The 55058-nt window shown below is 68.3% G+C and carries 58 protein-coding genes (2 of these 58 cut by a window edge); 35 read left to right on the forward strand and 23 right to left on the reverse strand.

What is annotated here, in order from left to right; genetic code table 11:
• The 3 genes in view from GJG85_RS15620 to GJG85_RS15630 are tightly spaced (at most 17 nt apart) and all read right to left on the reverse strand, a layout consistent with a single transcriptional unit that may run on beyond the window.
• Window positions 1-1123 carry the 5' portion of a xanthine dehydrogenase family protein molybdopterin-binding subunit gene (locus GJG85_RS15620; protein ID WP_089488875.1) on the reverse strand. It extends 1103 nt beyond the left edge of the window, so only the first 1123 of its 2226 coding nucleotides appear in the window; its start codon is at window positions 1121-1123; its stop codon lies beyond the left edge, outside the window.
• Window positions 1120-2121: a xanthine dehydrogenase family protein subunit M gene (locus GJG85_RS15625; protein ID WP_050014320.1), complete on the reverse strand. Its 1002-nt coding sequence runs from the start codon at window positions 2119-2121 to the stop codon at window positions 1120-1122. Before GJG85_RS15625 ends, GJG85_RS15620 begins: the two co-directional genes overlap by 4 nt.
• A gap of 17 nt (window positions 2122-2138) precedes the next feature.
• Window positions 2139-2894 carry a 2Fe-2S iron-sulfur cluster-binding protein gene (locus tag GJG85_RS15630; RefSeq protein WP_050014319.1) on the reverse strand — a complete coding sequence of 252 codons (756 nt, stop codon included), beginning with the start codon at window positions 2892-2894 and terminating at the stop codon, window positions 2139-2141.
• A gap of 554 nt (window positions 2895-3448) precedes the next feature.
• Here GJG85_RS15630 and GJG85_RS15635 point away from each other — a divergent pair.
• Window positions 3449-3733 (forward strand): hypothetical protein, encoded by a 285-nt coding sequence (locus GJG85_RS15635; protein ID WP_050014318.1) that lies wholly within the window; start codon window positions 3449-3451, stop codon window positions 3731-3733.
• Window positions 3734-3765: 32 nt separating this feature from the next.
• Here the strand turns inward: GJG85_RS15635 and GJG85_RS15640 are convergent, their stop codons facing one another.
• Both GJG85_RS15640 and GJG85_RS15645 read right to left on the reverse strand, forming a co-directional pair.
• On the reverse strand, window positions 3766-3918 hold the full coding sequence (locus GJG85_RS15640; RefSeq protein WP_160300514.1) for a hypothetical protein: 153 nt from the start codon (window positions 3916-3918) through the stop codon (window positions 3766-3768).
• Between the two features lie 82 nt (window positions 3919-4000).
• Window positions 4001-4624 carry an alpha/beta hydrolase gene (locus tag GJG85_RS15645; protein WP_050014317.1) on the reverse strand — a complete coding sequence of 208 codons (624 nt, stop codon included), beginning with the start codon at window positions 4622-4624 and terminating at the stop codon, window positions 4001-4003.
• A gap of 356 nt (window positions 4625-4980) precedes the next feature.
• Between GJG85_RS15645 and GJG85_RS15650 the strand changes: the two genes are divergently transcribed.
• Genes GJG85_RS15650 through GJG85_RS15665 form a run of 4 tightly spaced genes read left to right on the forward strand, consistent with a single transcriptional unit; the run spans window position 4981 to window position 7621 of the window.
• Complete coding sequence (locus tag GJG85_RS15650) at window positions 4981-5922, forward strand: glyoxylate/hydroxypyruvate reductase A (RefSeq protein ID WP_050014316.1); 942 nt, start codon at window positions 4981-4983, stop codon at window positions 5920-5922.
• A 30-nt stretch (window positions 5923-5952) separates the two neighbouring features.
• Window positions 5953-6885: a hydroxymethylglutaryl-CoA lyase gene (locus GJG85_RS15655; RefSeq protein WP_089488877.1), complete on the forward strand. Its 933-nt coding sequence runs from the start codon at window positions 5953-5955 to the stop codon at window positions 6883-6885.
• Between the two features lie 26 nt (window positions 6886-6911).
• Window positions 6912-7418, forward strand: coding sequence for a YbaK/EbsC family protein (locus tag GJG85_RS15660; RefSeq protein WP_089488878.1), 507 nt, complete (start codon window positions 6912-6914; stop codon window positions 7416-7418).
• Complete coding sequence (locus GJG85_RS15665) at window positions 7415-7621, forward strand: DUF1289 domain-containing protein (RefSeq protein ID WP_006477621.1); 207 nt, start codon at window positions 7415-7417, stop codon at window positions 7619-7621. Before GJG85_RS15660 ends, GJG85_RS15665 begins: the two co-directional genes overlap by 4 nt.
• A gap of 254 nt (window positions 7622-7875) precedes the next feature.
• On the opposite strand, the gene GJG85_RS15670 is transcribed toward GJG85_RS15665, so the two are convergent.
• Window positions 7876-8778: a DMT family transporter gene (locus GJG85_RS15670; protein ID WP_069620148.1), complete on the reverse strand. Its 903-nt coding sequence runs from the start codon at window positions 8776-8778 to the stop codon at window positions 7876-7878.
• Window positions 8779-8890: 112 nt separating this feature from the next.
• On the opposite strand from GJG85_RS15670, the gene GJG85_RS15675 reads away from it, so the two are divergent.
• Window positions 8891-9382, forward strand: coding sequence for an Lrp/AsnC family transcriptional regulator (locus GJG85_RS15675; protein ID WP_050014344.1), 492 nt, complete (start codon window positions 8891-8893; stop codon window positions 9380-9382).
• Between the two features lie 49 nt (window positions 9383-9431).
• On the opposite strand, the gene GJG85_RS15680 is transcribed toward GJG85_RS15675, so the two are convergent.
• Window positions 9432-10328: an alpha/beta hydrolase gene (locus GJG85_RS15680; protein WP_050014311.1), complete on the reverse strand. Its 897-nt coding sequence runs from the start codon at window positions 10326-10328 to the stop codon at window positions 9432-9434.
• A gap of 239 nt (window positions 10329-10567) precedes the next feature.
• Between GJG85_RS15680 and GJG85_RS15685 the strand changes: the two genes are divergently transcribed.
• Window positions 10568-11527, forward strand: coding sequence for a nitronate monooxygenase family protein (locus GJG85_RS15685; protein ID WP_050014310.1), 960 nt, complete (start codon window positions 10568-10570; stop codon window positions 11525-11527).
• A gap of 117 nt (window positions 11528-11644) precedes the next feature.
• On the opposite strand, the gene GJG85_RS15690 is transcribed toward GJG85_RS15685, so the two are convergent.
• The 3 genes from GJG85_RS15690 to GJG85_RS15700 all read right to left on the reverse strand — a co-directional run bounded on the left by GJG85_RS15690 (window position 11645) and on the right by GJG85_RS15700 (window position 14717).
• Window positions 11645-12607: a LysR family transcriptional regulator gene (locus GJG85_RS15690; protein ID WP_050014309.1), complete on the reverse strand. Its 963-nt coding sequence runs from the start codon at window positions 12605-12607 to the stop codon at window positions 11645-11647.
• Window positions 12608-12803: 196 nt separating this feature from the next.
• Entirely contained in the window at window positions 12804-13880 is a 1077-nt protein-coding gene (locus tag GJG85_RS15695; protein WP_011546370.1) for a porin, read from the reverse strand.
• A 345-nt stretch (window positions 13881-14225) separates the two neighbouring features.
• Window positions 14226-14717 (reverse strand): peptide-binding protein, encoded by a 492-nt coding sequence (locus GJG85_RS15700; RefSeq protein ID WP_124557608.1) that lies wholly within the window; start codon window positions 14715-14717, stop codon window positions 14226-14228.
• A 345-nt stretch (window positions 14718-15062) separates the two neighbouring features.
• On the opposite strand from GJG85_RS15700, the gene GJG85_RS15705 reads away from it, so the two are divergent.
• The 6 genes from GJG85_RS15705 to GJG85_RS15730 all read left to right on the forward strand — a co-directional run bounded on the left by GJG85_RS15705 (window position 15063) and on the right by GJG85_RS15730 (window position 22071).
• Window positions 15063-16094 (forward strand): bile acid:sodium symporter family protein, encoded by a 1032-nt coding sequence (locus GJG85_RS15705; RefSeq protein WP_050014307.1) that lies wholly within the window; start codon window positions 15063-15065, stop codon window positions 16092-16094.
• Window positions 16095-16287: 193 nt separating this feature from the next.
• Window positions 16288-18132 (forward strand): phosphodiesterase, encoded by a 1845-nt coding sequence (locus GJG85_RS15710; protein ID WP_204383445.1) that lies wholly within the window; start codon window positions 16288-16290, stop codon window positions 18130-18132.
• Window positions 18133-18529: 397 nt separating this feature from the next.
• Complete coding sequence (locus GJG85_RS15715) at window positions 18530-19549, forward strand: LacI family DNA-binding transcriptional regulator (protein WP_050014304.1); 1020 nt, start codon at window positions 18530-18532, stop codon at window positions 19547-19549.
• Window positions 19546-20826: an AGE family epimerase/isomerase gene (locus GJG85_RS15720; protein WP_089488881.1), complete on the forward strand. Its 1281-nt coding sequence runs from the start codon at window positions 19546-19548 to the stop codon at window positions 20824-20826. The genes GJG85_RS15715 and GJG85_RS15720 overlap by 4 nt, the downstream gene beginning before the upstream one ends.
• Window positions 20823-21731, forward strand: a complete 909-nt coding sequence (locus GJG85_RS15725; RefSeq protein ID WP_089488882.1) for a carbohydrate kinase — start codon at window positions 20823-20825, stop codon at window positions 21729-21731. The genes GJG85_RS15720 and GJG85_RS15725 overlap by 4 nt, the downstream gene beginning before the upstream one ends.
• A gap of 118 nt (window positions 21732-21849) precedes the next feature.
• On the forward strand, window positions 21850-22071 hold the full coding sequence (locus GJG85_RS15730; RefSeq protein WP_027785622.1) for a hypothetical protein: 222 nt from the start codon (window positions 21850-21852) through the stop codon (window positions 22069-22071).
• 22 nt (window positions 22072-22093) lie between these two features.
• Here GJG85_RS15730 and GJG85_RS15735 read toward each other — a convergent pair whose 3' ends face one another.
• Window positions 22094-22288, reverse strand: a complete 195-nt coding sequence (locus GJG85_RS15735; RefSeq protein ID WP_021163761.1) for a DUF2905 domain-containing protein — start codon at window positions 22286-22288, stop codon at window positions 22094-22096.
• Window positions 22289-22300: 12 nt separating this feature from the next.
• Entirely contained in the window at window positions 22301-23491 is a 1191-nt protein-coding gene (locus tag GJG85_RS15740) for a class I SAM-dependent methyltransferase (RefSeq protein WP_089488883.1), read from the reverse strand.
• A gap of 13 nt (window positions 23492-23504) precedes the next feature.
• Between GJG85_RS15740 and GJG85_RS15745 the strand changes: the two genes are divergently transcribed.
• The 9 genes from GJG85_RS15745 to GJG85_RS15785 all read left to right on the forward strand — a co-directional run bounded on the left by GJG85_RS15745 (window position 23505) and on the right by GJG85_RS15785 (window position 30679).
• Window positions 23505-24248 (forward strand): SDR family oxidoreductase, encoded by a 744-nt coding sequence (locus GJG85_RS15745; RefSeq protein ID WP_089488884.1) that lies wholly within the window; start codon window positions 23505-23507, stop codon window positions 24246-24248.
• Between the two features lie 75 nt (window positions 24249-24323).
• On the forward strand, window positions 24324-24728 hold the full coding sequence (locus tag GJG85_RS15750) for a dihydroneopterin aldolase (RefSeq protein ID WP_124593486.1): 405 nt from the start codon (window positions 24324-24326) through the stop codon (window positions 24726-24728).
• The gene (gene ttcA / locus GJG85_RS15755) at window positions 24725-25720 is read left to right on the forward strand and encodes a tRNA 2-thiocytidine(32) synthetase TtcA (RefSeq protein WP_204383447.1); all 996 of its coding nucleotides are present in this window, start codon (window positions 24725-24727) and stop codon (window positions 25718-25720) included. The genes GJG85_RS15750 and ttcA overlap by 4 nt, the downstream gene beginning before the upstream one ends.
• Window positions 25721-25856: 136 nt before the next feature.
• Window positions 25857-27218, forward strand: a complete 1362-nt coding sequence (gene glmU, locus GJG85_RS15760) for a bifunctional UDP-N-acetylglucosamine diphosphorylase/glucosamine-1-phosphate N-acetyltransferase GlmU (RefSeq protein ID WP_204383449.1) — start codon at window positions 25857-25859, stop codon at window positions 27216-27218.
• 54 nt (window positions 27219-27272) lie between these two features.
• A complete protein-coding gene (glmS, locus tag GJG85_RS15765) occupies window positions 27273-29090 on the forward strand; it encodes a glutamine--fructose-6-phosphate transaminase (isomerizing) (protein ID WP_050014297.1) in 1818 nt (605 codons plus the stop codon).
• A gap of 130 nt (window positions 29091-29220) precedes the next feature.
• Window positions 29221-29586 (forward strand): type II toxin-antitoxin system RelE/ParE family toxin, encoded by a 366-nt coding sequence (locus GJG85_RS15770; RefSeq protein WP_011546384.1) that lies wholly within the window; start codon window positions 29221-29223, stop codon window positions 29584-29586.
• Window positions 29579-29899: a DNA-binding transcriptional regulator gene (locus GJG85_RS15775; protein WP_050014296.1), complete on the forward strand. Its 321-nt coding sequence runs from the start codon at window positions 29579-29581 to the stop codon at window positions 29897-29899. The genes GJG85_RS15770 and GJG85_RS15775 overlap by 8 nt, the downstream gene beginning before the upstream one ends.
• A 70-nt stretch (window positions 29900-29969) precedes the next feature.
• The gene (locus tag GJG85_RS15780; RefSeq protein ID WP_204383451.1) at window positions 29970-30461 is read left to right on the forward strand and encodes a hypothetical protein; all 492 of its coding nucleotides are present in this window, start codon (window positions 29970-29972) and stop codon (window positions 30459-30461) included.
• Window positions 30461-30679, forward strand: coding sequence for a hypothetical protein (locus GJG85_RS15785; protein ID WP_006477594.1), 219 nt, complete (start codon window positions 30461-30463; stop codon window positions 30677-30679). The genes GJG85_RS15780 and GJG85_RS15785 overlap by 1 nt, the downstream gene beginning before the upstream one ends.
• Window positions 30680-30807: 128 nt before the next feature.
• Here GJG85_RS15785 and GJG85_RS15790 read toward each other — a convergent pair whose 3' ends face one another.
• Both GJG85_RS15790 and GJG85_RS15795 read right to left on the reverse strand, forming a co-directional pair.
• Window positions 30808-31644, reverse strand: coding sequence for an FTR1 family protein (locus GJG85_RS15790; RefSeq protein WP_089488886.1), 837 nt, complete (start codon window positions 31642-31644; stop codon window positions 30808-30810).
• 12 nt (window positions 31645-31656) lie between these two features.
• Complete coding sequence (locus tag GJG85_RS15795) at window positions 31657-31989, reverse strand: cupredoxin domain-containing protein (protein ID WP_006488047.1); 333 nt, start codon at window positions 31987-31989, stop codon at window positions 31657-31659.
• Between the two features lie 323 nt (window positions 31990-32312).
• Here GJG85_RS15795 and GJG85_RS15800 point away from each other — a divergent pair, with 323 nt between their 5' ends.
• A complete protein-coding gene (locus GJG85_RS15800) occupies window positions 32313-32513 on the forward strand; it encodes a heavy-metal-associated domain-containing protein (protein WP_050014293.1) in 201 nt (66 codons plus the stop codon).
• Window positions 32514-32573: 60 nt separating this feature from the next.
• Here GJG85_RS15800 and GJG85_RS15805 read toward each other — a convergent pair whose 3' ends face one another.
• Together GJG85_RS15805 and GJG85_RS15810 are read right to left on the reverse strand one after the other, a co-directional pair.
• Window positions 32574-34064 carry an aldehyde dehydrogenase gene (locus GJG85_RS15805; protein ID WP_050014292.1) on the reverse strand — a complete coding sequence of 497 codons (1491 nt, stop codon included), beginning with the start codon at window positions 34062-34064 and terminating at the stop codon, window positions 32574-32576.
• A gap of 88 nt (window positions 34065-34152) precedes the next feature.
• A complete protein-coding gene (locus GJG85_RS15810) occupies window positions 34153-34704 on the reverse strand; it encodes a cupin domain-containing protein (protein ID WP_011546390.1) in 552 nt (183 codons plus the stop codon).
• 455 nt (window positions 34705-35159) lie between these two features.
• On the opposite strand from GJG85_RS15810, the gene GJG85_RS35000 reads away from it, so the two are divergent.
• The 11 genes from GJG85_RS35000 to GJG85_RS15860 all read left to right on the forward strand — a co-directional run bounded on the left by GJG85_RS35000 (window position 35160) and on the right by GJG85_RS15860 (window position 48012).
• Complete coding sequence (locus GJG85_RS35000) at window positions 35160-35342, forward strand: hypothetical protein (RefSeq protein WP_006488040.1); 183 nt, start codon at window positions 35160-35162, stop codon at window positions 35340-35342.
• Between the two features lie 283 nt (window positions 35343-35625).
• A complete protein-coding gene (locus tag GJG85_RS15815; RefSeq protein WP_050014291.1) occupies window positions 35626-36411 on the forward strand; it encodes a gamma-glutamyl-gamma-aminobutyrate hydrolase family protein in 786 nt (261 codons plus the stop codon).
• A 28-nt stretch (window positions 36412-36439) separates the two neighbouring features.
• Entirely contained in the window at window positions 36440-37777 is a 1338-nt protein-coding gene (locus tag GJG85_RS15820) for a glutamine synthetase family protein (RefSeq protein WP_050014290.1), read from the forward strand.
• A gap of 35 nt (window positions 37778-37812) precedes the next feature.
• Window positions 37813-39255 carry an aspartate aminotransferase family protein gene (locus tag GJG85_RS15825; RefSeq protein ID WP_050014289.1) on the forward strand — a complete coding sequence of 481 codons (1443 nt, stop codon included), beginning with the start codon at window positions 37813-37815 and terminating at the stop codon, window positions 39253-39255.
• A gap of 62 nt (window positions 39256-39317) precedes the next feature.
• Window positions 39318-40433, forward strand: a complete 1116-nt coding sequence (locus GJG85_RS15830) for a polyamine ABC transporter substrate-binding protein (protein WP_050014288.1) — start codon at window positions 39318-39320, stop codon at window positions 40431-40433.
• Window positions 40434-40619: 186 nt separating this feature from the next.
• Window positions 40620-41774 (forward strand): polyamine ABC transporter ATP-binding protein, encoded by a 1155-nt coding sequence (potA, locus tag GJG85_RS15835; protein WP_089488887.1) that lies wholly within the window; start codon window positions 40620-40622, stop codon window positions 41772-41774.
• 10 nt (window positions 41775-41784) lie between these two features.
• Entirely contained in the window at window positions 41785-42771 is a 987-nt protein-coding gene (locus tag GJG85_RS15840; RefSeq protein WP_050014286.1) for an ABC transporter permease subunit, read from the forward strand.
• The gene (locus tag GJG85_RS15845) at window positions 42768-43607 is read left to right on the forward strand and encodes an ABC transporter permease subunit (RefSeq protein ID WP_050014285.1); all 840 of its coding nucleotides are present in this window, start codon (window positions 42768-42770) and stop codon (window positions 43605-43607) included. The genes GJG85_RS15840 and GJG85_RS15845 overlap by 4 nt, the downstream gene beginning before the upstream one ends.
• A 113-nt stretch (window positions 43608-43720) precedes the next feature.
• On the forward strand, window positions 43721-45286 hold the full coding sequence (locus GJG85_RS15850) for a DUF3138 family protein (RefSeq protein WP_204383453.1): 1566 nt from the start codon (window positions 43721-43723) through the stop codon (window positions 45284-45286).
• 94 nt (window positions 45287-45380) lie between these two features.
• Window positions 45381-46685: an FAD-binding oxidoreductase gene (locus GJG85_RS15855; RefSeq protein WP_089488888.1), complete on the forward strand. Its 1305-nt coding sequence runs from the start codon at window positions 45381-45383 to the stop codon at window positions 46683-46685.
• A 25-nt stretch (window positions 46686-46710) separates the two neighbouring features.
• Window positions 46711-48012, forward strand: coding sequence for an FAD-binding oxidoreductase (locus GJG85_RS15860; protein ID WP_204383455.1), 1302 nt, complete (start codon window positions 46711-46713; stop codon window positions 48010-48012).
• Between the two features lie 55 nt (window positions 48013-48067).
• On the opposite strand, the gene gor is transcribed toward GJG85_RS15860, so the two are convergent.
• The 6 genes from gor to GJG85_RS15890 form a co-directional block, all read right to left on the reverse strand.
• Complete coding sequence (gor, locus tag GJG85_RS15865; RefSeq protein WP_089488890.1) at window positions 48068-49423, reverse strand: glutathione-disulfide reductase; 1356 nt, start codon at window positions 49421-49423, stop codon at window positions 48068-48070.
• Window positions 49424-49664: 241 nt separating this feature from the next.
• Window positions 49665-49889 (reverse strand): hypothetical protein, encoded by a 225-nt coding sequence (locus tag GJG85_RS15870; RefSeq protein ID WP_050014343.1) that lies wholly within the window; start codon window positions 49887-49889, stop codon window positions 49665-49667.
• Window positions 49890-50261: 372 nt separating this feature from the next.
• Window positions 50262-51383, reverse strand: coding sequence for a porin (locus GJG85_RS15875; RefSeq protein WP_050014280.1), 1122 nt, complete (start codon window positions 51381-51383; stop codon window positions 50262-50264).
• A 335-nt stretch (window positions 51384-51718) separates the two neighbouring features.
• Entirely contained in the window at window positions 51719-52465 is a 747-nt protein-coding gene (locus GJG85_RS15880; protein WP_050014279.1) for a YoaK family protein, read from the reverse strand.
• 58 nt (window positions 52466-52523) lie between these two features.
• Complete coding sequence (locus tag GJG85_RS15885; protein WP_050014278.1) at window positions 52524-53051, reverse strand: chromate transporter; 528 nt, start codon at window positions 53049-53051, stop codon at window positions 52524-52526.
• On the reverse strand, window positions 53048-53716 hold the full coding sequence (locus tag GJG85_RS15890) for a chromate transporter (RefSeq protein ID WP_176017039.1): 669 nt from the start codon (window positions 53714-53716) through the stop codon (window positions 53048-53050). The genes GJG85_RS15885 and GJG85_RS15890 overlap by 4 nt, the downstream gene beginning before the upstream one ends.
• Before the next feature lie 96 nt (window positions 53717-53812).
• Between GJG85_RS15890 and GJG85_RS15895 the strand changes: the two genes are divergently transcribed.
• Window positions 53813-54697, forward strand: a complete 885-nt coding sequence (locus tag GJG85_RS15895) for a transcriptional regulator GcvA (RefSeq protein ID WP_204383457.1) — start codon at window positions 53813-53815, stop codon at window positions 54695-54697.
• Between the two features lie 119 nt (window positions 54698-54816).
• Here GJG85_RS15895 and tssF read toward each other — a convergent pair whose 3' ends face one another.
• Window positions 54817-55058 carry the 3' end of a type VI secretion system baseplate subunit TssF gene (gene tssF, locus GJG85_RS15900; RefSeq protein WP_204383461.1) on the reverse strand. Its footprint extends 1636 nt past the window's final position, so 242 of the gene's 1878 nt are visible here — the last part of the coding sequence; its start codon lies off the right edge, out of view — the gene reads right to left on this strand; its stop codon occupies window positions 54817-54819.

The raw sequence follows: 55058 nt of genomic DNA on the forward strand, positions 1-55058 counted from the left end.
CGACCGGGTCCATGCCGAGTTGCCACGCGAGCTCGTCCATCGCCGATTCGAGCGCGAACGAGCCCGACGCCTCGCCGGGCGCGCGCATGAACGTCGGCGTGCCGACGTTCAGCGGCACAATCCGGTGCGTGGTCGCGTGGTTCGGCACCGCGTACATGATCCGCGACGGCATCCCGCACATTTCCATCCAGTCCTCGAACGTCGACGTGGTGGCGATCGTGTCGTGGCGCATCGCCGTCAACGTGCCGTCCTGGCGAGCGGCCAGCACGATGCGCTGTTCGGTGAACGGCCGCCCGCCGACCGAGCCGAACATCTGCGGCCGCGTCAATGCGAGGCGAACCGGGCGCCCGACCTGCTTCGCGGCCATCGCGCACAACGACACGTGCGACCACGACGAGCCCTTGCAGCCGAAGCCGCCGCCGAGAAACGGCGAAATCACGCGCACGTGTTCCGGTGCGATGCCGAACACGGCGGCCACCGCCGTGCTCGCGCCCGACACGCCCTGCGTCGCATCGTGCAGCGTGAGCGTCGGGCCGTCCCAGCGCGCCATCGTCGCGTGCGGCTCGATCGGGTTGTGGTGCTGCATCGGCGTCGTATAGGTCGCGTCGATGTGCACCGCGCCTTCGCGCAGGCCTGCATCGACGTCCCCGCGCTGCGTATCCATCGCGCGGCCCTGCTGCTTCGGCGGCATGCGCGCGCCGCGCTTCGCGTGCGCGAAATCCGCGACGGCATCGGTCGCGCGATAGCGCACCTGCACGGCATGGGCGGCGTCGGTCGCCTGCTCGAGCGTTTCGGCGACGACGACCGCGACGGGTTCGTTGCTGTAGCGCACCGTGTCGTCCTGCAGCAACGTGAGGCGGCGCCCGGCCGGCGGCGACAGCGGCGGCCGGCCGCCGTTGGGCAGCCGCATCGCGTTCTCGTGCGTGATCACGATCAGCACGCCCGGCATCGCGCGGGCGCGCGCCGCATCGATCGACTCGATCCTGCCGGATGCGATCGTGCTCGTGACGAGCACCGCGTGCGCGAGCCGCGTATCGGAGAATTCGGCCGCGTAGTGCGCGCCGCCCGTCACCTTCAGTACACCGTCGACACGGTCGAGCGGCTGTCCCGTCATCGTGTTCATGCGGCACCTCCCGTCATGGCGGCTGCCGTTTCGACCGCACGGACGATCGCCCGCTGCGCGAGCGCGACCTTGAAGCCATTGCCGTCGAGCGGACGCGCATCGCGCAATGCCAGCGCGGCCGCCTCGCGCAGCGTCGCGTCGGTCGGCGTGCGGCCAACGAGATGCGCTTCCGCTTCCGTTGCACGCAACGGCTTGTGCGCGACGCCGCCGAGCGCGATTCGCGCGTCGGCGACGCGCGGGCCCTCCATCCGCAGGGCGGCCGCGACCGACACCAGCGCGAACGCGTAGCTCGCGCGATCGCGCACCTTCAGATAGTGCGCATGGTCGGCAAAGCGCGGCGGCGGCAAGTCCACCGCGGTGATCAGTTCGCCCGGTTCGAGCGTCGTGTCGAGATCGGGACGATCGCCCGGCAAGCGGTGAAACGACGCGATCGGAATCTGCCGTGCACCGCGCGGGCCGCTCACCTGCACGACCGCATCGAGCGCGGCGAGCGCGACGCTCATGTCCGACGGGTTCACCGCCACGCACTGCGGGCTCGCACCGAGGATCGCGTGCATCCGGTTGTGGCCGCCGATCGCCGCGCAGCCGCTGCCCGGCTCGCGCTTGTTGCATTGCGCGAACGCGGGGTCGTAGAAATACGGGCAGCGCGTGCGCTGCATCAGGTTGCCGCCGACGGTCGCCATGTTGCGCAATTGCGCGGACGCGCCAGCGAGCAGCGCCTGCGACAGCAGCGGATAGTCGGCGCGCACGCGCGGATGATCGGCCGCATCGCTGTTGCGCACGAGCGCACCGATGCGCACGCCGCCGCCGGGCAGCGCATCGACCGTATCGAGGCCCGCGATCCGCGTGATGTCGATGAGCGTGACGGGCCGCGCGACGCCGCCCTTCATCAGGTCCAGCAGGTTCGTGCCGCCGCCGATGAAGGCCGCGCCCAGCCGCTGCGCCGCGCGCACGGCGCCGGCGACGTCGGTCGCGCGTTCGTAGGAGATTGCTTCCATTGCGGTGCCCTCCCCGCCTAGCCGTGCGCCGCATGCGCGGCGCGCACGGCGGCGACGATGTTCGGGTACGCGCCGCAGCGGCACAGGTTGCCGCTCATGCGCTCGCGGATCTCGTCGTCCGACAGCTGCGCGGGACGGCGCCGCACGTCATCCGTGGCGGCGCTCCCGGCCCCCGCCGCGAACTCGTCGAGCAGCGCGGTCGCCGAGCAGAGCTGGCCGGACGTGCAGTAGCCGCACTGGAACGCATCGCATTCGACGAACGCACGCTGCACCGGGCTCAACACGCCGCCGCGCGCCAGCCCTTCGACGGTCGTGATCCGCTCGCCCTCGTGCATCACCGCGAGCGTCAGGCACGCGTTGATGCGCCGGCCGTCGACGAGCACCGTGCACGCGCCGCACTGCCCGCGATCGCAGCCCTTCTTCGTACCCGTGAGGCCCGCGTATTCGCGCAGTGCGTCGAGCAGCGTGACGCGCGGTTCGAGCTGCAGCGTGTATGCGCGCCCGTTGATGTCGAGATGCACGGGCCGGGCCGGCACCGTATCGCGGCGGGGCGCGGCCGGCGTGGACGCCGCGTGCGGCGACTGCGGATGAACGTGCGATGCGGCGCTGACGGTCGCGGCAGCCGCCGCGGATTGCAGGAAACGGCGCCGCGCGGCGCTGGACGGCGTATCGTGCGGCAACGGCAGCGGCGCTGAACGGCCGGGCCCGAGCGGCGACGGGGCAGCGTCGCGCGCCGGTTCGGCGGACGGGGAATCGGATCGATCGCTGGACATGGCTTCTGCTCGCTCCGTGGTTGATGGACGCGGGTGTGCGCCGCGTGCCCGGATGGCAGCGCGGTCGGCACGCGCATCGGCAACGAGCAATTCGGGTGCCGCGAAACTGCGGGGGGCCGCATACAGGTGCAGCGCCGGCCATCGTGCGCGGCGCGCACCGGGCAGCAGACGGACCGAGTTGGCGGTGAGAACGCTTCCATGACGCCACGCTGGCGCGCGGCTGGCCGTTCGCTGACGAAGCGGCAATAACGCCCGATTTTTGGGCGCGGCCGGCCGCGCATCGGTCGCAAGTTGCCGATCGCGTTTGCGATGCCGCGCATGGCGCCCGCGTCGCCGTGGCCGGGTCGCGGCGTGGCGCGCCGTGTAAATGCGCGCAGCATCCGCCTCTGCTGGAAAATTCCGCCATGCGTGCCGGTGGATCGCCGCGACGGCATTCGGTCAGCCGGACGAAACCATTTCGCGATCGCGCCGGAATCGCAAACGATTCACCGAAACGTCGCATCGCGCCCGCATACTCGAAAACGTTTCCCGATCAGCCTGCCAGGAGAGAAGTCATGCGTCGCGTTTCCGTCGCCGTCGTTCTGTGTACCGCCGTGTTCGTCGCCGCGTGCAGCGACGACGCACCGCACGACGCCCACGCGACCGACACCGTGCCGCAGGCCGGCGCATCGAGCGGCGCCGCCAGCGCGTTCAACAGCGACGCGACCGCGAATACCGTCGCATCCGAGGCCGCGCCGCTCGCGCCGCCCGTCGTGCATTACCCGCCCGATGACGACGACGATGCGACGCCCACTGGGAACGCAGCCGCTTCAAGCGCCGCCGCGTCGTCGCCGGGCTGATCCCGCTGCCACGTGATAGGAGTCGGTACTGTTCAGGCAGCGCAGTGGGCGCGCGCGTCGAGCCGCCACTGACATGACGTAACGGTCGGCGACGGCGCGAACGGCACGGTGTCGCGCCGCTTCGCGGGCCACGTCGGGTACGGCCGGCCGAGCGATTCGGACCCGGCCGCGGCCGTCAGGGCCATGAGGCCCGCCTGCGCATTGCAAGCGCGACGGCCCGCCCTACCGCGACAGCCACCGCGCGGCATGCGCCGCGCAACCGGCCCGTCAGACCGCGTGCGCGAGCGCGCGATCGACGAGCGCGGCCTCGAAGCCGTCGTCCGCGTCGCGAAAACGCAGCGGCGCCGCGCAATGCACCAGCGTGTCGATGAAGTATTTCGCGCGCGGCCACGGCCCGTAGCCGGCCGCCGTGTTGATGTGCCCGGCATCGCCGAGGTTCACGAACGCGCTACCCAGGCGCTGCGCGAGCGTGCGCGCATCGCCGAGCGGCATCCACGGATCGGTCTCGCTGCCGATCACGATCGACGGCACCGCGAGCCGGCGTGCGTCGAACGGCCCGGCAAACGTGAATTTCTTCGGGCTCGCCGGCGCGACGAACAGCACGCCCGCGACATCGCCGACGTGCGGCCACTGCGCGAGCGCATGCGCGGTCGCAAGGCAGCCGAAGCTGTGCGCGGCGAGCACGAACGGGCCGCGCTCGCGATCGAGCAGCGCGCGCACCGCTTGCGCCCACCCCGCGAGATCGGGCGCATCCCAGTCGTGCTGCTCGACCCGCAACGCGCGCGGGAACTGCCGCTCGAGCCAGGTCTGCCAGTGGGCGCCTTCGCTGCCGTGCAGGCCCGGGACGGTGACGAGCCGCGGCGGCCACGCCGATTTGCTGCATGCGCGCATGATTGCCCTCGCTTGCTTGAAGACGAGGTTCGATTGTGGCGTCGCGTACGCGGCAGCCGAACCAATATTTTGTGCTTTGCTTTTGCGCGGCGCGGTGACCGGCGGCGGCCCGGCGACTGCGCGACGGCGGCCCAAGCCAGCCGCATGGGCCGCATGGCCCGCACCGACGGCGCAATGTGCGGCGAAACCGTAGAATGTGGGCTTCCCGTCAGCGTCACACGGAACGGGTCCCCGCGCCGACGCGCCGGGCCGTTCGTCAGGAGTCGTCCAATGTCCGCTACGTCCGCCGGCGCGCCGCGCCCGGCTTCGCTCGCCGTTCCCGTGACGCGCCTCGCCGGCGCGCGCGCCGTCACGCAATGAAGATCCTGTTCCATTCACCGCATCAGGAAGCCGGCGCATGGCGCGACGAGATCGCGCGGGCGCTGCCGGAAGCCGAACTGCGCGCGTGGCAGCCGGGCGATACGGCCGCCGCCGACTACGCGCTCGTGTGGCGCGCACCGCGCGAGTTCTTCGCGCCGCGCGACGGCCTGCGCGCGATCTTCAACCTCGGCGCGGGCGTCGATGCGCTGCTCGCGCTCGACCGCGCGCATCCGGGCACGCTGCCCGCACACGTGCCGCTGGTGCGGCTCGAGGATTCGGGCATGGCGCAGCAGATGGTCGAATACGTGACGCACGCGGTGCTGCGCTACCTGCGCCGCTTCGACGAATACGACCTGCAACAGCGCGAACGCCGCTGGCAGCCGCTCGAACCGCATGCGCGCGCGAGCTTCACCGTCGCGGTCCTCGGCCTCGGCGTGCTCGGCGCCGAGGTCGCCCGCGCGCTCGCCGCGCTCGGCCTGCCGGTGCGCGGCTACAGCCGCAGTGCGAAGCAGCTCGACGGCATCGCGACCTTCGCCGGCGACGGCGCGTTCGACGCGTGCATCGACGGCGCGAAGGTGCTCGTCAACCTGCTGCCGAGCACGCGCGACACCGACGGCATCCTGTCGGCGCGCGCGTTCGCGCGGCTCGCGCGCGGCGCGTACGTCGTCAACGTCGCGCGCGGCGCGCATCTCGTCGAAGCCGACCTGCTCGACGCGCTCGCGAGCGGCCAGGTCGCCGCGGCCACGCTCGACGTGTTCCAGCACGAGCCGCTGCCTGACGACCATCCGTTCTGGCGCGCGCCGCGCATCACGATCACGCCGCACAGCTCGGCCGAGACGCTGCGCGCGGAAGCCGTCGAGCAGATCGCCGGCAAGATCCGCGCGTTCGAGCGCGGCGCGCCCGTCAGCGGGATCGTCGACTACGCACGCGGCTACTGAATTCCGCCCTACACGAAACCGGAGACAACCATGACGTTCCCCACCGCCGTCAAGATCGTCGAAGTCGGCCCGCGCGACGGCCTGCAGAACGAGAAGACCTTCGTGCCGACCGACGTGAAGATCGCACTCGTCGACCGGCTGTCGCGCGCCGGCTTCCGCAACGTCGAGGCCGCATCGTTCGTGTCGCCGAAATGGGTGCCGCAGATGGCCGACGGCGCCGACGTGATGGCCGGCATCGAGCGCCGCGCGGGCACCGTGTACTCGGTGCTCACGCCGAACCTGAAGGGTTTCGAGAACGCGGTCGCCGCGCGCGCCGACGAGGTCGTGATCTTCGGCGCGGCGAGCGAAGCGTTCTCGCAGCGGAACATCAACTGCAGCATCGCCGAGAGCATCGCGCGCTTCGAGCCCGTCGCGAAGGCCGCGAAGGACGCGGGTCTGCGACTGCGCGGCAGCGTGTCGTGCTCGCTCGGCTGCCCGTATCAAGGCGAGGTGCCGGTCGCGTCGGTCGTCGACGTCGTCGAACGCTTCGCCGCGCTCGGCTGCGACGAGATCGACATCGCCGACACGATCGGCGTCGGCACGCCGAAGCGCACGCGGGAGGTGCTCTCCGCGGTCACGCGCGTGTTCCCGCGTGAACGGCTGTCGGGCCATTTCCACGACACCTACGGCCAGGCGCTCGCGAACATCTACGCGGCGCTGTTCGAAGGGATCGAGATCTTCCACGCGTCGGTCGCGGGCCTCGGCGGCTGCCCGTACGCGAAGGGCGCGACCGGCAACGTCGCGACCGAGGACGTGCTGTACCTGATGCAAGGCCTCGGCATCGAGACCGGCATCGATCTCGCGCAGGTCGTCGCGGCCGGCGACTTCATCTCGAACGCGATCGGCCGCGCGAACGTGTCGCGCGCCGGTCGTGCACTGCTTGCCAGGGCGCAGGGCGCGGCCGACGCCGCGAACTGCGTCTGATCACGCCCTCCCACGGACGCCTCCCCATGACGACACCCGCTTCATTCGATTCCCTCCCCGATTCCGCGCGACGCGTCGCGCTGCTGCTGCGCGAGCGCGGCCATGCGAAAGGCATCGTGATGCTCGCCGAAACCGGCAAGACGTCGGCCGAGGCCGCGGCCGGGCTCGGCTGCTCGGTCGCGCAGATCGCGAAGTCGATCCTGTTTCGCCGGCAGGCCGACGGCGCGCCCGTGCTGGTCGTCGCGAGCGGCGTGAACCGCGTCGATGAAAAGAAGGTCGCCGCGCAGGTCGGCCCGGTCGGCCGCGCGGACGCGAAGTTCGTGCGCGACAACACCGGCTATGCGATCGGCGGCGTCTGCCCGATCGGCCATCTGGTCGAACCCGTCACGCTGATCGACGCCGACCTGCTCGCGCTCGACAGCCTGTGGGCCGCCGCCGGCCATCCGCACGCGGTGTTCAACCTGTCGCCGCACGAACTCGTGTCGCTGACGGGCGCGCCGGTCGCGGACGTCGCGTTGCGGGAGCCCGCATGAGCGACGTGACGATGCCGGTCGCCACGGTCGCGTCGCCGTGCACCGACGTCTGCCGGATCGATCCGCGCACCGACTGGTGCGCGGGCTGCCTGCGCACGCGCGGCGAGATCAAGGGATGGCGTGAGTCGGACGACGACGCGCGGCGCGCGCTGCTTGCGCGGCTCGACGCGCGGCGGCGGCTGATCGCGGGCAGCGAGACATAAAAAAAAGCCGTTCAGCCTCACGGGCGAACGGCATCGAGATCGGAATCCTGTGAACGTGATCAACGTCACAGCCCGCATCATACGAGCGACGCGGGCGCATCGCATCGGGTGTTTCCCTACAACTTCTTACAGCGCTTTTCGCGCACGCGCACGGCGTCCGCGCGACGTCATTCCGCAGGCACGCCTCACTCGCGACACGCGCATTCGACGCGCGGCGGCGTGAGCGCGCCGCCGCGCCGAATCCTCTGACCGTTTCAGTTGCCGACCGCGGTGCGACGGGCCGGCACGATGCGCCAGCCGAGGTTCACGCCGGCCGCCGCGAGCAGGATCAAGAGCGCGCCGAATACCTGCGTCCACGCGAGCGTCTGCCCGAACGCGACGCGATCGACGGCGATCGCGACGACCGGATAGACGAACGACAGCGCGCCCGTCATCGCGGTCGGCAGCTTCTGGACCGCGCCGTACAGCAGCACGTACATCAGCCCCGTGTTGACGATGCCGAGCACGATCAGGTCGGCCCATTGCCCGGCCGTCGCCGGCAACGTGTCGAAGTGCGCGAACGGCGCGAGCAGCAGGATGCCGAGGCCGACCTGCAGCAGCGCGAGCAGATGCGGCGGCGTGCCCTTCAGGTGCTTCGTGATGATCGACGAGATCGCGTACAGGAACGCCGCGCCGAGCGACAGCGCGACCCCTTCCAGGTATTCGCCGGGCACCGCGAGCACGGCCGGTTCGACGCGCACCACGAATACGAGCCCGGCGAATGCGAGCGCGAGCCACGCGAGCGTCGACGCGGTGATCCGCTCGCGGAACACGATGGCGCCGAGCGCGACGAGCATGAACGGCTGCGTGTTGTAGACGGCGGTCGCCATCGAGATCGACGCGCGCGAATACGCGGCGAACAGCAGCAGCCAGTTCGCGACGATCGCGAGGCTGCCGAGCGTCGTGAGCACGAGCATCCGCGGCGAGAACAGCGAGCGGCGCAGGAAGCCGAACGCCGCACAGACGATCGCGAGCGTCGCCGTGCCGAACACGCAGCGGAAGAACACGACATTGGTCAGCGGCTGCTGCGACGACATCACGAGCCAGCCGATCGTGCCGGACATCAGCATCGCGACGATCATCTCGGCGGCGCCGCGGCGAATTTCATTCGAGGCCATCAGGAACTCCGTTGAAGAGCTTGGATGAGTTCGATTCTAGAAACTTGCTTTCGCTGAAACCACGGCTAAACTGAAGCGAATCAGCCGATTGACCTTCGAAAGCAAAGCGATCATGCCGAAACGCCTTTCCCCGCCCGCCGTCGCGTCGCTCGACGCGACCGACCGTGCAATCGTCGCCGCGCTGGCCGACGACGCCCGCATCGCGACCAGCGAACTCGCGCGGCAGATCGGGCTGTCGGCGCCCGCGACGGCCGACCGCGTGCGCCGGCTGGAAGCGCAAGGCGTGATCGCCGCGTTCACCGTCGAGCTCGACCCGCGTGCGCTCGGCTACACGCTGCAGGCGATCGTCCGCGTGAAGCCGCTGCCGGGCCAACTGCATCTGGTCGAGGAATTGCTGCGGCGGATTCCCGAATTCGTCGAATGCGACAAGGTGACCGGCGACGACTGCTTCATCTGCCGGCTCTACCTGCGCACGATCGAGCACCTCGACGACATCCTGTCGAAGGTGACGGAGCGCGCGGAGACGAGCACCGCGATCGTGAAATCGACGCCCGTGCCGCGCCGCCTGCCGCCGCTCGTCGAGGACGACCACGCGCACCGCTGAGCCGCGGCGCGCACCATCGGGCCGCCGGCGGCGCGCGCCGCCCAGCCCGTCACGCGGCCGCGTCCCGCGCGTCGAAGAACGCGAGCAGTTCGTCGATCAGCGCGACGGGCGCCTCTTCCGGAATGTAGTGCCCGCAGTCGAGCGCGCGGCCGCTGACGTCGCGCGCGACGCGACGCCACTCGTCGAGCGGATCGAAGCAGCGGCCGACGACGCCGTGCTCGCCCCACAGCACGCGCAGCGGGCACGCGATCTTGTTGCCGCGTTCGAGGTCCGCACGATCGTGCTCGAGATCGATCGTCGCCGATGCGCGATAGTCCTCGCACATCGCATGCACGGCGCCCGGCTGCGCGAGCGCCGCCCGGTACGCGTCGAGCGCCTCGGGCGCGAATGGCGCCAGCCCGGCCGACCGGTTGCCCATCACGCGCTCGACGTACGCATCGGTGTGCGCGCCGATCAGCGTCTCGGGCAGCGGCTCGGGCTGGATCAGGAAGAACCAGTGGAAATACGCGGTCGCGAACGCGCGATCGGTTTTCTCGTACATCGCGAGCGTCGGCGCGATGTCGAGCAGCATCATCCGCTCGACGGCCTCCGCGTGATCGAGCGCGAGCCGGTGCGCGACCCGCGCGCCGCGATCGTGCGCGCACACGTGGAACTGCGCGAAGCCGAAATGCCGCATCACGGCGACCTGGTCCGCCGCCATCGCGCGTTTCGAATACGGCGCGTGCCGCGCGTCGCTCGGCGGCCGGCCCGATGCGCCGTAGCCGCGCAGGTCGGTGGCGATCACCGTGAAGTGATTCGCGAGCGTCGCGGCGACGCGATGCCAGATCATGTGGGTCTGCGGATGGCCGTGCAGCAACAACAGCGGCGGACCCGCGCCTCCTTTGACACCGAAAATGTCGGTGTCCTGCACCGTCACGCGAAACGGTGCAAACGCCTCAAACGACATGGTTTGTTTCTCGTTGGTTTGTTATGGCGGCTATTTTATGAGCGCCGGCGCATCTTCACAGCGGCGTAAGCACGCGAAAGCGTAGAAAGAGAACACTCACTCGATTGCCGGCACACCGCGGAGTTTGTTAAGCTCGCGTAGAATCGCACGACCGTTCGTATTAATATGAACGAACGCGTTCCGCCGCTACACTCGAATCATCGTCCGACCGCAACGCCCCCGGAGACTGGAGACATCACATGGCATTGCCCACCGTCCTGCAAAACCTGACGCTGCCCGTCATCGCGTCGCCGATGTTCATCGTCAGCTACCCCGAACTCGTGCTAGCGCAATGCAAGGCGGGCATCGTCGGTTCGTTCCCCGCGCTCAATGCGCGTCCGGCCGAACGACTGGACGAGTGGCTCACGCAGATCCAGGCGGAACTCGCCGACCACAAGGCGAAACATCCCGATGCGGTGATCGGCCCGATCGCGGTCAACCAGATCGTCCACCAGTCGAACGCGCGGCTCGAGCACGACGTGCGCGTGTGCGTCGAGCACAAGGTGCCGATCTTCATCACGAGCCTGCGCGCGCCGGCGCGCGAGATCGTCGACGCGGTGCACGGCTACGGCGGCATCGTGCTGCACGACGTGATCAACCTGCGCCACGCGCAGAAGGCGCTCGAAGCGGGCGTCGACGGGCTGATCCTCGTCGCGGCCGGCGCCGGCGGCCACGCGGGCACGACGTCGCCGTTCGCGCTGGTCGGCGAAGTCCGCAAGATCTTCGACGGCCCGATCGTGCTGTCCGGCTCGATCGCGAACGGCGGCTCGATCCTCGCCGCGCAGGCGATGGGCGCGGACTTCGCGTACATGGGCACGCGTTTCATCGCGACGCAGGAAGCGCACGCGATCGACGACTACAAGCACGCGATCCTGAACGCGAAATCGTCGGACATCATCTACACGAACCTCTTCACGGGCGTGCACGGCAACTACATCCGCGAGAGCATCGAGAAGGCCGGCCTCGATCCGGACGCGCTGCCGGAATCGGACAAGACCAAGATGAATTTCGGCAGCGACAAGACGAAGGCGTGGAAGGACATCTGGGGCGCCGGCCAGGGCGTCGGCCTGATGGACGACCTGCCGAGCGTGGGTGCGCTCGTCGAGCGGCTCAAGCGCGAGTACGACGACGCGAAGGCGCGGCTCGGCATCCCGCGCTGACGGATGCGGCGGCCGTCGCGGCCGCCCTCGACGCGAGCGTCGTCGAGCCAAACGAAAAGCGCGAACCGGCAACCGGTTCGCGCTTTTTCATTGCCCCGCCGCGGCGGACGACGCGGCTCAGACCGCGCGCTTCATCCGCGTGATCGGCAGCACGCGCAGGTGCGATTCGATCGACGGGCACAACGATTGCCCTTCGAAACGCGCGGCCAGGAAATCGACGAAAGAGCGCACCTTCGCGGACACGTGGCGACGGCTCGCGTACACCGCATAGATCGGTGCCTCGTGCGGCGGCACCGAATCGAGCAGCACCGGCACGAGCCGGCCCGATTCGATGTCGTCGCCGACCACTTCGGTGCCGAGCAGCGCGATGCCCGCGCCGGCGAGCACGGCCGCGCGCAGCCCTTCGAGATGGTTCACGATCAGGTTGCCGTTCAGGCTCACGCGCGACGCGGCGGCCGCGTCGATCACCAGCGAATCGAGCATCGTCGAATTCGAATCGCGCCGCAGGTAGTTGTGGTTCGCGAGATCGGCGATCGTCTGCGGCGTGCCGCGCTTGTCGAGATACTCGGGCGACGCGACCAGCAGGATGTGCGCGGTCGCGATCTGGCGTGCGACCAGCGACGACGATTTCAATCCGTTCGGCGCCGCGCGCACCGCGACGTCATAGCCTTCCTCGATCAGGTCGACCACGCGATCGGACAGCGTCATGTCGACGGTCACGTCGGGGAACCGGCCCGCATAATCGGTGACGGCCTGCATCACGTGCCGCAGCCCGAACGCGGACAGCGACGTCACGCGCAGCCTGCCTTGCGGCACCACGCTCGCGGCGCCGACGGCCTGGCCGGCTTCGTCGAGTTCGGACAGCGCCTGCACGAGGCGCTCATAGTATTCGCGTCCCGCCTCGGTCGGCGCGACGCGTCGTGTCGTGCGATGCAGCAACCGCGCGCCGAGCTGCTGCTCGAGGTGCATCACGTGCTTGCTCGCCATCGCCGCCGACATCTGCATGCGCTCCGCCGCGCCGACGAAGCTGCCCACTTCGACGACGTAGCGAAACACATTCATGCTGACGAGGGTATCCATCGAACTAGCTCGCAATCCCGGGGAGTCAACCAATTACGAGATAGGGTAACAAAGGCGGGCAGACATAAAGGTCAAGAAAGGCAAAACGGCGCCGCGGGTGGCGGCGCCGCTTCGGGCCGGAAAGGACGGACGGGAAAACATGCAGCCGGCACGCGCAATTCGCGCGCGCGGCCGGCGCACCGGTCGCGCGCGTGCGTCAGAATTTCGCGCGAATGCCTGCGCCGAACGTGTTGCCGGTCGACAGGCCGCTGATGTGGTCGTTCATGTAGGCCGCGTAGACGTCGGTGCGCTTGGACAGCGGATAGTCGTAGCCGACGGCCCAGGTCTGGCGCGTCTGGTCGAGGCCGCCCGCGTCGCGCGAGTATGCATACGACGCCATCGCGTTGCCCACGCCGATCGGCACCGACACGCCGCCCTGCGCGGTGTTCACGTGCCAGCTGCCCGCGACCTGGTCGTTCTTCGTATACATGTACTGGCCGAACAGCTTCACGAGCTTCAGGTCGTAGGTCGCGCCGACCAGCGCGATGCCCTGGCTCTTCATGCCGGTCACGAGCGCGCTCAGGTCCTGCGGGCCGTTGTTGAAGTTCACGTACTGATACACGGCGGTCGCCGCGAACGGGCCGTTCGCGTAGTTGAACTGCGCGCTCCACTTCTTCGAGCGGTTGTCGCCGGCCTGGTTGCCAAGTGCGTACATCGCGCCGAAATTCAGCCCACCGAACGAAGGCGACGTGTATCCCACCGCGTTGTTCCAGCCCGAATCGCCGACGGCGCCCTGGTCGCTCGGATAGGTCGGGAACGTGCCGAGGCCGAGGAACACGTGGTACACCATCGGCGAGAAGGTGTACGAGTCGTAGAACGGGTTGAACAGGATCGTCGACAGGAACAGATGCGTCGTCAGGCGGCCTGCCGTCACCGTGCCGTACGGCGAGCTGATGCCGACGTACGCGTTGCGCGCGAAGAACGTGTCGCCCTGGAAGCGGCCGTACTGGCCGTTCTGCGCGCGGAAGAAGCTCTCCAGCGTGAAGATCGCCTTGTAGCCGTCGCCGAGATCCTCGGCGCCGTGCAGGCCCCAGTACGACGTCGACATCCCGCCGCCCGACACGTTCCACGCACGATCGCCGCCCGGGAACTTGGTGGCGCCGACCCATTCGTCAACCTGCCCGTAGAGCGAGACGCTCGACTGCGCATGGACGGGTGCGGCGGCCGCCACGCAGGCGGCTGCGGCGATCAGCTTGACGGACGTGCGCGACGCGCGACGAGCGAATGCTTTCATGGGATCTCCAGGTTTTGTCGGATAGTCGATAAGTGGCGCGAGCGTTGTTGTTTGGAGCCGAGTGCTTGCGTCGTATGGGGCGCAGCCATCTTTACGGATCATTCGTCCGGTCAAAATTGCGCACACTTATTGCGGGTATAGCGCCGGCATTAACTTCGCGGGATGTATCCATGGCCGGATGCACGGCGGCGGCCCGGCGCGAATGCGGTCGCACCGGCGGGCGGCGGCGCGGCATGCGCGTACCGGGCGCGAAAGATAGCGCAATGCGGCGGGAAAATCAGCGGAAATCTGCGCGCGACTGTGGCAAATTCGCATCAGCCGGCAAGGGGACGTGCGCGGGGGCGCTCAGTTTCGGTAGAACGGGGAGAAAGAAGGCGAGTGCGCAGGCTCTTCCTGCGAGCGGGGCGGCGGCATCGGGCGACCGCCGCGCTCCTCGTTGTAGCGGGCGACGTCGGCGCGGATCGAGCCGGCCCGCAGCGGGACGTTGCCGCCGCCCGGCGGGCGCGGCATCTGGCGGACCTCGGCGCTGATCGGCCGATACGGGCTTTGCGCGGCGTAATGGCCGTAGGACGGCGTCGGGCGCAGCCCCCAGCGGGAGCCGGCGCCGCTCACGCCGCCGGGACGCACGCCGGCGGGCGGCGCAACGCGACGCCAGACCGGACCGCCGCCGGGGCCGCCCGCCGGCCGAGCGTACGCGCGCATGTCGCCGCCGCCGAAGCCGTGGCCACCGAACCCGTGACCGCCATGGGGCGGCTGGGCCAGCGCGAGCGGCATCAGCAGCGCGCCGAGCACGCCTGCCACCCATCGTCCGATCTTCCGTTTCACCCGTTCCGTCATCGTTCCGTGCCCATCGACGCCCGCCGTCGGTTCCTTTCGGCCGACCCAAGGCTTTCAGCAGTAATTTATGAGCGGGCGGAAAGTGTGTCGAGCCAAAAAGTGTTATGTCGCCGGCATCGGTGTAACACCATGTTACTGCTAGGTTTTTTCGCTTCGGCACGCGATCGCGGCAGAACATTCTTCTGCGGTTTCGCGCGTGGCCGGGTCGACGCGGCGGCCCTCATTGCATGCAATCGATTCATCAATCGATTCGCACAATGAATTTGTTTGGTGAATCGCCAACCGGGACAATAACGCGATCCGCGCGCGCGACGCGCGCTTCGCCGTTTCCGAATCGAGTTCCCGATGGCCCGTCCCCGTTTTCTCCCCGACAACTTCACGCTCGCGCTCGTCGGCACCGTCGTGCTCGCGAGCCTGCTGCCCTGCCGCGGCCCGGCCGCCCATGCGTTCAACTGGGCAACCAACATCGCCGTCGGCCTGCTGTTTTTCCTGCACGGCGCGAAACTGTCGCGCGAAGCCGTGATCGCCGGCGCGACCCACTGGCGGCTGCACGCGGTCGTGCTGCTCAGCACGTTCGCGCTGTTCCCGCTGCTCGGCTTCGCGCTGAAACCGGTGCTGCAGCCGCTCGTCACGCCGACGCTGTATGCGGGCGTGCTGTTCCTGTGCACGCTGCCGTCGACGGTCCAGTCGTCGATCGCGTTCACGTCGATCGCGAAGGGCAACGTGCCGGCCGCCGTGTGCGCGGCATCGGCGTCGAGCCTGCTCGGGATCTTCGTCACGCCGGCGCTCGTCGGGCTGATGATCACGTCGCAGTCGGCCGCGACCGCGTCGCCGTGGAGCACGGTCGGCAGCATCGTGATGCAGCTGCTCGTACCGTTCATCGCCGGCCAGTTGCTGCGGCCCGCGATCGGCGGCTGGATCGACCGCAATCGCGGCGTGCTGCGCTTCGTCGACCAGGGCTCGATCCTGCTGGTCGTCTACGTCGCGTTCAGCGAGGCCGTCAACGAGGGGCTGTGGCACCAGATTCCGCCGCGCGCGCTCGGCGGCCTGCTGGTCGTCAACCTCGTGCTGCTCGCGATCGCGCTGCTGCTGACCGCGTTCGTCAGCAAGCGGCTCGGCTTCAACCGCGCCGACCGGATCACGATCATCTTCTGCGGATCGAAGAAGAGCCTCGCGGCCGGCGTGCCGATGGCGAAGGTGATCTTCTCGGCGAACGCGGTCGGCGCGATCGTGCTGCCGCTGATGCTGTTCCACCAGATCCAGCTGATGGCGTGCGCGGCGCTCGCGCAGCGCTGGGGCGCGCGCGACACGAGCGGCGAGCACGACGAAGGCGACACGGCAGCCAGGTCCGGCGCGCTGAGCGCGGGCAAGCGCTGACGCGCGCGGGGGGCGATGGCTGTCGCTGGCCGCCTTCCGCCTTCCGCCTTCCGCTTCCCGTTCCAGCCCCCCACCCCGATGCGCGTCCGGCTCGATGCACCGGCAACGCCCGTCGTGTCACGAAATCTTCATTCAATTCTCCGCGAGCGGTGCCGTTAAGCCGATCGTCCCGTCGATTCGGCTGCCCTCGCCCATGCCCGCGCCCTCCTCCGATTCCGCCGCCCCCCGCACCACGCGCCTGATCGCGGAGCGCGCGCTCGCCGCCGTGTTCCAGCCGATCGTCGACCTCGGATCGGGAACGGTCGTCGGTTACGAAGGGCTGATCCGCGGCCCGCGCGGCACCGACCTCGAGCCGCCCGCCGCGCTGTTCGCGCAGGCCGCGCGCGAAGGCGAAACCATCGCGCTCGAACGGGCCGCCGCGCTCACCTGCCTCGACGCGTTCGCGGCGCTCGGCTGCGACGGCAAGCTGTTCCTCAATTTCAGCGCGGGCACGATCCTCACGCTCGCCAGCGAACGCGAGCGCGCACGCCAGTTCCTCGGTCGCGCGCGGATCGGCGCCGAGCGCATCGTGATCGAGCTCACCGAGCAGAACGCGATTCCCGATCTCGCGGACATCGGGCCGGCGGTCGCGACGCTGCGCGACGCCGGCATCCAGTTCGCGCTCGACGACTACGGCACCGCGAACGCGAGCATGAACCTGTGGCTGCGCCTGCACCCGGACGTCGTGAAGATCGACCGCTTCTTCATCCACGACATCGCGCACGACCCGCTCAAGTTCGAGGCCGTGAAGGCGATGCAGCACTTCGCGCAGGCGAGCGGTGCGAAGCTGATCGCGGAAGGCATCGAGAACGAATGCGACCTGATCGTCGTGCGCGACATGGGCATCTGCTGCGTGCAGGGCTTCCTGCTCGGCCGGCCGCACGCGCAGCCGTCGCGGGTGGTCGCGCCGGCCGCGCGCGACGCGATCCGCGCGCCGCACATCGCGGTGTTTCCCGGCGTGACGCGCGCGGTACGGCCGGCCGGCACGATCGCCGGGAAGATGCTCGTGCCCGCGCCGGCGCTGCCGCGCGACGCGACCAGCAACGACGTGCTCGACCTGTTCAACCGGATGCCCGATCTGCACGCGGTCGCGCTCGTCGAGCGCGGGCGGCCCGTCGCGCTCGTCAATCGCCGCGGCTTCATCGACCGTTTCGCGCTGCCGTATCACCGCGAGGTGTTCGGGAAAAAGCCGTGCCTGCAGTTCGCGAACGATGCGCCGCTGATGATCGACAACGCAACCACGTTCGAGCAGCTCGCGACGCTGCTCGCGCGTCACGACCAGCGCTATCTCGCGGACGGCTTCGTGATCACCGAACACGGCCGCTATGTCGGCCTCGGCACCGGCGAGAGCCTCGTGCGCACGGTGACCGAGATGCGCATCGAGGCCGCGCGCTACGCGAATCCGCTGACGTTCCTGCCCGGCAACATCCCGATCAGCGCGCACATCGACCGCCTGCTCCAGCGCGACGCCGGCTTTCACGCGTGCTACGTCGACCTGAACCAGTTCAAGCCGTTCAACGACCAGTACGGCTACTGGCAGGGCGACGAAGTGCTGAAGTTCGCCGCGACGGTGCTGGCCGGCGTGTGCGATCCGCAGCGCGACTTTCTGGGCCACGTCGGCGGCGACGATTTCCTCGTGCTGTTCCAGCGCGACGACTGGCGCGAGCGCGCCGCCGACGCGATCGCGCGCTTCAACGACGGCGCGCAGCTCTTCTATACGCAGGCCGACCGCCAGGCGGGCGGGCTGCGCGGCGAGGACCGCCACGGCAACCCGGCGTTCTTCGGCTTCGTGACGATGGCGATCGGCGCGGTCGGCGTGCCGGCCGGCGCGCACGGCGCAAAGCGCTACGGCAGCGACGAGATCGCGTCGGTCGCGGCGCTCGCGAAGCGGCGGGCGAAGCAGCAGCCGGACGGGCTCGCGGTCGTCGATCTCGATGCCGGCCGCGCTGCGCTGCGCGATCGCGGCGAACCGCCGGCCGTGGCGATCGGGGCGGGCTGAACGGCGGGCAGGCGTCGCGGGCGCACGGGAAACGCTCGCGCAACGTGCGGCGGCGCCGATGCCCGGCCGGCGCAAGGTTCAGCTGTTGCGCAACCGCGCCGTTGGTCGCAGGCTGCTGCCACGGCGCGGCGCGCCGTGACGCTCGCCTCGGCCCGTAGTCCGGGGGCCCCCGGCGGCCCCCGGCTGCCCCTTTTCGGCGCGCCGTCGGCGCCGACCCACGCCCGCACACCCACCTTGCCTTTTTCTCGTTTTGTTTAGTATTTTTAGTAACGATGTTTTCGCAGATTAGCGCCTAAAAACCCGTTATTTGCGGGTATTCCCCGGTTATCCGGCCCGAATTCCGCGAGATTTTTTACTATACAATCGCTTCCACCCTAAACAAACCGGACCCCGAACGATGGGTACGACCATTCGCGACGTGGCGCGGGCGGCTGAGGTCTCGATCGGCACCGTCTCCCGCGCGCTGAAAAACCAGCCCGGCCTGTCCGAAGCCACGCGCGCGCGCATCGTCGAGATCGCGCGACAGCTCGGCTACGATCCCGCCCAGCTGCGGCCGCGCATCCGCCGGCTCACCTTCCTGCTGCACCGCCAGCACAACCGCTTTCCCGCGAGCCCGTTCTTCTCGCATGTGCTGCACGGCGTCGAGGACGCGTGCCGCGAGCGCGGCATCGTGCCGACGTTGCTCACGGTCGGCCCGAACGACGACGTGCTGCGCCAGATGCGCCCGCATGCGCCCGACGCGATCGCGGTCGCCGGCTTCATCGAGCCCGAGACGATCGAGGCGCTCGCCGCCACCGGCCGGCCGCTCGTGCTGATCGACCTGTGGGCGCCCGGCTTACGCTCGGTCAACATCGACAACGCGACGGGCGCGGCGCTCGCGATGCGCCACCTGCTCGCCACCGGCCGCTCGCGGATCGCCTTCATCGGCGGCTCGGCCGCGCACTACAGCATCGCGCAGCGTGCGATCGGCTACCGGCGCGCGTTCTTCGAAGCCGGGCGGCTGTTCGATCCCGCGTACGAAGTGACGATCGACGCGGGGCTCGACCCCGACACGGGTGCCTCGCGTGCGATGGAGCAACTGCTCGACGCGCCCGGCCCGCGCCCCGACGCCGTGTTCGCGTACAACGACGCGGCCGCGCTGGCCGCGCAGCGCGTGTGCATCGCGCGCGGCCTGCGGATTCCGGACGACATCGCGATCGTCGGCTTCGACGACATCCCGGCCGCCGCGCACGCGAACCCGCCGCTCACGACGCTCGCGGTCGACAAGGAAGCGCTCGGCCGCCGCGGCGTCGAACTGCTGCTCGCGGAATCGCCCGAGCGCACCGAGATCTCCCTGCCCGTCGAGCTGATCGTGCGGGCCAGCAGCCAGCCCGCCGGCTCCCCGGCATTCGATACCGCCACGGTCCAAGAATCATGAACATGCCCCCGGTCCACTCCCGCGCCGCCGCGCCGGCCAGCCACGCGCAAGCGGCACCGTTCGTCGCGAGCTTTCGCGACCCGTCGTTCCTGCTGTCGCACATCGAAGACACGCTGCGCTTCTACGCGACGAACGCATTCGACCCGACGGGCGGCTTCTACCATTACTTCCGCGACGACGGCAGCGTCTACAACCGCACGTCGCGCCACCTCGTCAGCACCTGCCGGTTCGTCTTCAACTACGCGATGGCGTACCGCCATTTCGGCGATCCGCGGCATCTCGACTACGCGCGCCACGGGCTGCGTTTCCTGCGCGACGCGCACTGGGACGACGCGCTGCAGGGCTACGACTGGGAACTCGACTGGCGCGACGGCGCGAAGCACGCGACGCTCGACGGCACGCGCCACTGCTACGGGCTCGCGTTCGTGCTGCTCGCGGCCGCGCACGCGACGATGGCCGGCATCGGCGAAGCGCGGGCGCTGATCGCGTCGACCTACGAGCTCGCCGAGCACCGCTTCTGGGATGCGGCCGCGGGCCTGTACGCTGACGACGCGACGCCGAACTGGAACGTGTCGACGTATCGCGGCCAGAACGCGAACATGCATATGACGGAAGCGCTGCTCGCCGCGTACGAGGCGACCGGCCACCTGACGTACCTCGATCGCGCGGAAAAGGTCGCATCCCACATCACGCAGCGCCAGGCCGCGCTGTCGGGCGGGCTCGTGTGGGAGCACTACCATGCGGACTGGTCGATCGACTGGGACTACAACAAGGAAGACAGCTCGAACATCTTCCGTCCGTGGGGCTTCCAGCCCGGGCACCAGACCGAATGGGCGAAGCTGCTGCTGATCCTCGAGCGGCACCGTCCGCTCGACTGGCTCGCGCCGCGCGCGGCCGAGCTGTTCGACGCGGCGCTCACGCACGCGTGGGACACCGATCACGGCGGCCTCTGCTACGGCTTCGGCCCCGACTTCACGATCTGCGACCACAACAAGTATTTCTGGGTGCAGGCGGAAACCTTCGCGGCGGCCGCGATGCTCGGCGCGCGCACCGGCAGCGAGCGCTTCTGGGACTGGTACGACGAGATCTGGCGCTACAGCTGGGCGCATTTCGTCGATCACCGCTACGGCGCGTGGTACCGGATCCTCACCTGCGACAACCGCAAGTACAGCGACGAGAAGAGCCCGGCCGGCAAGACCGACTATCACACGATGGGCGCCTGCTACGACGTGCTCGCGACCCTCGCGCGCCTGCAACGCAGCGAGCCGACGCAATGAGCGGCGGCACGTTTCCGGCTTTCGTGTCGGCGGGCGACATCCTGACCGACATGGTGCGCGCGGGCGACGCGCAGTGGACGTCGGTGCCGGGCGGCGCCGGCTGGAACGTCGCGCGCGCGGTCGCGCGGCTCGGCCTACCGAGCGCGCTCGCCGGGTCGATCGGCGAAGACTGCTTCTCCGACGTGCTGTGGCGCACGAGCGAAGCGGCCGGGCTCGACCTGCGCTTCCTGCAGCGCGTCGCGCGGCCGCCGCTGCTCGCGATCGTCCACGAGACGCGGCCGCCCGCATACTTCTTCATCGGCGAAGCGAGCGCCGATCTCGCGTTCGATCCGGCGCGGCTGCCGGCCGGCTGGACCGAGCACGTGCAATGGGCGCATTTCGGCTGCATCAGCCTCGTGCGCGAACCGCTCGCGGGCACGCTGGCCGCACTCGCAGCCGACCTGCACGCACGCGGCGTGAAGATCAGCTTCGATCCGAACTACCGGAACCTGATGACGGCCGCGTTCCGGCCGACGCTGGAGAAGATGGCCGCGCTCGCCGACCTGATCAAGGTGTCCGACGAAGACCTGCGGCACCTCTTCGGCGGCGACGGCCCCGACGCGATCGCGGCGGTGCGCGCGCTGAACCCGCGGGCGGCCGTGCTCGTCACGCGCGGCGCGCAGGCGGCGACGCTCTACGCGGACGGCGACGTGCACGAGGCCAGCCCGCCGCGCGTCGAGGTGGCCGATACCGTCGGCGCGGGCGACGCGTCGATCGGCGGCCTGCTGTTCAGCCTGATGGCCGCGCCGCAGCGCGGCTGGCGCGAGCATCTCGCGTTCGCGCTCGCGGCCGGCGCCGCCGCGTGCCGGCACACCGGCGCGCACGCGCCGACGCTCGACGAGGTCGTCGCGCTGCTCGAAGGTTGAACAGGCGTTGAAGGGACGCGCAGGCAGGTGACCGGTCGCTGATCGGTCACCAATAAACCGCGTTCACCATGCTGCGCCGCAGTGCTACGATGAAGCGTCCTTTTTGCGGGAGAGCACGATGGACACGAACACGTTCACGAAAGGCATCTACACGGCCAAGGCGCATACCCAGCATGCGGGCAACGGGCAGTTCCAGGGTTACGTGATCCTCGCGCGCGACGACGGGGACGACACCGAGAACATGCGCTACGACGTCCACTCGACGAGCCCCAGCGAGGAAGAAGCGTTCGACGAGGCGAAGGCGCTCGCGCACCGGATCCTCGGCGAGATCGAGCTGTGACGCGCCCCTTTTTCGGCGCGGCTCAGAGCAGCCGCGCCACCATCGATACCAGCATCGTCAGCACCAGCGTCGACATGAACGGGAACGGGTAGCGCCGCCCGCCGAGCGTCAGCGTGACGTCGCCCGGCATCCGCCCGATCCCGAGCTTGCCGAGCCACGGCCAGCAGCGCGTCAGGATCATCACCGCGACGAACGTCGTCAATAGCCAGCGGAGCATGTCGGGTTCCAATCAAAGCGCGTGCGAGCGGTCGCCGCGCGCGAACGCGTCGAGCGTGCCGTCGATCCCGCGCGAAAACGCGATCACCTTGAACAACTCGCCCATCTCGGCTTCCGAGATCAGCTTCTGCACCGCGTTCGCGGCCGGCAGGAACGCACGGACGTCGGACGGATCGATCGCGGCCAGCGCGTCGGTGACGCCTGCGTTCAACAGGAAGCGCGCCTGCGACGTGTAGCCGAGCAGATCGGCGCCGGTCGCGACGCCCGCGTCGTAGATGCCGGTGAATTCGACGTGCGCGGTAATGTCCTGCAGGCCCGGGTACACGAACGGGTCGTCGTGCGCGTGGTGACGGTAGTGGCACATCAGCGTGCCGCGGTCGCGCTGCGGGTGGTAGTACTCGTGCGCGGGAAAACCGTAGTCGACCAGCAGCACCGCACCGCGCGCAAGCATCGTGCAGACGGTGCGCGTGAACGCGAGCGCGGCCTCGTGCGTTTCGGTCACGTAGCCGTCGCCGACGTCGAGCGTCGCGAGCACCGCCGGCAGGCCGGCGGCGCCGACCGGCCGGTCGGCGAACACGAACGCGTGCCGCGCGTCGAGCGCGACGCCGCGCTCGCGCCACGCGCCGTCCACCTTCGCGAAGAGGCGCACCGGCATCGCATCGAGCACCTCGTTGCCGACCACGACCCCGTCGAACCGCTCGGGCAGCGCGTCGAGCCAGCGCACCTTCGCGGTCAGCGCCGGCACCGCGGCTTCGATCGTGTCGCGCTGCCGTTCGCGCAGCTCGCCGGACAGGTCGACGATCAGGTATTCGTCGAGTTCGACGCCCGACGCATCGAGCGCCGCGAGCAGCCCGGCCGCGAGCTTGCCGGTGCCGGCGCCGAATTCCATCACGCGGCGCGTGCCGCTCACCGCGAGCGCTTCGGCGATGGGGTTCGCGAGCGTCTGCGCGAACAGCGGCGACAGCTCGGGCGCGGTGACGAAGTCGCTGCCATCGTCGGCGCGGCGCCCGAACTTGCGCGCGCCGCCGCTGTAATAACCGAGGCCCGGCGCATACAGCGCGCGTTCCATGAAGCGGTCGAACGGCAGCCAGCCGCCGGCCGCCGCGATCTCGTCGCGCAGTTGCGCGGCGAGGGTTTCGGACTGCGCGAGCGCGTCAGGGCCGGGAGCAGGTAAACTAGCGGGTTCGTGAGCTTTCGGGTTCATCCCGGCATTGTAAATGACCGTTTCAGCCGATACGTCGACCCCACGCGTGGTGCTCGTCACGGGCGCCGTGGGCAGCGCGGCGGACGCCGCGTCGATCGGCCGCGCGCTCGCGACGGGTTTCGCCCGCCGCGGCTGGGACGTCGCGCTGCAGCGCAGCCAACGCGCGCCGCGCGCGGCCGCCGACGCGCTCGTCGCCGAAGTCGCGGCGCTCGGCCGCCGCGGGGTCGTGCTCGACGCCGATCTGGCCGTGGAAGCCGATGCCGCGGGCCTCGTCGCCGCGTGCGGCGAAGCGCTCGACCGGCCCGCATGTGCGGTGTTCGTCAGCGCCAGCGCCGGCGCCGACGACGCGCACACGGTGGACGCTGCGTCGCTGGCTGCCGCGCTCGCGCGCAACGTGACGGCGCCGCTCGCGCTGGCCCGCGCGCTCGCCGACGCGACGCCCGACGCCGCGCGCAACGACGAAACGCTGCGCGCGTGCGCGATCCACGTACTGGATCAGGCCCTGTTTCATCCGGCGCCGGCGCAGCTGTCGCACGCGCTGATGCAGGCCGCGTTGAACCGCGCGACGTCGGCGCTCGCGCTGGCGCTCGCGCCGAAGGTGCGGGTCGCGGCGCTCGTGCGCGGCCACGCGCCGCACGCGGACGACATCGCGGCGGCCGCCTGCTATCTCGCGAGCGCGCCCGGCGTGACGGGCGCGACGCTGACCGTCGACGGCGGCGAGCACCTGGTGCCGCCGGCCGCCGGCCCGAATGAATGAACCGCGCGGGCGCGGCCTGACCGCCGCCGTCCGCGCCGCTTTGCGTGCGCGCACGCCAATTTGACTGGGACGACCATGTTTTCCGCTCTCCTGCACCCCCGCCTCGCGGATTGCCGCAGGCTCTACCTGCGCGACTACGAGGTGCACATCAACATCGGGGCCTTCGAACACGAGAAGCGCGGCGAGCAGCGCGTCGTCATCAACGTCGACCTGTTCGTGCCGCTTGCGCAGTCGACGCCCGTCGACGACCGGCTGCATGAAGTCGTCGACTACGACCTGATGAAGCAGAGCGTCGCGCAGAGCCTCGCGCGCGGCCACATTCACCTGCAGGAAACGCTGTGCGATTCGATCGCCGCGCACCTGCTGGCGCACGACGCCGTGCGCGCGGTACGCGTCCGTACCGAGAAACCGGACGCCTATCCGGACTGCGACGCCGTCGGCGTCGAAGTCTTTCGCATCAAGGACGAGGAGCGCGCATGAACGCCCCCCACATGAACGACACGGCGGCCGACGCCACGACCGCCGACACCGGCCGCCCCGCGCTGACGCGCCGCGAGCAGAAGGAAGCGTACGAGAACAACAAGCTGTTCAAGCGGATCGTGCGCCAGGTCGGCCAGGCGATCGGCGACTACAACATGATCGAGCAGGGCGACAAGGTGATGGTGTGCCTGTCGGGCGGCAAGGACAGCTACGCGATGCTCGACGTGCTGCTGCGCCTGCGCGAGCGCGCGCCGATCGACTTCGACATCGTCGCGGTGAACCTCGACCAGAAGCAGCCGGGCTTCCCCGAGCACGTGCTGCCCGAATACCTGAAGCAGGTCGGCGTGCCGTTCCACATCGAGAACCAGGACACCTACAGCATCGTCAAGCGGCTCGTGCCGGAAGGCAAGACAACCTGCTCGCTGTGCTCGCGGCTGCGCCGCGGGATCCTGTACCGCGTGGCCGGCGAGCTCGGCGCGACCAAGATCGCGCTCGGCCATCACCGCGACGACATCGTGCAGACGCTGCTGCTGAACATGTTCTACGGCGGCAAGCTGAAGGGAATGCCGCCGAAGCTGCAGTCGGACGACGGCAAGAACATCGTGATCCGCCCGCTCGCGTACGTGAAGGAAACCGATCTCGAGAAATACGCGGAGCTGCGCGAATTCCCGATCATCCCGTGCAATCTGTGCGGCAGCCAGCCGAACCTGAAGCGCGCGGAAATGAAGGCGCTGATCCGCGACTGGGACAAGCGCTTCCCGGGCCGCGTCGACAACATGTTCAACGCGCTCGCGAAGGTCGTGCCGTCGCATCTGATGGACACGACGCTGTACCCGTTCCAGTCGCTGCGCGCGACGGGCGAAGCCGACCCGCAAGGCGACATCGCGTTCGACGAGGAGCCGTGCGCATCGGGCGACGACGCGGCGGCGCCGGGCGCCGGCAAACCGATCGCGGCCCGACCGATCTCGATCGTCCAGTTCGACGACCTGTAAGCAGGGACCGAACACCCGCCGAAACCGGCGCCAACGGCGTCGTTTCGGCGGTGTCGCCGCGCCGCGACAGGCCCGGAGCGACAAGGGCCGCATGCTAAAATGGACGGCTTCGAACTCCCTGACCCAAGCGCGCGCCATGAATATCGTGATTTTGGCGGCAGGCACCGGCAAGCGCATGCGTTCCGCGCTGCCGAAAGTGCTTCACCCCCTGGCCGGCAGGCCGCTCCTCTCCCACGTCATCGACACCGCGCGCACGCTGCAGCCGTCCCGGCTCGTCGTCGTCGTCGGCCACGGCGCCGAGCAGGTCCAGGCGGCCGTCGCCGCGCCCGACGTCCAGTTCGCGGTGCAGGCCGAGCAGCTCGGCACCGGCCACGCGGTGCGCCAGGCGCTGCCGCTCCTCGATCCCGCGCAACCGACGCTCGTGCTGTACGGCGACGTGCCGCTCACGCGCGCGTCGACGCTGCAGCGTCTCGTCGACGCCGCGCACGACGGCCGCTACGGGATCCTGACCGTCACGCTCGACGACCCGACCGGTTACGGCCGCATCGTGCGCGACGCGGCCGGCTTCGTCACGCGCATCGTCGAGCAGAAGGATGCGTCGCCGGACGAGCTGCGGATCGCCGAGATCAACACCGGCATCATCGTCACGCCGACGGCCCAGCTGTCGATGTGGCTCGGCGCGCTGAAGAACGAAAACGCGCAGGGCGAGTACTACCTGACCGACGTCGTCGAACTCGCGATCGAGGCCGGCTTCGAGGTCGTCACGTCGCAGCCCGACGACGAGTGGGAAACGCTCGGCGTGAACAGCAAGGCGCAGCTCGCGGAACTCGAACGCATCCATCAGCGCAACGTCGCCGATGCGCTGCTCGTCGACGGCGTCACGCTCGCCGATCCGGCGCGCGTCGACGTGCGCGGCACGCTGCGCTGCGGCCGCGACGTGTCGATCGACGTGAACTGCGTGTTCGAAGGCAACGTGACGCTCGCCGACGACGTGACGATCGGCGCGAACTGCGTGATCCGCAACGCATCGATCGGCGCGGGTACGCGCATCGACGCGTTCACGCACATCGACGGCGCCGTGCTGGGCGCGCACACCGTGATCGGCCCGTACGCGCGGCTGCGCCCGGGCGCGCAGCTCGCGGACGAAGCGCACGTCGGCAACTTCGTCGAGGTGAAGAACGCGGTGATCGGCCACGGCTCGAAGGCGAACCACCTCACGTACATCGGCGACGCCGACATCGGTGCGCGCGTGAACATCGGCGCCGGCACGATCACCTGCAACTACGACGGCGCGAACAAGTTCCGCACCGTGATCGAGGACGACGTGTTCGTCGGCTCCGACACGCAGCTGGTCGCGCCCGTGCGCGTTGGCCGCGGCGTGACGATCGCGGCCGGCACGACGATCTGGAAGGACGTCGCCGAAGGCGTCCTCGCGTTGAACGAGAAGACGCAGACCGCGAAGAGCGGCTACGTCCGCCCGGTCAAGAAAAAGAGCTGAACCATTTGCGGGCGCCCGCGAGGCGCCCGCTTCGACTGACAGGATTGACCATTCATGTGCGGCATTGTCGGCGCAGTTGCGCAGCGTAATATCGTTCCGGTGCTGATCGAAGGATTGCGGCGCCTCGAATACCGTGGCTACGACTCCTGCGGCGTCGCCGTGCTCGAACCGGGCGCGCCGAAGCGCGCGCGCAGCGTCGCGCGCGTCGCCGATCTCGATGCGCAGGTGCGCGACACGCATCTCGAAGGCACGACCGGCGTCGCGCACACGCGCTGGGCCACGCACGGCGCGCCCGTCACGCACAATGCGCACCCGATCTTCTCGTCGAACGCGCTCGCGCTCGTGCACAACGGCATCATCGAGAACTTCGAGACGCTGCGCGAAACGCTGCGCGCGAAGGGCTACGAATTCGTATCGCAGACCGACACCGAAGTAATCGCGCACCTCGTGCACAGCCTGTATCGCGGCAACCTGTTCGACGCGGTGCGCGAAGCCGTGCAGCAACTGCACGGCGCGTATGCGATCGCGGTGACGCACAAGGACCAGCCGCATACCGTCGTCGGCGCGCGCCAGGGTTCGCCGCTCGTCGTCGGTCACGGCGACGGCGAGAACTTCCTCGCGTCCGACGCGCTCGCGCTGGCCGGCAGCACCGACCGCTTCACGTTCCTCGAGGAAGGCGACGTGTGCGAGCTGTCGCTCGACGGCGTGACGATCGTCGATCGCCACGGCGCCACCGTGCAGCGTGAAACCCGTGTCGTCAGCGCATACGGCGGCGCGGTCGAGCTCGGGCCCTATCGCCACTTCATGCAGAAGGAAATCTTCGAGCAGCCGCGCGCGATCGGCGACACCGTGCCGCAAACCGACGCGTTCGACGCGACGCTGTTCGGCGACGCCGCGCCCGCCGCGTTCGCGGAGATCGACAGCCTGCTGATCCTCGCGTGCGGCACGAGCTACTACTCGGGCCTCACAGCGAAATACTGGCTCGAATCGATCGCGAAGATCCCGACCCAGGTCGAGATCGCCAGCGAATACCGCTACCGCGAGTCGGTGCCGAACCCGCGCCAGCTCGTGCTGGTGATCTCGCAATCGGGCGAGACGGCCGACACGCTCGCGGCACTCAAGCATGCGCAGTCGCTCGGCCACACGCATACGCTCGCGGTGTGCAACGTCGCGACGAGCGCGATGGTGCGCCTGACCGAGATGCAGTTCCTGACGCACGCGGGCACCGAGATCGGCGTCGCGTCGACGAAGGCGTTCACGACGCAGCTCGTCGCGCTGTTCGTGCTGGCCGCGACGCTCGGCAAGCTGCGCGGGCACGTCGACGCCGCGCAGGAAGCGCAATTCGTGAAGGAGCTGCGCCACCTGCCGGCCGCGCTGAACAGCGTGCTCGCGCTCGAGCCGCAGATCATCGCGTGGTCGGAGGAATTCGCGCGCAAGGAAAACGCGCTGTTCCTCGGCCGCGGGCTGCACTATCCGATCGCGCTCGAAGGCGCGCTGAAGCTGAAGGAAATCTCGTACATCCACGCCGAGGCCTATCCGGCCGGCGAACTGAAGCACGGGCCGCTCGCGCTCGTCACGGAAGCGATGCCGGTCGTCACGGTCGCGCCGAACGACACGCTGCTCGAGAAGCTGAAGTCGAACATGCAGGAAGTGCGTGCGCGCGGCGGCGAGCTGTACGTGTTCGCGGATGCGGACACGCAGATCGTCAACGACGACGGCCTGCACGTGATCCGGATGCCGGAGCACTACGGGCAACTGTCGCCGATCCTGCACGTCGTGCCGCTGCAACTGCTCGCGTATCACACCGCGTGCGCGCGCGGCACCGACGTCGACAAGCCGCGCAACCTCGCGAAATCGGTGACGGTGGAGTAATACCCGGCGGCGGGATGGCCCCTCGCCGGGCCGTCCCGACCGCGTGCGGGCGCGAAGCAGGCCGTTTGGCCAGGTCGAAATATGTACCACGTAGTGGTATATAATCCTGTGCTAACTCGACCGGCTCGACATGTCTGCTTCCGTACGACGCGTCTTCAAGACGAAGTGGTTTCACAAGGCAGCCGGGAAAGCGGGAATCGCCGATGGCGAGCTCTGCCGCGCGGTGCGGGAACTGGCCCGCGGCCAGGGCGTCGATCTCGGCGGCAACGTGTGGAAGAAGCGTCTGGACGGCAATCGGCAGCGCGGAATCGTGCTGGGCAAGGTCGGGCACACGTGGGTGTTCGTGTTCCTGTTCGCGAAATGCGACCGCGACAACATCGACGCATGCGAACTGCGCGCGTTCAGAAAGCTCGCCGCGGACGTAGGTCGACACACCGACAGCGACATCGCGACGCTGGTCGCACTGAAAGAGCTTGTGGAGATTTGCAATGGCTAAGGGTCGATTCAAGAGCGACGCGACGGAGGCGGTCCACAGCGCCGCGTCGGGGCTGTATCGCGCCAACCTGATCGACAAGAAGACGATGCGGGAATACGACGATCTCTGCATCGAAGCTGCGCCGCAGTTCGATCCGGAAGCGATCGCCCGCATCCGCAAGTCGGTCAACGTCAGCCAGAGCGTGTTCGCGCTCTACCTGAACACGACGACATCGACGATCCGCCAATGGGAACAGGGTGACAAGCGGCCCAGCGGCATCGCCGCGCGCATGCTCCAGATCGTCGAGAAACACGGGCTCGAGGTGTTCTCCTGAGCCGGCTTCTCCGAATGCCCCTGCACGGCCCCGGCTGGACGCGCGCCGCAACGAATATGACGGAGAGACAATGGTAAGACTGTTTGGATGCGGATTGCTGGCGCTGATGTTCGCGTCGACGGGCTGGGCCGCCGAGCACTATGTCGAGGTCTGGAACCCGCCCGAGGCGCGGCACCCGGCGGCGCGTACGCCGGACGCCCGTACGCCGGACGCCCGTACGCCGGCCGCCCGTACGCCGGCCGCCCGCCCAGACGCCGGCGCGCGCACCGGCAAGCGCGCGGAGAAGCACGCGAGCGCCACGCCGAAAGCCGCTGCGAAAGCGCCCAAGCGCCGCGTCGCGCAGGCCGTGAAAGCCGGCTCGAACCGCTCGGCCGCGACCGACACCCCGGCCGCCCCGCGCCCCGTCGCGCACCCCGCGCCCGGGCGTCTCACGGTGATGCAGCCGGCCGCGCCGGACGCGACGCGCGCGCTCACCTTCTCCGACATCCCGCGTCAATACACGCCGGACGGCAACGTGCTGCAGGTCGGCACGCAAGGCCGCTCCGCGGAGGTGACTCGATAATGGAAGCGCAGACCTACCACGGCTACCAGATCTGGGGCCACGCGATCCTCCAGCAGGACGAGATCATGCAGCCCGAGCGCTTCGCGGCGAGCGGCACGATCACGCAGAACAACCGGCTCGTCGAGGCGTCGGGCGTGCTCGGCGTGTTCGACACCGAAGACGATGCGCGCGACGCAGGGCTCGAATGGGCGCGCGCGTGGATCGACAACCACAGCTGACCGGACGCAACCGCGCGCATCCACGGCGGCCGTCGCCGGAGCCGCGCAGGTGCGGCGCGCACCGCAAATGAAAGAAGGGGCGTCCATGACGCCCCTTCTTTCATTCGAACCCGGAAGTCCGCAAACACTCACGCCGCGGCATGCGGCGGCCTCACCGTCTGCTGCGGCCGGCCGACGAGCCGCGCCAGCACGACGATCGCCACCAGCGTCGCGACGTACGCGGCGATCTGGATGCCCGCCGGACGCGCGGTATAGCCGATCAGCGTATGCAGCGCCTTGCCGACGATGCTCGATTCCTTGAGCAGCCACGACGTATCCCAGACCGCATCGCCCCACGACGGCACGAGGCCGGCGGCCAGCAGGAAGCCGACGCACTGGCTCGCCATGCCCGCGGCAAGCAGCACGATCAGCGCGTTCGTGACGGAGAACAGGCGCTTCAGCGGAATCTGCAGCAGGCCCGCATACATCGCGTAGCCGAGCCCGGCGCCGCCGAGCACGCCGAGCAGCCCGCCGGCGATCATCTGCGGCGTCTGCCCGGGCTCGCCCGCCGCGATCCCGTACAGGAACAGCACGGCCTCGGAGCCCTCGCGCAATACCGCGACGCCGACCACGATCGCGAGCCCGGTCAACGGCCGGCTGCCGGCCGCGACCGCGCGGCCGACCTCGCCCATGTGCAGCGCCATTTCGCGGCCGTGCCGGCTCATCCAGATGCAGTGCCACGCGAGCATCAGCGTCGCGACGAACATCACGCCCGCGTTGAAGACTTCCTGCCCCATGCCGGACGCCCATTGCGAGATCACGTCGGCGAACGCCGCGATCAGGCCGGCGCCGACCACGCCGCCGACCAGCCCGCCGGCGACCCACCAGCCGCGCTGCGGCACGCCCTTCGTGGCGGCCATCACGATCGAGACCACCAGCGCGGCTTCGAGCACTTCACGAAAGACGATCAGGGCAGTAGACAGCATGTCGGTATCGGCTTACTTGACGGTCAGGTGCGTCTTCGACTGCGCTTCGTGATACTCGTCGTGGAACTCGTAGGTGCCGGCCTTCAGCGGCCCGACCAGGATCTCGACCGACTTGCCGGCCGGCACGACCTTCTCCGCCTTGAAGTCGTCGCTCTCGAATTCCGCAGGCGTCGCGTCGAGGTTCTTCACGACGAATTTCACTTTCTTGCCGGCAGGGATCGTCACGCCATCGGGCGAAAACTTGTGGTCCTTCAACGTCAGGTTGACGACGTCGTCGGCAGCGAAGGCAGACGTGGCCGAGGCGCCCAGCAGGGCCAGTGCGAAACCGATAGCGAAACGGGTCATGTTCGTAATGAGCGGAAATATTGAAGAGAATCGATACTAAGATCGATTCGCATTTTCACCTCGGAGTACCCTTACTCGGGTCATGGGAATCATGCGTCGTCGATCCCGTGTACCCGTTGCCGCGCAAGGCTCCGCCGAATTTCGCCGACAATGGGCGGCCGTCAATCGGGAAATATTCGGACTGACGCGCGCACGCGAATGGCTATTCGTCATACTTCAGCATTACAAATGGCTGATGCGATGCGCATCGCCGCACTTGACCTTCCCACCATGGCAAGCTTCATGCTGAATGTACTCGTCAACCATCCACCCCGGAGAACACGATGGAATTCGAAGTCCAGGACATGACCTGCGGCGGCTGCGCCAACGCGATCACGCGCGCGGTAACGGCCGCCGACCCCGCCGCGAAGCTCGACATCGACGTCGCGGCGAAGACCGTCAAGGTCGACTCGGCGCAAGGCGCCGCGCGCGTGCAGTCGATCATCGAAGCCGCCGGCTTCCATCCCGCGCTGCGCACCGCGTAACGCGCGCCGAAGGCCGCGGGCGCAGCGCCGGACGGCGACGCGCCCGCGGCCGGCATCCCGTCAGCGCAGCCGGATCAGCGTCGACTTCAGTTCGGTGTACTTCTCGAGCGCATGCAGCGACTTGTCGCGGCCGTTGCCCGACTGCTTGTAGCCGCCGAACGGGAAGTTCATGTCGCCGCCTTCGTCATAGCAGTTCACCCACACGGTGCCCGCACGCAGCCGGCGCGACACGTCGTGCGCGGTCGTCAGGTTCGACGTCCACACGGCCGCGGCCAGCCCGTATTCGGTGTCGTTCGCGATCCGCACGGCCTCGTCGACGTCGTCGAACACGATCACCGACAGCACCGGCCCGAAGATTTCCTCGCGCGCGATCTTCGCATCGGGCTTCACCTCGAACACCGTCGGCTCCACGTAGAAGCCGCCCGTCTCCTCCTTCACGCGCGCACCGCCGGTGACGAGCCGGCCTTCGCTGCGCCCGGCCTCGATATAGCCGAGCACGCGCTCGAGCTGGATGCCGTCGACGATCGCGCCCATCGACACCGACGGATCGAGCGGGTTGCCGGGCACGTACGCGCGCGCGGCCGCGACGAGCTTCTCGATGAACGCATCCTTGATGTCGCGATGCACGAGCAGCCGCGAGCCGGCCGTGCACATCTCGCCCATGTTGTAGAAGATCGCGCCGGCCGCCGTTTGCGCCGCGCGGTCGAGATCGGGGCAATCGGGCAGCACGATGTTCGGCGACTTGCCGCCGAGTTCGAGCCACGCGCGCTTCAGGTTCGACTGCGCCGCATACTGCATGATCAGCTTGCCGACCGCCGTCGAGCCCGTGAACGCGATGCAGTCGACGTCGCGATGCAGCGCGAGCAGCTTGCCCGGTTCGCCCGCGCCCGGCACGACGTTGAACACGCCGGCCGGAATGCCGGCCTCGAACGCGAGCTGCGCGACGCGGATCGCGGTCAGCGGCGATTTCTCCGACGGCTTCAGCACGACGCTGTTGCCGGCCGCGAGCGCGGGGCCGAATTTCCATGCGGCCATCAGGATCGGGAAGTTCCACGGCACGACGGCGGCCACCACGCCGACCGGCTCGCGCGTGACGAGACCGACGAGATGGTGATCGGCCGGCGCGACCTCGCCGCCGACCTTGTCGATCGCCTCGGCGAACCATTCGACGCAGTACGCGGCGCCCGGCACGTCGACCGTCGTCGTGTCGCCGATCGGCTTGCCCGCGTCGAGCGTCTCGAGCAGCGACAGTTCGTCGAGATGCGCGCGCATCAGCGCGGCCCAGCGCAGCAGCACGGCCTTGCGCGCGCGCGGGTTCAGGCCGGCCCATACGCCCGCGTCGAACGCGCGCCGTGCCGCCGCGACGGCCGCGTTCACGTCCGCTTCGCCGCAGTCGGCGACCTTCGCCAGCACGCGGCCATCGATCGGGCTCACGCAGTCGAACGTCTTGCCGTCATGCGCGTCGCGCGACGCGCCATCGATGAATGCGCGCCCTTCGATCTCGAGCGACGCCGCCTTGTGTTGCCAGTCAGCCAAAGTCAACTTTTTCATCAGGATGCCTCAGTGTTTTGACATTCGCGATGCGGCACGCCGCGTGCGTGGCGCGCAGACAGCCCGCAGCGAATGCGGTGACGCGCGGTCAGAAGGTTGCCGGCGAATTGGCCGACACGACCTCGCAGATCAGTTCCGCGCTGGGATTGCGAAAACGATGCGGCAAACGGCTTTCGAAGTAGTAGCCGTCTCCGGGGTCGAGCAGCCACGTCGCGCTATCGACGGTCAGCTCGAGCCGGCCCGACACGACGACGCCGCCCTCGTGCCCCGCGTGCACCAGCATCTCGGGCCCCGTATCGGCCAGCGGCTGGTAGATCTCGCGCAGGATGCACATGTTGCGGTCCTTCACGTTCGCGCCGACCAGGTGAAACGCGAGCGACTCGTTGCCGAGGTTCGGCATCTCGTCGCGACGCGACACGACCGCGCGCGATTCGACGAGCTCGAACGTGAAGAATTCCGCGAGACTCATCGGGATGCATTCGAGCAGTTTCTTCAGCGAGCCGACCGACGGGCTCACGCGGCCCTGTTCGATCAGCGAGATCGTGCCGTTGGTGACGCCGGCGCGTTTCGCGAGTTCGCGCTGCGACAGGCCATGCTTGTTGCGCACGAAACGCAGGCGCTCGGCGACTTCAGTGGACATCGATTCGGTTTCGGACACGATAAGTGCGATGACAAAGTGAAACGACGCGGTGGACTGCCGTTGAATATTCTAATCACTTTATGCCGCACATCAGCGGGGAAAACCCTGAAAGGCGTTCGAAATAATGGACGGCGCATCGGCTATTCCTTTTGCGAATCTTTTGTTCGCACTGCTCGGGAAAGCCCTGATGCAGGACCGTAAAAAAACATTTGACGCCGTTATTGGCTCGTATATGCTGGCTCTCAGGTCAGCGTCATCAGGCTTTCACAGGCATCGAAAAGCGTTATCGCAACGCAACAATTGATGCTCGTCAATGTAAATGACGCACGGCCGGCACCTTGATTATTTTAAACGCCCAGCGCGTCGAAACGATCGGGTGTTCAATACTTTCAACAAACCAGTCGAGTGTAATCGTGAGAGTCCGTGGCCCTCTGGTGAGGTGGGATCGAGGCGATGTGCGAAGTTTGCGCAGCGCCGTTCCCGCTTCCGATGGCAGTTGCGGCTGGCATAGTCCTCGCCTGCTTCACCTGTCGATCTACACCATCCTGTCCCGTCGTTCCGTTCGGCGCCACAACGCCGTTTCCGCACGCGCATTCGTCGCCGTCGATACCGACGAAGTGGCGTCGCTGCTGCCGTAGCGCCTCTCCTTTCTTCACGTCGTTCGTTTTATCTGTCGATTCGCCAACCGCATCGTCCGTGCGGTGACGGAACGCGTTCGCGCATGCGTTGCCGCGTCGCGTATCGCCATGAAACGAACGGCGGCCTGACCGTCGCGCGCAGCGCGGATCGCCACGCCATCCCGTTGCGCCCATTCACCAGCGGCCCTGCGCCTAGCGCCAGGCCGCGGGGTCGTGTCGCGCCCGCGTTTTGCCGCATTCGGGCCGACGCGCGTCACGTCCCTACGGATTACTGATTGACGTCATGGAAAGGAAACCTCTCGTCGGCATCACCGCCGACCTCACCCAGATCGGCGCGCACGCGTCGCATACGGTCGGCGACAAATACGTCGCCGCGATCGTCGACGGCGCGCAGGCGCTCGCGATGGTGCTGCCGGCCCTTGGCGAACGCCAGTCGGTCGGCGACATCCTCGACACGGTCGATGGCCTGCTGTTTACCGGCAGCTACTCGAACGTCGAACCGCATCGGTACGGCGGCGAGCCGAGCGAGCCCGGCACGAAGCACGACCCCGCACGCGACGCGACGACGCTGCCGCTGCTGCGCGCGGCCATCGTCGCGGGCGTGCCCGTGCTTGCCGTGTGCCGCGGCTTCCAGGAGCTGAACGTCGTCTGCGGCGGCACGCTGCACCAGCGCGTGCACGACGTGCCGGGCTTCGCCGATCACCGCGAGGACGACGACGCGCCGATGGACACGCAATACGGCCCCGCGCACGTCGTGCGCCTGACGCCCGGCGGCAAGCTGCATGCGCTCGCCGGCGGCCGCGACGAAGTGCACGTGAACTCGCTGCACAAGCAGGGCATCGCGCAGCTCGGCTCCGGCCTCGCCGTCGAGGCCGTCGCGCCGGATGGCCTGATCGAGGCCGTGAGCGTCGTCGACGCACCGGCGTTCGCGCTGGCCGTGCAGTGGCATCCGGAATGGCGACACGCGCAGGACCCGCTGTCGAGCGCGATCTTCCGCGCGTTCGGCGATGCGTGCCGCGCCCGCCGCGCCGAACGCACCCGCGCCATGGCCGCCGCCGCGCTCGCCTGAGCGCGCCCACCAGACAACGAGAACAGACATGCAAGACATCGAAGACTTTCTGAAGCAGCACCGGATCACCGAGATCGAGGCGATCATTCCCGACATGGCCGGCATCGCGCGCGGCAAGATCACGCCGCGCAACAAGTTCACGTCCGGCGAATCGATGCGCCTGCCGCAGGCCGTGATGGTGCAGACCGTCACCGGCGACTATCCGGAAGACGGGTCGCTGACCGGCGTGACCGACCCCGACATGGTGTGCGTGCCCGACACGTCGACGATCCGCCTGATCCCGTGGGCCGTCGATCCGACCGCGCAGGTGATCCACGACTGCGTGCACTTCGACGGCTCGCCGGTCGAGATCTCGCCGCGCTACGTGCTGCGCCGCGTGCTGGACCTGTACAAGGCGAAGGGCTGGAAGCCGGTCGTGGCGCCCGAGCTCGAGTTCTATCTGGTCGACATGAACAAGGACCCCGACCTGCCGCTGCGTCCACCGGTCGGCCGCACGGGTCGCCCCGAAACCGGCCGCCAGTCGTATTCGATCGAGGCCGTCAACGAATTCGACCCGCTGTTCGAGGATATCTACGAATACTGCGAAGCGCAGAACCTCGACATCGACACGCTGATCCACGAAGTCGGCGCCGCGCAGATGGAGATCAACTTCATGCACGGCGACGCGCTGTCGCTGGCCGACCAGGTGTTCCTGTTCAAGCGCACGGTGCGCGAGGCCGCGCTGCGTCACAACATGTACGCGACGTTCATGGCCAAGCCGATGGAAGACGAACCGGGTTCGGCGATGCACGTACACCAGAGCATCGTCGACGAGGAAACGGGCCAGAACCTGTTCACGTCGCAGGAAACCGGCGGCGCGACGTCGATGTTCTACAACTATCTCGCGGGGCTGCAGAAGTACACGCCGGCGCTGATGCCGATCTTCGCGCCGTACATCAACTCGTATCGCCGCCTGTCGCGCTTCATGGCCGCGCCGATCAACGTGCAGTGGGGCTACGACAACCGCACGGTGGGTTTCCGCATTCCGCACTCGGGCCCGGCCGCGCGCCGCATCGAAAACCGGATTCCGGGCGTCGACTGCAACCCGTACCTCGCGCTCGCGGCGACGCTTGCAGCCGGCTATCTCGGCATGACACAGCGCCTGGAGCCGACCGAGCCGCTGGTGAGCGACGGCTACAGCCTGCCGTACCAGTTGCCGCGCAACCTCGAGGAAGGGCTGACGCTGATGGCTGCGTGCGAGCCGCTCGGCGAGATCCTCGGACCCAAGTTCCTGAAGGCGTATTTCGCGCTGAAGGAAACCGAATACGAAGCGTTCTTCCGCGTGATCAGCTCGTGGGAACGCCGCCATCTGCTGCTGCACGTTTAAGCGCGCATCACCGCATACGGAATCATGGAGGAAACATGACTTACCGCAACGAATCTGCCTGGATCCAGCCGGCCGCGCCGAGTGCCGCGGCCGCCGCGCCGCGCGCGACGCAGGCACGCACGACCGCCGAATACCGCGCGCTCGACGCCGCGCACCACATCCACCCGTTCTCCGACATGGGCGCGCTCAACCGCGCCGGCAGTCGCGTGATCGTGAAGGCCGACGGTGTCTACCTGTGGGACTCGGACGGCAACAAGGTGATCGACGGGATGGCTGGCCTGTGGTGCGTGAACGTCGGCTACGGCCGCAAGGAACTCGCCGACGCCGCGTATCGCCAGCTCCAGGAACTGCCGTTCTACAACACGTTCTTCAAGACGACGCATCCGCCGGTGATCGAACTGTCGGCGATGCTGGCCGAAGTGACGCCCGCCGGCTTCAACCACTTCTTCTATTGCAACAGCGGCTCGGAAGGCAACGACACCGTGCTGCGTCTCGTGCACCAGTACTGGCGCGTGCAGGGCAAGCCGCAGAAGAAGTACGTGATCTCGCGCAAGAACGGCTATCACGGCTCGACGATCGCGGGCGGCACGCTCGGCGGGATGGGCTACATGCACGAGCAGATGCCGTCGAAAGTCGAGCACATCGTGCATATCGATCAGCCGTATTTCTTCGGCGAAGCGCAGCCGGGCGAGACGCCCGAAGCATTCGGCCTCGCACGCGCGCAGCAGCTCGAAGCGAAGATCCTCGAGCTCGGCGCGGAGAACGTCGCGGCATTCATCGGCGAGCCGTTCCAGGGCGCGGGCGGCGTGATCTTCCCGCCGTCGACGTACTGGCCGGAAATCCAGCGGATCTGCCGCAAGTACGACATTCTGCTCGTCGCCGACGAAGTGATCGGCGGGTTCGGGCGCACCGGCGAATGGTTCGCGCACCAGCACTTCGGCTTCGAGCCGGACCTGATCACGATGGCGAAGGGCCTGACGTCGGGCTATGTGCCGATGGGGGCGGTGGGCATTCATGAGCGCGTCGCGCGCCCGATCATCGATAACGGCGAATTCAATCACGGCCTCACGTATTCGGGCCATCCGGTGGCGGCGGCCGTCGCGGTCGCGAACCTGAAGCTGCTGCGCGACGAGGGGATCGTCGAGCGCGTGAAGACCGACACCGGCCCGTACTTCCAGGCGCTGATGCGCGAAACCTTCGCGCGTCATCCGATCGTCGGCGAAGTGCACGGGCACGGGATGGTCGCGAGCCTGCAACTGGCCGAAGCGCCGGCCGAACGCCGCCGCTTCGCGAACGGCGGCGACGTCGGCACGATCTGCCGCGACTTCTGCTTCAACGGCAACCTGATCATGCGGGCGACCGGCGACCGGATGCTGCTGTCGCCGCCGCTCGTGATCTCGCGCCAGGAAATCGATGAACTCGTGTCGAAGGCGAAGAAGGCCGTCGATGCCACCGCCCAGCAACTGGGCATTTCGTAACGGTTTTGCCTACAGGCGTGCGGCGGGCGCCGCACGCCGCCATCACCCAAGGGAATTCCACCATGCGTGCCTGCTTACTTCGCCAAGCCTGTTCCATCGCGGCCCTTGCCGCGGTGGCCGCGTTCACGTCGGTCGCCAGTCCGTCGGCTCATGCCGAGGACCTGAACGTCTACAACTGGTCCGACTACATCGCGCCGGACACGATCCCGAACTTCCAGAAGCAGACGGGTATTCACGTCAAGTACGACAACTACGACAGCGACGACACGCTGCAGGCGAAGCTGCTGGCCGGCAGCTCCGGCTACGACATCGTCGTGCCGACGTCGAACTACATGGCCAAGCAGATCCAGGCCGGCGTGTACCAGAAGCTCGACAAGTCGAAGATTCCGAACCTCGCGAACCTCGACCCGCTGCTGATGAAGATGATCTCGGATGCCGATCCGGGCAACCAGTACGGGGTGCCCTGGGCGTACGGCACGGACGGCATCGGCTACAACGCACAGGCGGTGAAGAAGGCGCTCGGCGACAAGGCGCCGGTCGACAGCTGGGCGCTGGTGTTCGATCCGGCCAACATGGAGAAGCTGAAGAGCTGCGGCGTGTCGTTCCTCGACCAGGCCGTCGACGTGTTCGCTGCCACGCTGCAGTACATGGGCAAGGACCCGAACAGCAAGAACCCCGGCGACTACCAGGCTGCGTTCGAAGTCCTGAAGAAAGTGCGCCCGTACATCACCCAGTTCAACTCGTCCGGCTACATCAACGACCTCGCGAACAACGACGTATGCGTCGTGCTCGGCTGGTCGGGCGACGTCGGCATCGCGCACCGCCGCTCGGCCGAAGCGAAGCGTTCGTACGACATCAAGTTCTCGAATCCGAAGGAAGGCGGCCTGCTGTGGTTCGACGTGATGGTGATCCCGAAGGATGCACCGCACCCCGAGGCCGCGCTGAAGTGGATCAACTACATTTCCGACCCGAAGGTCAACGCGGCGATCACCAACACGGTGTTCTACCCGACCGCGAACAAAGCCGCGCATCAGTTCGTCACGCCGGCCGTCGCGCAGGACCAGACCGTCTATCCGCCCGAAGACGTGCTGAAGAAGATGGTGCTGATGAAGCCGATGCCGGCCGAGATCCTGCGCCTCGAGAACCGTCTGTGGGCCCAATTGAAGACGGGCCACTGATCGCGATGCCTCACGGCGGCGCAGGCATCGCGGTCCGCCTGCCCGCCTGACATTCGCGGACCTCCGTCCGCCCGCGCGCCACGCGCGCTGTTCCATCCGGCACGAGCCGTTGCTCGCGAGTCGCGTTGCGCGCCTCGCGTGGGGACGCTCACGCCTGCAATCCGTGAAGAACGAATGGTGACTCCCATGCAATCGATACCCTCTTCCGCTGCTGCACGCCAGACCCAACCGGCCGCCGCACCCCGTACGCAAAACGATGCGTTCGTGCGCATCGAAAACGTCGTGAAGAAATTCGGCGACAGCACGGCCGTCGACAACGTGAACCTGACGATCGCGAAGAACGAGCTGTTCGCGCTGCTCGGCAGTTCGGGCTGCGGCAAGTCCACGCTGCTGCGCATGCTCGCCGGGCTGGAAACGGCGACCTCCGGCAAGATCTTCGTCGACGGCGAGGACCTCGCGTCGCTGCCGCCGTACCGCCGCCCGGTCAACATGATGTTCCAGTCGTATGCGCTGTTCCCGCACATGACGGTCGAATCGAACGTCGCGTTCGGCCTGAAGCAGGAAGGCACGCCGAAAAACGAGATCAGGGAACGCGTGGCCGATGCGCTCGCGCTCGTGCAGATGACCAAGTACGCGAAGCGCAAGCCGCATCAGCTGTCGGGCGGCCAGCAGCAGCGCGTCGCGCTCGCCCGCTCGCTGGTGAAGCGCCCGAAGCTGCTGCTGCTCGACGAGCCGATGTCCGCGCTCGACAAGAAGATCCGCCAGAAAACCCAGCTCGAACTGGTGAACATCATCGAGAAGGTCGACGTGACCTGCGTGATGGTCACGCACGACCAGGAAGAGGCGATGACGATGGCGAGCCGCCTCGCGGTGATGAGCGAAGGCAAGATCGTGCAGATCGGCTCGCCCGGCGAAGTGTACGAATACCCGAACAGCCGCTTCTCGGCCGAATTCATCGGCTCGACCAACCTGTTCGAGGGGCGCGTGGTCGAGGACGAGCCCGATCACATCTTCGTCGAAAGCGACGATCTCGAGAACCGCATGTACGTGAGCCACGGCGTGACCGGCCCGCTCGGGATGCCGGTCGGCATCTCGGTGCGCCCGGAGCGCGTGCACGTGTCGCGCGAGAAGCCGGGCGCGCGGCACAACTGGGCGCGCGGCGTGGTGACCGACATCGCGTACATGGGCAGCTACTCGCTGTACCACGTGCGTCTGCCGAGCGGCAAGACGGTGGTGTCGAATCTGTCGAGCTCGCACCTGATGAACGACGGCGCGCCCGCGTGGAACGACGACGTGTTCGTGTCGTGGTCGCCGGCCAGCGGCGTCGTGCTGACGCAATGAGGACGCGACGATGAGAACCTCCGCTTCCACGCCTTCCGCGCCGGTGTCGACCGGCGCCGCACGCACCGGCGCGGGTCACGCCCGCCGCCGCCGCTTCGCCGCGCTGTCGCGCTTGCTGCCGTCGGGCCGCACCGTCGCGATCGGCGTGCCGTTCCTGTGGCTGGCCGTGTTCTTCGCGCTGCCGTTCGTGCTGGTGCTGAAGATCAGCTTCGCCGACCAGGTGATGGGCATCCCGCCGTACACGTCGCTCGTCGAGTTCAAGGACGGCGTCGTGCACTTCGCGCTGCAGCTGTCGCACTACGCGTTCCTGCTGCAGGACGACCTGTACATCGCGACCTACCTCAGCTCGCTGAAGATGGCTGCCGTGTCGACGGTGCTGTGTTTGCTGATCGGCTATCCGATGGCGTACTACATCGCGCGCTCGGAGCCGAACCGCCGCAACGTGCTGATGATGGCCGTGATGCTGCCGTTCTGGACGTCGTTCCTGATCCGCGTGTACGCATGGATCGGAATCCTGAAGGACGACGGCCTGCTGAACCACACGCTGATCGCGCTCGGCATCATCCACACGCCGCTGCGGCTCTATCACAGCGATGCGGGCGTCTACATCGGAATGGTCTATTCGTACCTGCCGTTCATGGTGATGCCGCTCTATGCGCACCTCGTGAAGATGGACCTGACGCTGCTCGAAGCCGCGTACGACCTCGGCGCGAAACCGTGGGTCGCGTTCACGCGCATCACGCTGCCGCTGTCGAAGAACGGGATCATCGCCGGCAGCCTGCTGGTGTTCATCCCGGCGGTCGGCGAGTACGTGATTCCCGAACTGCTCGGCGGCGCCGACACGCTGATGATCGGCCGCGTGATGTGGGATGAATTCTTCAACAACATGGACTGGCCGATGGCGTCCGCGGTGACGGTCGCGATGGTGCTGCTGTTGCTGGTGCCGATGGCGCTGTTCCAGTACTACCAGGTCAAGGAACTGGAGGACGCGAAATGATCAAGCCGAGCAAACCGCTGTCGACGGGCGTTCTCGCCTTCGGCTTCCTGTTCCTGTACATCCCGATCATCAGCCTCGTCGTGTATTCGTTCAACGAATCGAAGCTGGTGACGGTGTGGTCGGGCTTCTCGCTGAAGTGGTACGCGGCGCTGCTGGACGACGACGAGTTGCTGACCGCCGCGTGGCTGTCGCTGAAGATCGGCCTGTTGACGGCCACCGCGTCGGTCGTGATCGGCACGTGGGCCGGCTTCGTGCTCGCGCGCTTCGGCCGCTTCAAGGGCTTCACGCTGTACACGGGGATGATCAACGCGCCGCTGGTGATTCCGGAGGTGATCCAGGGGATCTCGCTGCTGCTGCTGTTCGTCGCGCTGGAGCAGATGTTCGGCTGGCCGAAGGGGCGCGGGATGGCGACGATCTGGATCGGCCACGTGATGTTGTGCGTGTCGTACGTGGCGATCATCGTGCAGTCGCGCGTGAAGGAGATGAACAAGTCGCTCGAGGAGGCCGCGCTCGATCTCGGCGCGACGCCGCTGAAGGTGTTCTTCGTGGTGACGCTGCCGCTGATCTCGCAGGCGCTGCTGTCGGGGTGGCTGCTGTCGTTCACGTTGTCGATCGACGATCTGGTGCTGTCGGCGTTTCTGTCCGGGCCGGGCTCGACGACGCTGCCGCTGGTGGTGTTCTCGCGCGTGCGCCTGGGCTTGAACCCCGAGATGAATGCGCTGGCGACGCTGTTCATCACGGCCGTGACGATCGGCGTGATCGTCGTGAACCGGATGATGATCGCGCGCGAGCGGCGCCGGATGGCCGACTTGAAGGCCGCGTTCGCGATGGCGTGAACGCTCGACTCCTTCAACGATAACAAGCAGTGCAGACAAGCATGACGCGCCGCCCCGGGGGGGGGGCGCGATTCGATCCCGTTTTGACAGGCGCACGACTAGGAGAATCCGCAATGAAGAAGAAACTGATCTGCCTGCTGGTGGCCGGCGCGTTGCCGGGCGTCGCGCTGGCCGGTTCCACCTCCGCCGAAATCAAGGCGCTGCAGGCGCAGGTCGCGGCGCTGCAGAAACAGATGAAGGCGATGCAGGCGCAACTCGCCGCGAAGCAGGGCGGCGCGAGCGGCGGCATGGCCGGCGGCGGCAACGCGGTCGCGGTCGCCGCCGATCCGGGCTCGCCGGATTACGGCCGCGCACGCGCCACGCTGACCAACGACGAGGTCAGCGAAATGAAGCAGCAGATCGCGAACCAGCAGCTGAAGGTCGACTCGCTGACCGACGCGGCCACCACGGGCCCGCTCGCCGGCCTGTCGGTCACCGGCTACATCGATCCGACCTACATCTACAACCGCGCGGCCGGCACGTCGTCGTTCCTGTTCGCGAACCACGAGAACGCGTACAACTACTTCAACAGCACGTTCGGCGACCTCTACCTCGACATCAAGAAGACGTTCGGCGTCGGCCCGATGGCGCCGTCGGCCGAAATCACGCTGATGCCGAACCGCGGCAACGGCATCACGCTGCTGCAGAACTCGCGCGGCTCGATCACCGACAACCTGCTGAACACCGCGGTCATCAACGTGCCGATCACCGCGGAAACGACGCTCGTCGCCGGTTTGATCCCGAGCTTCGGCGGCTACGAAGTGCAGCAGTCGAACCAGATGCTCACGCTCACGCACAACCTGCTGTACGATTTCTCCGATCCGGGCAGCTACGTCGGTGTCGGCGCGAACTACACGAAGGGCGCCTGGGCGTGGAAGTTCTTCCTCGGCAACGAGCAGTACCGCACCTACGGTTCGGTCACGCAGACGGGCACCAATGCGCTCGGCGACCCGATCACCACGAGCAACAAGGTGCCGACCTTCACCGCGCGCGCGGACTACACGTGGTCGAGCGCGCTCGATCTCGGCGGCTCGTTCAACATCGGGCGGCAGACGCTGTCGAGTGCGATCGATTCGGACGGCGTCGTCCACTACGGCCCGGGCGGCGCGGCGCCGAGCGGGTACGGTTCGTTCTTCTTCGGCGAACTCGACGCGACCTACACGCTCGCCGATATTCAGTACAACGCCGAAGTCGACTACGGCCGGCAGCAGCATGCCGCGTTCAACGGCGGGCTCGCGCAGTGGTACGGGCTGTCGCTGCTCGCGCACCGCAAGTTCAACGCACCGGTGGTCGGCCGCATGGGCGTGACGCTGCGCTACGACCTGCTCGCGAACTCGAAGAACGGCGGCGGCGGCGGCGGCATCGCGCTGAACGGCAACGGGATGGACCCGAGCAACGGCTTCGGCGTCGATGCGGACTGCCTCGCGCAGTCGAAGGCCGGCGGCGGCCTGGGCTTCGAGTGCAAGGGCGCGGTGCGCCAGGACGTCGCGCTCGACCTGCTGTTCTATCCGACCCAGCAGATCACCGTGAAGGTCGAATACCGGCACGACTGGGCGAACAACAAGGTGTTCCTGCGCAACGACGGGTCGTACGGCAAGTCCAACGACCTGCTCGCGACGCAGTTCATCTATTCGTTCTGATGCAGCACGCGCGGGGCGCCGTGCCGCACGCACGGCGTCCCGCGCCGTTTTCCGGCTGCGCGCCGTTCGCAGCCTTGTCGAGGGAGTCAGTTTCATGACGCAGTCTTTCACCCGCCGCGCCGATGCGCTCGCGCGCGACTCGTATTACGAAGCCACGGCCACACGACCCGTGGCCGACGATCCGATCCTCGAGGATGCGATCGACGTCGACGTCTGCGTGATCGGCGCCGGTTTCGCGGGCCTGTCGACGGCGCTCGACTGCCGCACGCGCGGGCTGTCGGTCGCGGTGATCGATGCGCACCGGCCCGGCTGGGGCGCGTCGGGCCGCAACGGCGGCCAGGCGATCACCGGCTTCGCGAAAGACGAGGTGATCGAGAAACAGCTCGGCGCCGACGGTGCGCGCGCCGCGTGGTCGCTGTCGCTCGACGGCGTCGCGCTGATCGCCGAGCGCATCGCGCGCTACGGGATCGACTGCGACTTCACGCGCGGCTACCTGACCGTCGCGACGAAGCCGCGCCGCGTGGACGACCTGCGCGCGTGGATGAATGCCGCGACGTCGCGCTGGGGCCACCCGTCGCTCGCGTGGCTCGATACCGGCGAGATCCACGCGCGCATTGCGTCGACGCGTTATCTGGCCGGCGTGCACGACCCGCTGTCGGGCCACCTGCATCCGCTCAAGTATTGCCTCGGCCTCGCCGATGCCGCGCGCCGCGAAGGCGTCGCGCTGTACGCGCACACGCCCGCGCTCGACGTCGTGCGCGGCGCGCGGCCGGTCGTGCGCACGCCATCCGGCGAAGTGCGCTGCCGCTTCGTCGTGTCGTGCTGCAATGCGGGCCCCGGCGGCGTGCTGCCGGCCGCGACCGCCGCGCGCATCGCGCCGATCGCGTCGTACATCATCGCGACCGAGCCGCTCGGCCGCGCGCATGCCGACGCGCTGATCGCCCGACGCGAAGCCGTGTGCGACAACAACTTCTTCCTCGACTACTTCCGGCTGTCGGCCGACGACCGGATGCTGTTCGGCGGCCGTGCGAATTCGGCCGGCGCGTCGCCCGCCGCGCTCGCCGAAGCGATCCGGCAGCGCATGGTCGGCGTGTTCCCGCAGCTCGGCGACGTGCGCGTCGAGCACGCGTGGGGCGGCTTCGTCGACGTCACGCGCAACCGCGCGCCTGACTTCGGCGCGATCGATCCGAACTTCTTCTACGTCCAGGGCTTCAGCGGGCACGGCGTCGCGCTCACCGGGATCGCCGGACGCGCGGTCGCCGGCGCAATCGCGGGCGACACGCGCGCGTTCGATCTGTTCGCACGCGTGCGTCACCGGCGCTTTCCCGGCGGCGACGCATGGCGGCAACCGGCACTCGAGCTCGGGATGCTGTATCACCGCGTCCGCGAGCTGTTCTGAGCCCTTTCACTCCGCCCTCCTCATCATGCAGACATTCGCCAACCAGCCGCACGTCGCGTCGTACTACGCGGCGACCGCCAACGACACGACCCGCCACGCGCCGCTTGCCGGCACGATCGACGCCGACGTGTGCGTGATCGGCGCGGGCCTCACGGGCCTGTCCGCCGCGCTCAACCTCGCCGAGCGCGGCCATTCGGTGACCGTGCTCGAAGCGTCGCGGGTCGGATGGGCGGCGAGCGGCCGCAACGGCGGCCAGTTGATCGGCGGCTTCGCGTGCGACATCGACACGTTCGCGCAATTCATGCCGGAAGGCGACGTGAAGCGGATCTGGGACATGGGGCTCGAAACGCTGTCGCTCGTGAAGTCGCGCATCGCGCGGCACGACATCGACTGCGCGCTGGTGCCCGGCTACCTGACCGCGGCGAACACCGCGCGCGACGCCGATGCGCTGAAACGCTGGCGCGACGAAGCCGCGAAGCGCTTCGGCTACGACCGCTTCCACTTCGTCGAAGCGGACGAACTCCGCGACTACGTGCAGTCGGCCCGCTATTGCGGCGGCCTGTACGACCCCGACAGTGGCCACCTCCATCCGCTCAACTACACGCTCGGTCTCGCGCGGGCGGCCACCGACGCGGGCGTGCGCATCCACGAGAACAGCTGCGTGACGCACGTGCGCGACGTGTCCGGCGGCCACGTCGTCGAGACGAGCAGCGGCAACGTGCGCGCGCGCTTCGTCGTGCTCGCGTGCAACACCTACGTCGGCACGCTCGCGCCCGCATTGTCGAAGAAGATCATGCCGGTCGGCACCTACGTGATCGCGACCGAACCGCTCGGCGAAGCGCGCGCCGCCGCGCTGATGCCCGCGCGCGCGGCGATCTGCGACAGCCGCTTCGTGCTCGACTATTTCCGGCCGGCGCCCGACACGCGGCTCGTGTGGGGCGGCAAGGTCAGCTATTCGACGCGCGAGCCGCGCGATCTCGCCGCGGCGATGCGCGCGGACATGCTGAAGACGTTCCCGCAGCTCGCGGACGTGAAGGTCGACTATGCGTGGGGCGGCTTCGTCGACATCACGATGAACCGCGCGCCGCATTTCGGCCGCATCACGCCGACGACCTACTTCGCGCAGGGGTTCTCGGGGCACGGCGTGAACACGACCGCGCTCGCGGGCAAGCTGATCGCCGAGGCGATCGACGGACAGGCGAGCCGCTTCGACCTGTTCGACAAGATCCGGCATCGCGACTTCCCGGGCGGCGCGGCGCTGCGCACGCCGGCGCTGGTGCTCGCGATGAGCTGGTATCGGCTGCTGGACGCGTTCGGCGTGCATTGAGCGGCGTACGCCCGCGAAACACGGCCGCGTTGAAAACGCGGCCGCCCGCTTCCCGCTAGTCGCCCACCTTCTGCCGCATCGTCACGAACTCCTCGGCCGCGGTCGGATGAATGCCGATCGTGTCGTCGAACTGCGTCTTCGTCGCGCCCGCGCGAATCGCGATCGCGATGCCCTGAATGATCTCGCCCGCGTCGCGGCCGACCATGTGCGCGCCGATCACGCGCTGGCTGTCGCGCGCGACGACGAGCTTCATCAGCGTGCGCTCGTCGCGGCCCGACAGCGTGTGGCGCAGCGCCTTGAACGACGTGCGGTAGATGTCGACGTCGCCCAGCGTGCGGCGCGCATCGGCCTCGGTCAGGCCGACCGTCGCGACCTCCGGCTGGCTGAACACGGCCGACGGCACGTACGCGTGATCGACCGCCACGCGCGAGCCGCCGAACAGCGTGCGCGCGAGCAAGCCGGCATCGCGCGTCGCGACCGGCGTGAGCTGCGGCCGCGACGTGACGTCGCCGATCGCGTGGATCGACGGCACCGACGTCGCCGAATACGCATCGACGGCAATCGCGCCGCGTGCATCGAGCAGGATGCCTGCCTGCTCGAGCCCGATCCCGTCGACGTTCGGCACGCGGCCGGTCGCATAGAGCACCTGATCGTACGGCCCGTGCCGCGCGTCGCCGACACGCACGAACAGCGCGCCGTCGTCCGCGCGCTCGATCGATTCGATCACCGCGCGCGGGTGAATCGTGACGCCCTGCTTCGTCATCTCGTCGGTCAGGAACTGGCGCACGTCGTCGTCGAAGCCGCGCAGGATTTTTTCACCGCGATAAAACAGGTCGACGTGGCTGCCAAAGCCGTTGAAGATGCCCGCGAACTCGACCGCGATATAGCCGCCGCCGACCACCGCGATGCGCTTGGGGCACGTCGCGAGCGACAGCGCCTCGCGCGACGTGATCGCATGTTCGATGCCGGGCCGCGGCGGCAACGACGGCCGCGAGCCGGTCGCGATCGCGATGTGGCGCGCGCGGATCGAGCGATCGCCGATCGCGACCGTATGCGCATCGACGAGCGTCGCGCGGCCGGCGTGCATGTCGACGCCCGATTGCCGCAGCAGGCTGATGTAGATGTCGCTCAGCCGGTTGATCTCGCGATCCTTCGCGGCGATCAGCGCGGGCCAGTCGAGCGTGCCGGCGCCGAAGGTCCAGCCGAAGCCCTTCGCGTCGTCGAGTTCATGCGGGTAATGCGATGCGTAGACCAGCAGTTTCTTCGGGATGCAGCCGCGCAGCACGCAGGTGCCGCCGATCTGCTCTTCTTCCGCTATGCCGACGCGTGCGCCGTATGACGCGGACATGCGCGCGAGCCTCACGCCGCCCGAGCCGGCGCCGATGACGAACAGGTCGTAGTCGAAATCCATCGCATTCCCTCATCGCAGTTCGGATGGGGTGACGATAGCAAGATTCGGGGATTCGTGCGGCGCGCGGTGCGTGCCGCGCGTCCAATAAAAAACGGCGAGAGACGTGGCCTCTCGCCGGTCAAACCGGCTGGCGGTTGTGCCATGCGTCACCGATCGACCGCATGCCCGACCTGCCGATTGCGCGGCACCGGTCGGCCCAGGCGCGCGAAGGGCGCGCCCGCGGCCGGACCGGCCGCCATGCTCATGCCTGCGACGTGTCGCTGCCGTCCGTCGCCTGCGTATCGTCCGCCTGCTGCGGCTGCTCGTCCTTCTTCTCGAGCAGGCCTTCGATCGCCTCCGCGCCCTTGAAACCGGCGACGGCCGCGGCCGCCTTGGTCAGCAGGCCCGCATCCGGATCCACCTTTTCCACGCCTTCGACGGCAGCCACTGCGCCGGCGATTTCGCCCACAACGTTCAGGATACCCATCGTCATCCCCTTTCAAGAAAATCGTGAGCGCATCGTCCCACGAAAGAAACCGGCGGACCGCGTTTGTCATCGCCGGATACACAAGTTACGCACAGGCCGCCCGCGCTCGCGGCGCGCGACCGGAACGACGCACGCGCACGCCTGACGGCATGCCACGCGCGATGCACGCAGCGTAGCGGAAAGCCCGCGCGCGGACTGTAAAAGTGTGTTCTGGATCGCCGACGGATCGCTTACGGCGCGGGCCTGGCGCAATGGAGCGTTTGCCGAATAATCGGTTGCGCGTATGAAGGTCGCGTGACGAAAAAAAGAGGCTCCGCGCGGAGCCTCTTCGATGCGCGCCGGACGAAGCCGGCGCACGCGTTCCGACGTTCGTCAGAAGATATTGCGCAGGCCGATCGCGATGCCCGTCTGGTTGCTGCGGCCAGGCAGCTCGACGTTCGCCGCGCCGTTCGTCTTGTTGAAGTCGACGGTGCCGTAGATTTCGGTGCGCTTGCTCAGCGCGTACTCGGCGATGCCGACGATCGCGTAGCGGTTGCCGCTCGCGAGCGTGCCGTTCGTGGTCATCGCATTGCGCATGTGGTCGTAGTAGAACGCGCCCGTCAGCGTCAGCGGCGCGCTGACCTGCCAGCTCACGCCCGCGAACGGACCGTCGTCGATGCGGCCGGTGCCCTTCGCGACCGGAATCGACTGCTGCGCGAGCAGGCTGTCGACGAAGCCCGTGTCGTCCTTCGAGCGCAGGTAGCCCGCGTAGATCTTCGCCTTGCTGAACGCGTACACGACGTTCGCGTGGTAGATCGTCTGCTTGCGCGCCGAGTTGTCGCTGTTCTGCTGCGCGCCGGCCGCGATGCTGAGCGGGCCCATCACGTACGACAGCGATACGCCCCATGCATTGCCCTTGCCGAGCGAGCCCGGAATCTGGCCCGAGAAGCCGCCGGCGCCGGTCGATTCGTAGTTGGTGCCGGTCGAGTACATCGCCTTCGCCGTCAGGCCCTCGAACTTGCCCGTGTACTTGATCTGGTTGTCCGCATACAGGCCGCCGCCGAGCGCGACCGGCAACCATGCGTTTTCGAGGTAGTTGCCGACGGTCAGAGGATCGTAGGTATCCGCCAGCAGGTCGAACAGCGGCGTCTTCTGGCGGCCGAGCGTCACGGTGCCGTACGGGCTCTGCAGGCCGACGTACGCCGCGCGGTTGAACAGGCGGCCGCTGTCGGCGAATGCGCCGTTCTGCAGGTTCACGCCGCTCTCGAGGTTGAACACGGCCTTCAGGCCGCCACCGAGGTCTTCCGTGCCGTAGATGCCGAAGCGGCTGTTCGTGATCGCGCCGTTGGTCATCGACAGCAGGCCGTCGTTCTTCGCGTTGGCGTTGGTCAGGTAACGGATGCTGGCGTCGGCCACGCCCCACAGCGTGACCGAGCTTTGTGCTGCTGCGTACTGGCTGGCGAAGGCCAGCGCCGCGCCCCCTGCGATGACTGCGAGTCGGGTGGTCTGCTTCATGAGCGTTCCTTTTTTAGGTGTCTCCATTCATGACCGGCCGCGTGCGCAGCCGGGTGGCGATCGCGGCGCGCTCATGGCGCGCGCGACGTGGGGTGAATCATAGGATGAGTACGGAGGCTGAAAGAAATTGAAATGCGCGGCAATCGCGCGATTGTCGTCCGGGAACAACGTTTCCCGCGCGGGGCGTGTTTTCGTGCGGCGGCGGCACGGTGGGCGGCGGCGCCGGGGGGCACGCGCGGCGCTGCAAGGTTCGGCGATGGTGCGGCGTGGTCACGCGGATCGCGGAGAAATCGCCGGTGCGATCGTTGCGGCGGGTTGCGGGTTGCAGCCTGCCGTCAGGCCGTTTGCGTCGCCCCGTCGCTGCTGTCGCCCTGACCACCCTGACCGCCCGCGCCACCCGCACCGCCGTTCCCCGCGCGACGCCACGCACGCCGCACGATTTCCGCGAACGCGCCGACGAGCAGCAGCACGGCGCCCCACAGCGCGATGTCCGGCACGAGCCGCGTCACGAGGCCGCCGACCACCGCGCCGCCCAGGAAACAGAAACTGATCGTCGCGAGCAGCGCCGAGTCGTGCAGCGCGCCCGCGTCGTAGCGCGGAATCAGCCCGACGAACAGCTTCTGCGCGGCGCGCCGCAGGTTGCCGGTCGTCATCACCGACGTGTACGACAGTGCCTCGAGATGGGTGAACGACAGCGTCTGCAGCGTCGCGACGAACGAGATGCCCGGGATCAGCCATGCGCTCGACGCGCCGACGACGCCGCTCGCGGCGACGCCGAGAAACGCGATTTCGACGATCAGGCTCACGAACGCCGTATGCCGCATCCAGCCGCGCTGCGCGGCCAGGGCGAGCAGATGCGCGACGAACACCGCGAGCACGAAGCCGCCGAGCGGCGGCACGTGATGCAGCGCGGCGGCCCATTCGCCGGCCGACAGGTTGATGCCGAGCAGCGCGACGTTGCCGGTCATCGTGTTCGCGAACACGTGGCCGTGGCCAACGTACGTGTACGCGTCGAGGTAGCCGCCGGACAGCGTCAGCAATGCGGCGACAGTGAGATTGCGGCTGGCGCCGTCGAGATCCATCGATCCTCCCGTGAAAAGTCGCGCCAGTATCGCGCACGGGAGGGCGGTTGTGCGCCGTTCACTGCCCGATGCCCGTGAGCCCGATCAGCGCGCCGCCCGCGAGCAGCCACAGCGGATGGATGCGCGTGCGCCACGCGAGCACCGCGCATGCGGCCGTGATGCCCCACTGGATCGCGGTGCGGTTCGACGCCTCGGAAATCAGCACCGCGCTGGCCGCGACGAGCCCGGCCGTCACCGGCATCATCCCCTGCTGCACGTAGCGGCGCCACGGCCGGTCGCGAAAGCGCTCCCACGCATGCAGCGCGAGCACCGTCACGATCGACGACGGCCCGAACTTCGCGACCGACGCGACGAGCAGCCCGGCCCAGCCGGCCACGTGCCAGCCGACCAGCGACACGATCATCATGTTCGGCCCGGGCGCCGCCTGGGCCAGCGCGAACAGCGCGGTGAACTCGTGCGCGCTCATCCAGTGGTGCACGTCGACGACCTGCCGCTGCATCTCCGGCAGGATCGTGTTGCCGCCGCCGAACGCGAGCAGCGACAACTGGCTGAAGATCGTCGCGATGGCGATCAGCGTGTCGCTCATGGCCGGCGCTCCTGTTGCGTGTGGGGCGAGTCGTGCGCATCGTGCGTGTCTCGCGCGGCATCCGGCACCGGCCGCGGCGCGCCGGCCTCGCGGCGGCGCGACGCGAGCCAGATGCTGACGGGCGTCAGCACCAGCATCGTGGTCAGCAGCGGAAGTCGCAGCACCGCGATCGCGACGAATGCGAGCGCCGCAATCGCCGCCGCGGTGCGCGGCGCCCGAAGCAGCGGCTTCGCGACCTTCACGGCCATCGCGACGAGCAACCCGGCCGCCGCCGCCGCGAGCCCCGCGAACAGGTGCTGCACGCGCGGATCGTTCTGCGTCTTCGCGTACAGCACGCCGAGCGCGACGACGACGAGCGTCGGGCCGGCGATCAGCCCGAGAATCCCGGCGAACGCGCCGGCGACGCCGCGAAAGCGCATGCCGACGGCGACCGACAGGTTGATCACGTTGCCGCCCGGCAGGAACTGGCACAGGCCGAGCAGATCGGTGAATTCGTCGGCGGAGAGCCACTTGCGCTCGTCGACGATCGTGCGCCGCGCGAACGGCAACGCGCCGCCGAACGACATCAGGCCGAGCGACAGGAAACCGGTGAACAGCTCGGCGAGGCCGACGCTGCGGGGGGACTCGGCAGGCGGCGGGAAGGCGGGCGGCAAAGCGGATTGCATGGGGCTCCTCATCAAACGGTGAATCGAGGTTACCGCCGTTCGGGATGCCGGCAAAACGATTTTATCGACGCGCCCTTGTGATCTAGAATCACAAGCATGGCACGCGATCTCCCGCCCTTTTCCGCGCTTCGGGCCTTTGAAGCCGCGGCACGACATGAAAGCTTCAGCGCCGCCGGCGACGAGCTGCATGTGACTCACGGTGCCATCAGCCGGCAGATCGCCGGGTTCGAGGCGTGGCTCGGCAAGCCGGTGTTCCACCGCTACGGCAAGCGCGTGAAGCTCACCGACGAAGGCCGCCGCTACCTGGACACCGTACGCGCGGCGTTCGACAGCATCGCGCACGCGACCGAGCAGTTGCGCAACACGGGCGCGGCGCGCGTGCTGCGCATCAACGCGCTGCCGACCTTCGCGATGAAATGGTTGCTGCCGCGCCTGTCGCGGTTTCAGCGCGACGTGCCGAACGTCGAGCTGAAGCTGTCGACGTCGAACGCGCCGCTCGACACGCTGAACGGCTTCGACGTCGCGATCCGCCGCGGCCCCGGCCACTGGCCGAATTGCACGAGCGGCCACTTCCTCGACGAAAGCGTGATTCCGGTGTGCAGCCCGGCACTGCTCAAGCGCGCGCCGATCACGCGCGCCGACGATCTCGCGCGGCACGTGCTGCTGCATTCGGATACGCGGCCGGAAGGCTGGCGCGACTGGTTCGCGGCGGCCGGCGTCGCGATGAAGGGGCGCAAGCGGCAGTCGTTCGACCACTTCTACCTGGCGCTGCAGGCGGCCGTCGACGGGCTGGGCGTCGCGCTCGGCCCGCTGCCGCTGATCGACGACGAGCTCGCGAGCGGGCGGCTGGTGATGCCGCTCGACGGGCCGCGTTTCGCGACGCGCAGCTACTGGTGGATCGCGCCGGGCGCGCCGGCCGACGATCCGCTCGTCGCGCAGTTCTGTGCGTGGTTGCAGGGGCAGTCGAATACTGGCGCGTAATGCAAGCGATCGGCAGCGTTGCGCCGCCCACCCGGGTCAGACAACATACGGTCGAGCGCTTGGTCCGGGCTGATCCGGATCACCCCGCCGCCTCATGACGAGAATCCTGGCCGATGCGTTCAGATCAGCGGCTGCGTACCGGGCATGGCCGCGCCTCGCGTCAATTCCTGGCCGGTCTGCGCCGAACGGACCACCAGTTGGACATAACTGTTCGTCGGCCCGTACGGCGCGAAGAACCGTTCGAGCAGCTTCGTGAACACGACCAGGCTGACTTCGCGCAGCGCGGTCTCGTCAAGCGACAACATGATTTCGATGCCGCGCACGAACGACGGGAACTGATTATCCAGCGACATCCATTTCA

The sequence above is a fragment of the Burkholderia sp. MS389 genome, from assembly GCF_016899425.1.
Classification (GTDB): domain Bacteria; phylum Pseudomonadota; class Gammaproteobacteria; order Burkholderiales; family Burkholderiaceae; genus Burkholderia; species Burkholderia sola.

Bases quoted from the DNA above. Each gene is read 5' to 3' on its own strand.
- GJG85_RS15775 (WP_050014296.1), top strand. From the start codon at position 29,579: ATGGCTAAGGGTCGATTCAAGAGCGACGCGACGGAGGCGGTCCACAGC.
- GJG85_RS15750 (WP_124593486.1), top strand. From the start codon at position 24,324: ATGTTTTCCGCTCTCCTGCACCCCCGCCTCGCGGATTGCCGCAGGCTC.
- GJG85_RS15820 (WP_050014290.1), top strand. From the start codon at position 36,440: ATGCAAGACATCGAAGACTTTCTGAAGCAGCACCGGATCACCGAGATC.
- GJG85_RS15745 (WP_089488884.1), top strand. From the start codon at position 23,505: ATGACCGTTTCAGCCGATACGTCGACCCCACGCGTGGTGCTCGTCACG.
- GJG85_RS15795 (WP_006488047.1), bottom strand. From the start codon at position 31,989: ATGACCCGTTTCGCTATCGGTTTCGCACTGGCCCTGCTGGGCGCCTCG.
- GJG85_RS15725 (WP_089488882.1), top strand. From the start codon at position 20,823: ATGAGCGGCGGCACGTTTCCGGCTTTCGTGTCGGCGGGCGACATCCTG.
- GJG85_RS15790 (WP_089488886.1), bottom strand. From the start codon at position 31,644: ATGCTGTCTACTGCCCTGATCGTCTTTCGTGAAGTGCTCGAAGCCGCG.
- GJG85_RS15690 (WP_050014309.1), bottom strand. From the start codon at position 12,607: ATGGATACCCTCGTCAGCATGAATGTGTTTCGCTACGTCGTCGAAGTG.
- GJG85_RS15715 (WP_050014304.1), top strand. From the start codon at position 18,530: ATGGGTACGACCATTCGCGACGTGGCGCGGGCGGCTGAGGTCTCGATC.
- GJG85_RS15695 (WP_011546370.1), bottom strand. From the start codon at position 13,880: ATGAAAGCATTCGCTCGTCGCGCGTCGCGCACGTCCGTCAAGCTGATC.
- GJG85_RS15635 (WP_050014318.1), top strand. From the start codon at position 3,449: ATGCGTCGCGTTTCCGTCGCCGTCGTTCTGTGTACCGCCGTGTTCGTC.
- GJG85_RS15655 (WP_089488877.1), top strand. From the start codon at position 5,953: ATGACGTTCCCCACCGCCGTCAAGATCGTCGAAGTCGGCCCGCGCGAC.
- GJG85_RS15855 (WP_089488888.1), top strand. From the start codon at position 45,381: ATGACGCAGTCTTTCACCCGCCGCGCCGATGCGCTCGCGCGCGACTCG.
- GJG85_RS15875 (WP_050014280.1), bottom strand. From the start codon at position 51,383: ATGAAGCAGACCACCCGACTCGCAGTCATCGCAGGGGGCGCGGCGCTG.
- GJG85_RS15720 (WP_089488881.1), top strand. From the start codon at position 19,546: ATGAACATGCCCCCGGTCCACTCCCGCGCCGCCGCGCCGGCCAGCCAC.
- GJG85_RS15640 (WP_160300514.1), bottom strand. From the start codon at position 3,918: ATGGCCCTGACGGCCGCGGCCGGGTCCGAATCGCTCGGCCGGCCGTAC.
- GJG85_RS15740 (WP_089488883.1), bottom strand. From the start codon at position 23,491: ATGAACCCGAAAGCTCACGAACCCGCTAGTTTACCTGCTCCCGGCCCT.
- GJG85_RS15730 (WP_027785622.1), top strand. From the start codon at position 21,850: ATGGACACGAACACGTTCACGAAAGGCATCTACACGGCCAAGGCGCAT.
- GJG85_RS15675 (WP_050014344.1), top strand. From the start codon at position 8,891: ATGCCGAAACGCCTTTCCCCGCCCGCCGTCGCGTCGCTCGACGCGACC.
- GJG85_RS15880 (WP_050014279.1), bottom strand. From the start codon at position 52,465: ATGGATCTCGACGGCGCCAGCCGCAATCTCACTGTCGCCGCATTGCTG.
- potA (WP_089488887.1), top strand. From the start codon at position 40,620: ATGCAATCGATACCCTCTTCCGCTGCTGCACGCCAGACCCAACCGGCC.
- GJG85_RS15630 (WP_050014319.1), bottom strand. From the start codon at position 2,894: ATGTCCAGCGATCGATCCGATTCCCCGTCCGCCGAACCGGCGCGCGAC.
- gor (WP_089488890.1), bottom strand. From the start codon at position 49,423: ATGGATTTCGACTACGACCTGTTCGTCATCGGCGCCGGCTCGGGCGGC.
- GJG85_RS15665 (WP_006477621.1), top strand. From the start codon at position 7,415: ATGAGCGACGTGACGATGCCGGTCGCCACGGTCGCGTCGCCGTGCACC.
- GJG85_RS15660 (WP_089488878.1), top strand. From the start codon at position 6,912: ATGACGACACCCGCTTCATTCGATTCCCTCCCCGATTCCGCGCGACGC.
- GJG85_RS15815 (WP_050014291.1), top strand. From the start codon at position 35,626: ATGGAAAGGAAACCTCTCGTCGGCATCACCGCCGACCTCACCCAGATC.
- GJG85_RS15885 (WP_050014278.1), bottom strand. From the start codon at position 53,051: ATGAGCGACACGCTGATCGCCATCGCGACGATCTTCAGCCAGTTGTCG.
- GJG85_RS15645 (WP_050014317.1), bottom strand. From the start codon at position 4,624: ATGCGCGCATGCAGCAAATCGGCGTGGCCGCCGCGGCTCGTCACCGTC.
- GJG85_RS15810 (WP_011546390.1), bottom strand. From the start codon at position 34,704: ATGTCCACTGAAGTCGCCGAGCGCCTGCGTTTCGTGCGCAACAAGCAT.
- GJG85_RS15735 (WP_021163761.1), bottom strand. From the start codon at position 22,288: ATGCTCCGCTGGCTATTGACGACGTTCGTCGCGGTGATGATCCTGACG.
- glmU (WP_204383449.1), top strand. From the start codon at position 25,857: ATGAATATCGTGATTTTGGCGGCAGGCACCGGCAAGCGCATGCGTTCC.
- GJG85_RS15625 (WP_050014320.1), bottom strand. From the start codon at position 2,121: ATGGAAGCAATCTCCTACGAACGCGCGACCGACGTCGCCGGCGCCGTG.
- GJG85_RS15705 (WP_050014307.1), top strand. From the start codon at position 15,063: ATGGCCCGTCCCCGTTTTCTCCCCGACAACTTCACGCTCGCGCTCGTC.
- GJG85_RS15890 (WP_176017039.1), bottom strand. From the start codon at position 53,716: ATGCAATCCGCTTTGCCGCCCGCCTTCCCGCCGCCTGCCGAGTCCCCC.
- glmS (WP_050014297.1), top strand. From the start codon at position 27,273: ATGTGCGGCATTGTCGGCGCAGTTGCGCAGCGTAATATCGTTCCGGTG.
- GJG85_RS15680 (WP_050014311.1), bottom strand. From the start codon at position 10,328: ATGTCGTTTGAGGCGTTTGCACCGTTTCGCGTGACGGTGCAGGACACC.
- GJG85_RS15860 (WP_204383455.1), top strand. From the start codon at position 46,711: ATGCAGACATTCGCCAACCAGCCGCACGTCGCGTCGTACTACGCGGCG.
- GJG85_RS15710 (WP_204383445.1), top strand. From the start codon at position 16,288: ATGCCCGCGCCCTCCTCCGATTCCGCCGCCCCCCGCACCACGCGCCTG.
- GJG85_RS15840 (WP_050014286.1), top strand. From the start codon at position 41,785: ATGAGAACCTCCGCTTCCACGCCTTCCGCGCCGGTGTCGACCGGCGCC.
- GJG85_RS15825 (WP_050014289.1), top strand. From the start codon at position 37,813: ATGACTTACCGCAACGAATCTGCCTGGATCCAGCCGGCCGCGCCGAGT.
- GJG85_RS15850 (WP_204383453.1), top strand. From the start codon at position 43,721: ATGAAGAAGAAACTGATCTGCCTGCTGGTGGCCGGCGCGTTGCCGGGC.
- GJG85_RS15895 (WP_204383457.1), top strand. From the start codon at position 53,813: ATGGCACGCGATCTCCCGCCCTTTTCCGCGCTTCGGGCCTTTGAAGCC.
- GJG85_RS15780 (WP_204383451.1), top strand. From the start codon at position 29,970: ATGGTAAGACTGTTTGGATGCGGATTGCTGGCGCTGATGTTCGCGTCG.
- GJG85_RS15845 (WP_050014285.1), top strand. From the start codon at position 42,768: ATGATCAAGCCGAGCAAACCGCTGTCGACGGGCGTTCTCGCCTTCGGC.
- GJG85_RS15685 (WP_050014310.1), top strand. From the start codon at position 10,568: ATGGCATTGCCCACCGTCCTGCAAAACCTGACGCTGCCCGTCATCGCG.
- GJG85_RS15805 (WP_050014292.1), bottom strand. From the start codon at position 34,064: ATGAAAAAGTTGACTTTGGCTGACTGGCAACACAAGGCGGCGTCGCTC.
- GJG85_RS15650 (WP_050014316.1), top strand. From the start codon at position 4,981: ATGAAGATCCTGTTCCATTCACCGCATCAGGAAGCCGGCGCATGGCGC.
- GJG85_RS15785 (WP_006477594.1), top strand. From the start codon at position 30,461: ATGGAAGCGCAGACCTACCACGGCTACCAGATCTGGGGCCACGCGATC.
- GJG85_RS15830 (WP_050014288.1), top strand. From the start codon at position 39,318: ATGCGTGCCTGCTTACTTCGCCAAGCCTGTTCCATCGCGGCCCTTGCC.
- GJG85_RS15700 (WP_124557608.1), bottom strand. From the start codon at position 14,717: ATGACGGAACGGGTGAAACGGAAGATCGGACGATGGGTGGCAGGCGTG.
- GJG85_RS15870 (WP_050014343.1), bottom strand. From the start codon at position 49,889: ATGGGTATCCTGAACGTTGTGGGCGAAATCGCCGGCGCAGTGGCTGCC.
- GJG85_RS15770 (WP_011546384.1), top strand. From the start codon at position 29,221: ATGTCTGCTTCCGTACGACGCGTCTTCAAGACGAAGTGGTTTCACAAG.
- GJG85_RS15670 (WP_069620148.1), bottom strand. From the start codon at position 8,778: ATGGCCTCGAATGAAATTCGCCGCGGCGCCGCCGAGATGATCGTCGCG.
- ttcA (WP_204383447.1), top strand. From the start codon at position 24,725: ATGAACGCCCCCCACATGAACGACACGGCGGCCGACGCCACGACCGCC.
- GJG85_RS15800 (WP_050014293.1), top strand. From the start codon at position 32,313: ATGGAATTCGAAGTCCAGGACATGACCTGCGGCGGCTGCGCCAACGCG.